Below are 57,671 nucleotides of genomic sequence, written 5' to 3'. Positions count from 1 at the left end.
TCAGCTCCCCTTGATCCGTATTAAATTTTTTCCAGTGCGTCAGCGGATTCACCAACCGCGCAGCAATTTGCGGGTTAATCGCATTCAAGGCAATAATCTTGTCTGCAAGCCATTGATAGCCTGAACCGTCTTTTGCATGAAAACGTCGATAATTCATATTACTAAAGCCACTAATAAGTGATCGGGCGCGATTTGGGTTATGGAGCGTAAATACGTCTGTCGCCTCCACCTCTGCTAAATTCGTTTGGCACGCGTCGTTGTCCCACCCCCCTTGAAGAGCCAACCATTTGTCCATTACCAAGCCGTCGTCTTTCCATTTGTTGAAAAAAGACGTCATCAATTCTGAACGGCAGTGAAGTGAATTGGTATTGGCGACCTTCAATGCAGCCAATGTATCTGTCATATTGTTCGCGTTTTCGAACTCTGTTGTCACCAATGATTCTGCGATCGATGGGCTATGGTTGGCGATCCAATCTAATGCTACGCTTTTGAGCATTCTCAAACCCATAGCTTTTGAAGTAAGTTCAAAATTAGGCTGAGCCGATGAATTAAACAATTGTTGAACGCTTTCGAACAGTGACTCTGCGAGCTGTTTTCGAACAACATCAAGTGCGTCCAGTAATGAATGAATGTTCACATCTTTCATTTGGTTCACAAGGCCGCTGACCGCAGGCATAGATAACAATTTAGACTTCAGTGCGGCATCAATCGCTGAATCGTTTGCAACAGATACAAAGCCTTGCAGTACATCAGCGGGAAGCAGTACCGCTGAGTTCTTCATGGCACTGAAAACATAACGCGTAAGCAATTGCTGGCCAGCATCCCAGCGTGTAAACCCGTCATCGCACGACTTAAATAACGTCAGCAATTGCGTATCTGAATAATCAAACTCAAGTTTAACCGGCGCAGAAAAATCAAGTAACAGCGCAGGCGTCGGCGCAGCGTCTACGTCAGTAAAAATAAGCTCTGCGGTGGGTTCCACTAGGCTATACACATTGCCATCGGTTAATGGCGCTTCGGTGTTCAAGTCAATGACTTCACCATTGGCTCCGTACAAGCCTATCCGCAGTGGAATATGAGTATGTTGTTTCGACTCTTCATCCGCAGTAGGCGGCACTGATTGCGCTAACTCCAAGCGATAGCTTCGATTAGCTGCATCATACTCGCCGGTTGCAGTTACGGTTGGCGTACCCGCTTGTTCATACCATTGTCTAAAACGACCGAGATCAAAACTGTTGGCATCCTCCATTGCCTCAACAAAATCATCACACGTGACGGCTTTACCATCATGACGCGCAAAGTACAGATCCATTCCTTTTCTGAAACCTTCTTTACCCAACAAAGTATGCATCATACGAATCACTTCAGCGCCCTTGTTGTATACCGTGACGGTATAAAAGTTATTCATCTCAACAACCGACTTAGGGCGAATCGGGTGGGCCATAGGGCCAGAATCCTCAGCAAATTGGTGACTTCTCATAATCGCAACATCATCAATTCGGTTCACTGACGATTGAGTCATATCTTGGCTGAAGCTTTGATCTCTAAATACCGTCAACCCTTCTTTGAGCGATAACTGGAACCAATCTCGGCATGTGACACGATTGCCCGTCCAGTTGTGAAAGTATTCATGACCGATAACGGCTTCAATGCCATTAAAATCGTGGTCAGTTGCCGTTTCCACATTGGCCAGCACATACTTGCTGTTGAACACATTAAGGCCTTTATTTTCCATTGCTCCCATATTGAAGAAGTCGACGGCCACAATCATGTAAATGTCTAAATCGTACTCTAAGCCATACACATCTTCGTCCCACTTCATCGAATGCTTTAATGAAGCCATAGCATAATCTGCACGGTTCAAATTGCCTTTATCAACGAATAGACGGAGCGCGACTTCGCGCCCGCTCATTGTGGTAAAAGAGTCGTCCAACACGTCAAAGTCTCCTGCCACTAAAGCGAACAGATAGCATGGTTTTGGATGGGGATCTTGCCAAGTGACAGATAATTTCTGGCCGTCCTTTGAGCGAGACACCTCATTGCCATTACTCAACAAATACGGATATTTGGTCTCATCACCAATGACAGTCGTCTGGAATGTTGCCAGCACGTCAGGGCGGTCGAGGTAGAATGTGATTTTTCGGAAACCCTCGGCTTCGCATTGCGTACAGAAAGCGCCATCAGACATGTACAAGCCTTCTAACGAGGTATTTTCTGTGGGATTTATTCGAGTCACAATGGTGATCATTGCCTCGGATTGGTCGAGCGGTAATGTCAGCGACACATCATCCACCGAATACTCATCGTCCGCTACAACAACACCGTCAATATCAACGTGTTCAAGACGCAATGCTTCGCCATCTAACACTAATGCTTGGGCGGCTTGATTCAAACGCTGTACCTTCATGACTGAAGTAATACGGGTGTCTGTTGGGTCTAGTTCTACTGTTAATTCGACTGATCTGATCGTGAAATCAGGGCTACGATAATCACTTAAGAGTTTGGCGTTTGTGGTCATAACAGATACTCGAGAAATTGGAATAATGATGTAATGCGAAGAGATATTAAAATAAACGGGAACATGATGTTCCCGTTATAACTTGAATTAATTTAGTTTTGAACGATTGCCGGCCCATCCACTAAGTCGAATGTAATCGCAATCGCTTCGTCCAGATAAAGGTCTTCAGGCTTAGCACTGTCGTCGTCTTCTAGCTCGTCGATGTCTGTCACCGCTTCTAACCCTTTTCTCTCACGGCGCTCATTTTCACGAGCCAGCGCGCGAGCTTTGCGCTCTTCTCGCTTCTTAATACGTTGTGCTTCGTTGAGTGAAACCGACTTATCTTCTTTTTCAGCTTTATAGCGCTTAATGTCCTCGAACACATAGACAAACTCCGGATCAGATTTGATTCGTTGCTTATGTGACGCGTCTAATGCAGGTACTTTACCGCGAATATCTTTGCGCTTTACGTAATTCGCTGTGCGGATTTGGTCCCACGGCAATGCGTTATCTTCTTGACTCTCTCCGTACTCACTTGGGTCAGTCTCTTGGGGGAACAAAATATCCGGAATTACGCCTTTATTTTGTGTGCTGCCACCGTTGATTCGGTAAAATTTAGCCGTGGTAAATTGAATATCACCCAGCGGATTCTTAAACAAATCGAATCGGCGATTTAAGCTGCGATGATTTTGTACCGTACCTTTACCAAAGGTTTGTTCACCAATCACTAGCGCCCGCCCGTAATCCTGCAAGGCCGCAGCGAAAATTTCTGAAGCCGAAGCACTATAGCGGTCAACCATAATCACAACGGGGCCGGTATATTGGGTGCGCGGATCTCGATCTGAATCCACAGTCACTTCGCCAATCATGTTACGACGTTGCACCACTGGGCCACGGTCAATAAACAAGCCTGTTAATGAAATCGCTTCTGGCAATGAGCCGCCGCCGTTACCGCGAAGATCAACAATGACGGCTTCAACTTTGTCTAAAACGACTTCTTCCAATTGTTTACGCACGTCTTCTGTCAAACCGTTATAGAAACTCGGAATATCTAACACTGCAACTTCACGTCCAGCATATAGACCTTCTTCGGCTTTCTTAACTTCGGTTTTTGCCGCTTGATCTTCTAGACGGATTTTGTCTCGGACGATGGTCACGATTTTTGCCTCACCATCAACACCGCCTTTGACCGGCACAATTTCCAAGAAAACTTTGGTGCCTTTCGGGCCTTTGATGAGCTCAACAACTTCATCTAAGCGCCAGCCAACAATGTTAACGATATCGTCTTTGTCCTGACCAACACCGGTGATCTTATCGTCGGGCTTTAATTGGTTTGAAGAGGCTGCGGGGCCACCGGCAACGAGCCGACGGATCACGGTGTAGTCGTAATCAGACTGCAACACCGCTCCAATGCCTTCTAAGCTAAGGTTAATATCTTGCTTGAAACGTTCAGCGTTACGTGGCGACAGGTAACTTGTGTGCGGCTCTATCGAACGAGCAAAAGAATTCATCACTAACTGAAACACATCTTCGCTATTGCTTTGCGTTAATCGCTTAATCGCATAGGTGTAGCGCTTGGTGAGCATTTCTTGTGCTTCTTCAACATCTTTACCTGAGAGCACCAAATTCAATGCATCGGCTTTGACTTGTTTACGCCAAATTTCATCAAGTTCTGCTGGCGTTTTTGGCCAAGGCAATTCATGGCGATCATACTCAATCGACTCATCAGCTGTAAAGTCAAAGCCCTTTTCAACCTGAACAAGCGCTTTTTGAAAACGTTCAAAGCGACGTTTTAAACTCAGCTGATAAATTTCATAAGGAACAGAAAGACGACCGCTCTTTAGATAGTCATCGAAGTTTTTTTCGTACTTGCGAAAACCATCAATATCACTCTGAATAAAAATTTGGCGATTGTAATCGAGAGAATCTAAGTAACGTTCAAAAATTTTAACCGAAAAATCATCGTTCAATTGAATCGGGTGATAATGAGACTGAGTGAAAACATCAGTAACTCGGATTGCAGCGTTCCGATGTTGGGGCTCTTGAGCCAATTTCGGAATGTCTGCTTCTGTATAAACCACAGGAGCAGCTTGCTCTGACGCTAACAGTAGTAATGGTGTTAACGAAATTCCTGCAATTAGCTTTACCAGTGTTCTCATTCAATATCCTCTCGTGAGTTTAAGCCTGGACGACTTTATTGGTAGCCACTTCGATGTTCATACCGGACTGCAAAGTCACGCGCACGCTACCTTTCAATACTTCAGTAATGGTTGCCGCAACGGGGCTGCTGCCAACCACAATTCGGACAGCCAAGCCTTCTTTTAGTTCAGACTCGCTCACCGGTGTCGCCGGTTTTGCGGGTTGCGCTGGCTTTTTCGGCTTGCTGTCAACTTTCTTCTCAGAAGAACGTGCAGGAACACGAGCTTTCTTCGGTGCAGGCTTACGTTTTGCTTTGGCTTGTTCTGCCCGTTGCTTTTTGCGCTCAGCAACCTTGGCTTGAATTTCAGCTAAACGTTCCGCCGCATGTTGTTCATGTTCAGCTGAGACCTTGTCGCCAGTTTCACCTTCAAGGTCAACACGCAGCGAGTCTTCTTTCACAGAACTCAAGTAGCGAATACTCGACGTATAGTGACGAATAGCCTGACGCAAGCGTGTGTTACTAATACGCTCATCCGACTCCAAACGACCAATCAAGTCTTGGAAAATACCAATTTTGAGCGGCTTTGCATCGCCAGTGATAGAAAAGCAAGCAGGAAACTGCTCCGCAAGAAAAGCAATAATCTCACGATTTTCTGTGAGTTTGTTCTGTTGTTCCATTGATCCGTTAAACCTTAAGCGTTGCGCTTGTTGCGCGTTTAAACAGTGGCTCGATGACGCTTTTTACAAGTTCACTAAGCCCTTGTTCATCTTCATCACTAAAACGACTAAGTTGCGGGCTATCAATATCAAGCACCGCAACCACTACCCCATTCATTGAAATGGGTAAAACTATTTCTGATTCGCTGGCCGCGTCGCAGGCGATATGGCCGTCAAACGCGTGTACATCAGCAATACGTTGTATCTCGTTTGTGGCCGCAGCCGTTCCGCATACGCCTCTGCTGAGCGGTATACGAATACAAGCATGCTTGCCTTGAAAAGGCCCCAAAACAAGTTCGCCGTTGTCCATCATATAGAAACCGCACCAATTAAGGTTTGAGATCTGATCAAACAACAACGCTGAAATATTTGCTAGGTTTGCGACTAAATTAGATTCACCGCTGGTTAAAGATTCAGCTTGTTGATTCAGAATTTTATAATCTGTCACAGTATGTTGTGTCATTATTACCTCTAAAAAACACACACAGTTCCTACCGACGCCGCATCATACATGATGCAGCTTAAGCATTGCACCCCTCTGGCGCAGTTAAAACTTTACACAGCTGAGCCGTTGTTTCAACAACATAGCGAGGTTTTAACCGGTTTAAAGCCTCTAAAGTCAACACTCCGCAACCCACGCCCACGGCATCTACGCCCGCATTTATTGCCATTTCAAGGTCAAGATGAGAGTCACCCACCATCAAAGTGCGCTCAGAACAAACATCAGTAATGGCCATCAAGTGTTGAATCATAGCGCAATTTGGTTTGGATGGGTGTTCATCACCTGCTGCGCTGGCACAAAAGAAATGACCTAAACCAGTCTGTTTAAGCACCCGGTCAAGCCCTTGCCTGCCTTTGCCGGTTGCAACAGCTAACTTAATATTTTGCTGTTGCAGTAATTTGAGCAACTCTTCAATGCCCTGAAATATAGGCGCGTCGACCACTTCATCACTTAAGTATGCACGACGATACCCGTCACATAAGTCTCCGTAGCTCGCTTTATCATCGCTAGAAAACAATGTAGCGACAGCGGTGTCAAGTGACATACCAATGACTGACTTACAGTCATCCGCGTTTGGCACTTGAACACCGTTCCATTTGGCAGAAAGTTGCAACGATTGAACAATGCGATCAACTGAATCCATTAGTGTGCCGTCCCAATCAAAAATGACCAGTTCGTATGATTGATTCATCATTCTTTCGGCATCCGACTTAGACATACCTTTAGAGAGTCGCCAAGTGGTGCTTCTAAATTCAGTTGCTGGTCTTTTAATGGGTGCTTCAACTTTAGCCTGATTGCATGCAGAAAAAGCCGCTTGAGACCGAATGACTCTGTTGTTGCGGTAAATTCAGCATCGCCATATTTGGAATCACATGCAATGGGGTGACCTGCGGCTAAACAATGCACACGAATCTGATGGGTTCGCCCTGTCACCGGGAATGCTTCCATTAAGGTACAACCAGAGTAACGTTGAACAATCTTGAATCGAGTCAGCGAGGCTTTGCCGTCGTCGTGAACTCTCACCACTCGCTCGCCAGATTTCAAGGTGTTTTTCAATAACGGGGCATCGACCTTGTTTCGACGCTGCGTCCAATGTCCTTTGACGAGGCACCAATAGTTCTTTTGAATTTCTTTATCGCGTAACATCCGGTGCAGCTCACGCAGCGCACTTCGTTTTTTAGCCACCATCACTAAACCGCTGGTATCGCGGTCGAGTCGATGCACCAGTTCTAAGAAACGCGCATCGGGGCGTAATGCTCTGAGCGCTTCAATCATGCCAAACGATAAACCGCTGCCGCCATGTACGGCGAGACCAGAGGGTTTGTTAATCACAATCATCGCTTCGTCTTCAAACACGATCTGATGTTCCAAATCTTGAACGGTTTGAAGTTTTGCTGAAGGTAAATCGTTATTTCTCTCTGAAACACGTACCGGAGGGATACGAATTATGTCGTCAGCCTGCAATTTATAGTCGGGCTTGCATCGTTTTTTATTTACTCTCACCTCGCCCTTCCTAATAATTCGATAAATCAAACTCTTAGGAGCACCCTTAAGTTGGGTGATCAGAAAATTATCAATCCGTTGGCCGGCTTGATCTTCTGAGATAGTGGAGAATTTTACTTTGGTCGGAGTGTTTTCTGTCATAGCCACAGCATTTTATCATCATTTTGTGGCGCACACCCAATGATTTCAGGTTGCGCTTGCTTGGTTTATACACCAAAATAAGCCCGTGATTTGATGGGCAAAGCCCGATCACTCGAGATATGACACAGGATAGAACATAGGAGACCGGGCCAATATGCGCCCTTTGAATGCGTCTCTCCCCTGTAGAAACGTCAATCTGCCTTAAAATATATAGAAATAAATGCCCGAAGAATGTGGTGTTTAGAATTTGTTCTGAGACATTTTTTAGTGTGTTGCAATGCAACACCTGTGAATTGGCTAGCTAATTTTGCAGCCGACAAAGACATAAAATTTGGATGCCTCTTGTACGCCCCCAAGCATCGTTCCAACCGTGAGGTTGTCGAGATTGGACACGGGGCTAGGCCCTGAACACGTTTTAAGCGTGCACGTTCTGTCGTGGCTAAACAAAAGAGTTAGTCATTTATGAAACGTATGCTAATAAACGCAACCCAACAAGAAGAAATTCGGGTTGCTTTGGTCGATGGTCAACGCTTGTATGATCTCGACATTGAAGGCTCCGGTCAGGAGCAAAAGAAAGCCAATATTTACACGGGACGTATCACCCGCATCGAACCCAGCTTAGAAGCTGCGTTTGTAGATTACGGCGCTGAACGTCACGGTTTCCTCCCGTTAAAAGAAATCGCTCGCGAATATTTCCCTTCAGGTTATACATTCCAAGGTCGTCCGAATATCAAAGAAGTGGTCAAAGAAGGCCAAGAACTGATCATTCAAGTCGACAAAGAAGAACGCGGTAATAAAGGCGCAGCACTGACAACATTCATCAGCCTCGCTGGTAGTTATTTAGTATTGATGCCAAATAACCCACGTGCAGGGGGCATTAGTCGCCGCATTGAAGGCGATGAGCGTACCGAGTTAAAAGCAGCACTTAGCCAGCTCGAAGTTCCAAAAGGCATGGGTTTGATTGTCCGCACAGCCGGTGTTGGTAAGTCATCTGAAGAACTCGCTTATGACCTTCAAATGCTCATTACGCATTGGAGTGACATTAAAGCAGTGGCCGCAGATCGCGAAACACCTGTATTAATTCATCAAGAAAGTGATGTTATTGTTCGTGCAATTCGCGACTATTTACGCCGCGATATTGGTGAGATATTGATCGACAACCAAGAGCTTTTCACGAAGGCACTGGGACATGTTGAAAAAGTTCGCCCCGACTTCGTCAATCGCGTCAAGCAATACTCTGGCGAGATCCCATTGTTCTCTCACTATCAAATTGAGAGTCAAATCGAATCTGCGTTCCGCCGAGAAGTAAGCCTGCCGTCAGGCGGTTCGGTCGTGATTGACCCGACTGAAGCCCTCACTTCAATTGATATTAACTCTGCCCGTGCCACAAAAGGTACTGACATTGAAGAAACAGCGTTCCAAACTAACCTTGAAGCTGCCGACGAAATTGCTCGCCAATTACGCCTCCGCGACGTAGGTGGTTTGATTGTCATCGATTTTATCGACATGACACCTGCGCGCCATCAACGAGAAGTTGAAAATCGCCTGCGCGAAGCAGTTCGAGCTGACCGCGCTCGTGTCCAAATTGGCCGTATTAGCCGCTTTGGTTTGATGGAAATGTCACGTCAGCGTTTGCGTGCATCGTTAGGCGAATCAACGCACAACGTTTGCCCACGCTGTAGCGGTAGCGGACACATCCGTGGCGAAGAATCTCTAGCGCTTTCAGTGATGCGTTTAATTGAAGAAGAAGCGTTGAAAGACAATTCGTCTCAAATTCAAGCGTTGGTTCCGGTCAGTGTGGGTACATTCTTATTGAATGAAAAACGCCCTGCAATTCGCGGAATCGAAAAGCGTAACAATGTCTCTGTGGTGATTATTCCAAATCCAAACATGGACACGCCACACTACGAAGTTCAGCGCCTGCGTCCAAATGAAGAACTCACTGAAGTGAGCTACTCATTAGCAGAGCCTGATCCTTCTGCGTTGACAGCGAACCTTCGCGGTGAAGCAGTACCGCCACGCAAAGAACAACCTGCGCTGTCTGGCATGCAGTCATCCGCATCACCAACTCCTCCAAGCGTCGCTGCAAAGCCAACACAAACGGCTAAGAAGAAAAGCTCAGAGGTGAGTCTTTTTGCTAAAATCGTAGCCTTTTTTACCAGTATTTTCGGTACTGATGAGCAGCCTAAGAAAGATACGGACAACAAGCAGAAAAACCGTCGTCGCCCGAACAATCGTGGCGAACGAGGCCGCCGCGACAATCGCCGCACTAACAATCGTAATAATCGCAATAATCGAAATAGAAACGATGAAGCGAATAAAGACGAAAAAGTTAGCAAGGCTAAGAATGAAAACAATGCAGCGGAAAATGAGTCTGAGAAGCCTAACAATCGCCGCAACCGTAATCGTAACCGCAATCGTCGAAACGATCGAAATGATAAGGATACGAAAGCAGTTGAAACGGTAGAAACTTCAGAAACAGCGGTAACTGAAGAAGCACCAAAAGCACAAAACTCGGCTGAAGAAGCGAAACAACGTAAAGTGAAAGAGCGTCGTCAACGTCGTAACCTTCACAAAAAAGTTCGCGTGAAAGACCAACAAGCGACCGAAGAAGCACCTGTTTCTGAAGTCATGCCAGAAGCAGTATCGACTGACGAAGCTAAACCCGCGAAGCCACGCCGACAACGTCGTCGTAAGCCTCAAACTGAGCAGCAAGATACGGTTGAAGCTCGCTATCCTAGCGCCGAAGAAGCAGCTAGCAAATCTGCACCAGTTGCCGATAAGCCTGTTGAGAACACAGCTGAACAAGCTGCTGCAATCACCGCTGCGGAAATTGCTGACGCTGAAGCCAAGCAGGCAACTCGTGCTGCCATTGAGGCTGCGCTAGCGCGCACTGATGAAGTTGTGGAGACTTCCCCAGAAGCGGCTGAGCCAAAGGCAGACGTTACAGCTGTTACAGAAACAACGACTGCTCCGGCGCCTGAAGCGGTAAAAGCTGAAGCACCAAAAGCAGACCCAGCGCCGGTGGAAACTAAGGTCGAAACACCTGAGCCTACTGAGCCTACTCCCGTTGTTGAGCAAGCTGTGGCTGAAGCTGCTACACCAGCTCCAGTAGATACAGCACCGGCGGCCACTGCCACTACTGAGCAGGAAGTGGAAACACAACCTGAAGTCAAGCCAGAGCCAGTCGTTGAAGCGCCAGTTGCCAAAGCGCCAGAAGCGAACGAGCAACCTGCCCCAGCAGTGAAGGCCAAGGCATGGTATGAGAAAGTAACAGTTGCGCCAACAACGAAGCCTAACTTCGCTGAAGCTCCAGCGGTAGATGCCAGCGTAATGCCACGTCGTAACGGCCTATCTGTAGATGAATCGAGCCTTGTTCGCCGAGGTTCACAAAACGCCACAAGCCAGTCGTCATCTCCAATGACTAAGGCTAGCGCAGAGTAAGATACGCGCACTGCCATCTGACAAGCCGGCTTAACCGCCGGCTTTTTTATGTCTGTATGTTTGAATGGAACGGCGAAATAAAGGTCAACTTTGCAATCTAAATATCAGCCACAAAAAAGCCGAACTATCGTTCGGCTTTTGGTCATAAAGTGCTATGTAAATACAGCCTTAATAGTTTTGCAGTGTGACAGTTAATCCCACCTCTCGACCCGCTGTGTTGTAACCAATAGCTCCAGAGTAATCTTTATCTAGCATATTTCGGCCGTAGGCTCGAACCGTGAAATTGTTATCAAACTCATAACCCGCAAAGACATTCAACAAGCTGTAGGAATGCAGTTTCGCACCATACGAATCTTCAGCGTCGCTGTTGTACGACAAGTCTCCGGACACATTCCATTGGTTATATGCGTAACTTGCAGCATACGTGAACTTTTGTGAAGGACGGCGAATTAAATCTTCCTTCGTCGTTTTGTTTTCAGCATCCAACAGGGTTGCAGTAAGCTGATGCTCAATATCAAACAAAGATGTGCTGAGGGTTAAATCAATACCTTTGATTTCAGCGCTAGAAAGGTTCGTCGGTGTCCAGTTTGGGTTACCTGGCGCAATAGGAGCCCATTCGATCAAGTCATCAATATTGGTGTTGTATGCCGCAAATTCAATCGAGACCAAATCCAAGTTGCCTTTGAGCAACAACTCAACAGTATCCGATGTTTCAGGCACCAAGTCTTGATTACCGCCCCAGGGCGAATACAGGTCATTGAACGACGGCGCCTTAAAACCAGTCCCGTAATTCAAGCTTACTAGCCAGTTGGGTGAAAATTTGTAACCCGCACTTAGGTTATAGGTCGTTTCGCTGTCCACATGCTCAATGTCGTCGTATCGAACTGCAGCTTCAGCTAGGAATTGCCCTACTTCGCCAGTCAAACCTGCGTAGTAGCCTTCAACCGTGCGCTCATCAACGGCAATGGGATCACTACTATCTACTTCTTGATCTTGTAGGTCAGCCCCCAGAATCACCGTAAAATCATCATTAATGCTGTGGGTAACATTGGCAGACAACTGATTAATGGTGGTTTGATACAAAGAACCATCGCCCTTTCCTATACCATTGCCATAACCGTTTTGTTCATCTTCACTTTGGCCAATTTCCAAACGCAAAATCGTTTGGCCAAGGTCGGCTGTTGTGCCTATTTGCACGAGGTGATTTCGGTAGTCTTTTTGGTTTTCAAATCCACCATCGAAATCATAATCACCCTTTTCAATCAGGCCCATCCAATCAAAAGATAGTACTTTTCCCACTTGGTAATCGCCTTTTAGGCTTACCGCACCGCGTTCGTAGCCATCATCATCAGGCTCGGCATCGGTCACGCTAAAACCATCACTTTTTTGGCCCGTGATGCTCATAGTGTTGCGGCTACCAAACAGCTCAAAGCCACCGGCTGCGTCGAACTGTGCAGTGTTATTAGAGCCATAACCACCGCCAAGGTTAAATTGATTCGGCGCCAAATCGCGAGTGAAGATTTGAATCACACCACCAATTGCATCTGAGCCATACAATGCAGCACGGGGTCCTTTCACCACTTCAATACGGTCGATTTGAGTAGGCGATAGATCTTGAATCGACTTTTGACCCAATGTGGCAGAGCCCACTCGTGCGCCATCGATCAAAATAAGCACTTGATTGGAATTTGTTCCGCGCATAAAAATCGACGTAGTGTTCGCTGCGCCGCCTTGTTGAACGAAGGTCACGCCCGACGTTCGGTTCAACAGATCAACCACAGAGACAGGCTGAATCAATTGAATATCTTCGCGCGTGATCACATCAACTGATGCCATCACGTCGAATTTATTTTGTTCAACACGGTTTGCAGTGATCACCATGGTTTCTGTTTCTTCTGCGCAGACTGGTGCACTCAGCAATGCAGTTGCAATGGCGACGTAAAGTGTATTTTTTTTCATTTTTTATGTCAGATACCCGCCGTACCTGATTCCATTAAGTATAAATTTAGGCCGGTCTCCGGACTCCTGAAACAACATCTCACACCTTCCCGCCGAAGCAGTGGTTGCGACTAAACGCTTGTGATCCTTATCAGTTACCGTTGCGGGGGCAGTATCGGAGTTACACCGATTTCCCGTTTCACCCTTTCGGACACCTAAATAAATTTTATGCTTGCCATCATGGCAAGACTTCACAGGAGCATCGCTCCCAATTAAAACATGCAAGACCTATCAGCGGAGCTGATCAAGAGCCTCGCACAACAAAGATGCTTCATCCAACATACGCGTTGTCATGCGGTGCAATCGATCCGCATTGGGGTGCAATATGTTGTTTTTTTTAACCGCAGGTATCACAGGCCATTTCGACCAGTCCGTGGCCGGTATATTCCTTGCGCTATCATGCGGTTGAATAATCACTGATGGCGACAAGGCGACCACCGTTTCCAAACTCACGTTTGGGTATTCTCCTTTGGTATCAATCAACACATTGTCGACATGACACAAATCCAAAATTTGCTGAGGCCAACTTCCGCGACTCACCGTTGTAAGAGGTTGAGGCCACAACTCATAAAACACTCGCAATTTGGTCGTCGATTGATACCGTTCACGTATCGATTGCAATTTATGCTCAAACGCTAATGCTTGCTGCTCGGCTCGCGCTTGGTGTCCTAGCAACTGCCCAAACTTTCTCAATTCACTGGCGACATCACTCAATTGTATAGGATGCGAATCGACGATATTTAACCCAAGACGCTCCAAACGCGCGAGATCATCGGGTGGGTTTCCATTGCGCCAAACAATCACATAATCGGGCTGTAGCTCCAAAATAGTTTCTATTTGTAGTCGAACGTAGTTGCCTACTCTTGGAATGGCCAACGCTTCTTCAGGAAAGTCTGAATGTTCTGTTGTTGCTAAAATTTGATCACCTGCACCAATGGTATAGAGCATTTCCACCACATGAGGCGCTAATACTACAACCTTTGGCTGCTGTTCATTTGCAAAAGTGAACACAACAGAACAACACAAGACAATACCAAGCACCAGAGCACGCATTACCAGTCGATTCCTTTTTGAGCTTTAATGCCACTATCAAAAGCATGCTTGGTAGATTGCACTTCACTCACAGTATCGGCCATTTCGATTAACTGACGATGACAGCCTCTTCCGGTCACAACTACATGTTGTCCATCAGGACGATTTGCAATTGCATTCACCACATCATCCAATTCAAGGTATTTATAGCTCACAAGGTAAGTCAACTCGTCGAGTAGAACCACATCAATTGACGGGTCGGCCAACATGCGTTTCGCCTCTTTCCATATCAACTCAGATTGTTCGATGTCAGATTCTCTATTTTGCGTTTCCCACGTGAAACCTGTCCCCATCACGTGAAATTCGACCCCATTGTTTTGCAACAGATTGCGTTCACCGCATTCCCACTGACCTTTGATAAATTGTGCAACGCCTGCTTTATAACCATGTCCAACTGCGCGTGTCACCACACCAAAGCCAGCGGTAGACTTGCCTTTGCCATTGCCTGTAATCACCAGAAACAAGCCTTTGTCTTCACTTGCTGCAGCAATGCGCTCGTCTACTTTTTGTTTTAACTTTTGCTGACGTTCTTGATGCTTTTGCTGTTTGGTTGATGTTGCGTCTTCCGTTTGAGTCTCTTTGTCACTCATGGTGCTTATCCTCGTTCAAAATCTTAAACAACTTTGGTATGTCTAAGTGGTGTTCTAGTGTGTTCGCCAAAGTTTCGATGGCGTTCTCCTGAATCGACTCAATCGAGTCTTGTTGTTCGGTATCATGGCCTAACCAACTTAAAAGCAAAGTCACAGCAGGAGCTTCGTCAAACAGGCCATGTAGGTAGCACCCTGCAATTTGCTGATCTTCGGTTTGAGCGCCACATTGCCATTGTTGATGGCCACTCGTTAGATTTAATACTGACGCTTGCGAAGCGCTGTTTAATTGCGTCTGGCCACAATGAATTTCATAACCTGTCACTGCACAACTATGTTGGCCCAGCGTCATTTCACCGCTCACTCGGCGGAGCGTCTTTTTGGTATTCATTTGCGTGTATATGTTGAGATATTGAAGCCCTTCTACGCGCTCAACCTGACTTTCAATAAGGCACGGATCGGTAATGCTTTGCCCTAGCATTTGGTAGCCACCGCAAATGCCAAAGACCTTGCCACCGTATCTAAGGTGACGCTGTATGTGCACATCCCAGCCTTGCTTTCGCAAAAACTCGAGGTCATGCGCAACCGATTTGGAACCCGGAATAATAACTAAGTCGCACGCTGGAATGTTCTGTTGCGGCATGACAAATTCCAAATCAATATCGGTATGGAGCCTGAGCGGATCGAAGTCTGTATGGTTACTAATGCGTGGCAATCCAAGTACACAGATTTTGACACGGCTAGCCTCATTTCGACGTTGCTCACTTTCGATCGCGTCTTCAGCAGCAAGGTGCAGTTCATGACAATATGGTAGAACCCCTAAAACCGGTTTTCCGGTGCGATTCTCTAGCCAATCGAGCCCCGACTCTAGCAAGCCTATATCGCCCCGAAACTTGTTAATAACAAACCCTACAACTCGGTTTTGTTCAGACTTAGAAAGGAGCTCTAAGGTCCCAACAAGCTGGGCAAACACCCCTCCTTTGTCAATATCGGCCACGAGGATCACCGGACAATCTACCGCCTCAGCAAACCCCATATTGGCAATATCACCTTCGCGTAGGTTAATTTCTGCGGGGCTACCCGCTCCTTCAACAACAATATGATCAAACGCCAAGGCCAAGCGTTTGTGGGACTCCAGCACTGCCGCCATAGCATGCGGTTTATGCGCGTGATATTGCTGAGCTTGCATGGTCGTTAAAGCTTTGCCGTGGATGATAACTTGTGCGCCCGTGTCTGACTCTGGCTTCAGTAAAATCGGATTGAAATCAACGTGCGGTTTTTGCCGAGCAGCCATGGCTTGTACCCATTGCGCTCGGCCAATCTCCAAGCCTTCGTCAGTCACAGCACTGTTCAGAGCCATGTTCTGGGGCTTCATAGGCGCGACATTGAACGAACGGTTCGCAAGAACTCGACAAATTCCAGCAACGATGACAGATTTTCCAACATCTGATGCGGTGCCTTGAATCATCAACGTTGTCATACCAGCGGCGCTCCAATAAACTCAATTCGGGCCTGCTTCGGATCATCGTAAAAACAAACACGAGTCATCGACGCATAGCCAACGTGCAAACGTTTATAAGCATCAGCCAATGGAATATTCATTAACAACGCGACTAATACGACAATCACCCCACCGTGCGTAACAACAAGAGTGCTTTGTGGGTTGGATGTAGCAAGGTGCTGCCATGCTGACCAAATGCGATTTGAAAATGCCTCATAGCATTCCGCTCCAGGCAACTCGAAGTTAGTGCTATGCGCCCAAAACAATCCCATTATTGACCGCTGTTGCTCGTTCATTTGCTCGAACGGCACACCATCCAAATCACCAAAATCAAACTCTTGCCATTGTGGTTCAATATGAAGCGACACATCACGCTGCGTACTGTAGCGTTCAGCGAATGTGCGGCATCGCCGCTTAGGTGAACTGATCACAGCTTGATACTCGATAGCAAAGCGCTTTGCCTGCCGTTGCATGTTGTCCAACGCGCCTTCTGCGAGCGCTACATCGGTGACACCATTGAGTGCAGGTAAGCCCGCGACTGGCCCATGACGGAGAAAATCGATATAAACTGGAGTCATGTGCCCCCCCCTTTGAGGTAAAGAGGTAAACCCGCCGTCACCAACACAACCGTGCCAACCGCTTGCGCTAACTTCTGATTCATACGTCCTGATAGATCAACAAATCGTCGCGCTAAAGCATTATCGGAAACAATACCTTGCCCGACTTCATTAGACACCAAGACAATGGTGGCAGAAGAACTTTTAATAACATCGCACAATGCATCGACTTGCCGTTCGATTTGCTCATCCGATAGTTCGTTAAACAGTAAATTATTGAGCCACAACGTAAGGCAATCCACCAAGATAAGATGCTCGGAGCTCGATTTATTGGCAAGTACCTTTGTTATGCTTACAGGCTCTTCTACCAAAGCCCAACCGCTGGGTCGGCTTTGTTGATGATGGGCAATTCGATGCTCCATTTCATCATCAATGACAGTTGCCGTTGCAACATAAGTAACTTGGTGTGGCGCCGCGTTTGTGCTGATGATTATGTTTTCAGCAAACTGGCTTTTACCTGATCGGGCACCACCCAATACCAGCATGTGACAAGGTAATTGTGTGAGATTAAGCATGTATTATAAAAACCATGGTAAGGCGAAGCATAAGTAACACGCTAGCTCAGCCACTTGCTGACAAGCACCTAATGTATCGCCCGTGTAGCCGCCTATTTGGCGCGAGAGATAGATTTTTGCCATCTGCCGTACACACATACACATCGCCACTAGCGCAAGCGCGTGTACAATCGGTAACCAAAGTAAAATAGCGGCACATGTAACGACCAAAAACCACACATCGGTTTGGCTTTGAGTATTGGCCAACGGTTTAGATTTACTACCATCTGACTCAGAAACATAGGGCATTGCGCCAATGAGAGAGGCTGCCACAGCGCGCGAAAGTGTATGCCCAACAATGAGCGCCACCACAACTTGTGGAATCGATGAAAGTACAGCGAATTTCATCAGCAGGGCCATCATTAATGCCGCTGAACCATAACTACCAATCCGGCTGTCTTTCATAATCGCAAGTTTGCGTTCAATGGTTAGGCCACCGCCTAAACCATCGGCACTATCCGCTAAACCGTCCTCATGAAACACGCCCGTGGTCATGAGGCTGGCGATCATTGCCATTACCACTGCAACCTCAATGCTAAACAAGGTATGGCTGATTAAAAAAATGCTCGCGGAGATGGCGCCAATCAAGGTGCCAACCAACGCAAAATAGCGATTCGCTTGATTAAGCCGAGGCTCACTAAACGGCACGCTCGCTGGAATCGGAATACGCGTGAGAAATGCCAACGCTAACAAAAACAAGTGCCATTGATAGCGCATACCGGAGGCCCTCATTTCTGACTTATGTGTAGCGGCGCTCATGCTATGCGAGCCCCACTTGTTCGAGCGTGCCCATATGGGCCAAACATGCAGCTGCAGACCGAATCAATGGAACAGCCAAAGCCGCTCCTGTGCCTTCCCCCAGTTTCATGCCCAACTTCAACAGTGGTTTGGCATGCAATTCACTGAGCATTTTTTCATGACCGCGCTCATCCGATAGATGGGCAAATATGAGGTACCCCCGTACATTGGGTTCTATAGTGACAGCCAGCAACGCTGCCGCGCTGCAAATAAACCCATCGATCACTACAGGAGTCTTGAGTGATGCGCTAGCCAACATAGCGCCAACCATCTGAGCAATTTCAAGCCCACCGACTTCTTGCAATACCTGCAAAGGATCGGATATATCGTCGATTCGCAACAAGGCTTTGGAAATCAGTTCAACTTTAAGCTCAACCACTTCGTCTGACACACCTGTGCCATGCCCCACACACTCGCTGGTATAAAATGATGTCAGTGCGGCCATAATTGCAGCAGCACTGGTGGTGTTACCAATTCCCATTTCGCCAAGCAATACACAATCGCACCCCTTGGATATATGGTGTTCGATGAGTTTAAAGCCGGCCAAAATAGAACTTAACGCCACAGCCTCTGACATCGCGGGTTCATGTTGAAAGTTCTGAGTTCCACGTGCCACGGCAGTATCAATAACAGACACGTGATTCACTGTGTTCAGTAGGCCAGCATCAATGATGTTCAATGGCGTATTGGTTGTGGTACAAACACTATTAATAGCCGCAGTGCCGCGCGTGAACTGCTCTACCATCATTGCCGTCACCGCTTGCGGGGCAATGCTGACACCTGTTTGAGCCACGCCATGATCGGCTGCAAATAAAAACAGCTCAGCGTGATTAATGACACCAGTTCGACCGCTCATGAGTGCCAAATCAATAGCGAGCGATTCCAGTTGTCCAAGTGAACCGAGAGGTTTTACCTTGCGGTTCATTTCAGCCTCAAATTCACCACGGCGCGAACCGTCTACGGGCTGAACATTGCACATCAATGTGTGTAAAATTAATTGTGAACCCGCCATATCATGCGCTCCTACGACTCATTAGAACAATGAAAAACACGCTTCCAATTGCTGCTGTAATAATACCAATGGGGATCTCTTGATTGGGCAAGATAGACCGCGCGACCACGTCAACCCAAACGAGGAATGTACCGCCAGCAAACACGCAAGCGACGTTTGACACAGAATTGCGATAACCAAACAGCTGACGCACAATATGGGGCACCATTAAGCCAACAAAGCCAATACCACCGCAAAATGCTACGATGACTGCGCTCATAGACGCGACCAGTAACATTAACATCATCCTTAGTTTACTAATGGATATACCGAGCGCATGAATAGCGTCGTCTGACAGCTGCAAAGCATCCAGTTGTCGGGTTAACCCTTGCACGACAAACGCCCCGGCTAATACCACTGGCACAATAAGACTCACGGCTTGCCAGTCTGCATTCGCAAGGCTTCCCATCAACCAAAAAATCACACGGTTTGCGGCATGGGGACTATCAAGATATAGCAACAAACTAGTCACTGCAGTGCATAAGAAAGACACTGCGACACCAGCCAATAGCACTTGATCGATACGCTGCCAATGATGCTTCGCACTCACGGTCACCACAATAAACACCGCGCCCAACGCGCCTACGAATGCCAGCACGGTCAAAGGCACTTGAATACCTGTGGCGCTTGCCACAATCCCGCCTAATACGGCTCCTAAACCGGCACCTGAAACAATGCCAAACAGATATGGATCAGCTAATGGATTTCGGGTGACACCTTGAAGAATATTTCCGGCTAACGTCAACCCAGCTCCTACCGCAAAGCCCGTAATAACTCGCGGTAAACGAATATCGAACACAATCGTGTTTGCAAATGCGCTGGGCGCACAGTCATTTGATTGCAAATGACACATGGTTGTTTGCCATACATCGATATTCGCAGCACCAAAATTTAAACTCAGCACAATACTTACAACGCTCACTAGCACTAATATTGTGATTGAAATACCCTTCATCACTGTGCTCCCTGAGCGATAAAGTTCATCCAAAGTTGCCGGTGATAAGGGTGTTCGTCAACACGACAAGGCCGGTCAAACAATTCACTCAAATTTGCTGCATTGAAGACCTCCGAAGTGGGGCCAAAATGGATGCAGGTGCCTGCCTTGACAAACACTAAATAGTCGCAATATTGGGCCGCTAAATTAACATCGTGGATGCTTGCAAGAACCGTCATATCAAGTTGGCGTACAAGCGCCATCACATCGTGTGCATAACACATGTCGAGATGATTGGTTGGTTCATCCAGCAGCATCAGTTCAGGGGATTGCACCAGCGCCTTAGCAATAAGCACACGCTGTAATTCACCACCAGATAATGTGTTAATTTGCTGCGAGGACTTATCCAGCACCCCCATCTTGTCTAGACAACCAGAAATACATTCTAGATCGGCACTCGTATCGCTCTCAAAAGCCGTTTTATAAGGGGTCAGCCCCATACGCACTAATTCAAAGACCGAAAGGTTCATGGCGGCATTTGTGTGTTGTGCCACCAGAGCAACTCGTTGAGCCAACTGCGTTCGAGTCCAATACTGCAACGGTTTTGCATCCAGTTCAATGCAGCCTTGGCCGGGTTGATAGAAGCGAGTTAAGCAGCGCAGCAATGAGGTTTTTCCAGCACCGTTTGGGCCAATCAATCCAATAAATCGACCTTTAGGAAGCGCGAACGTTACATCATCAAGAATGGCTCGCTGCCCTGCTTTCCATTGCAGCTGTTGCACATTAATGAATGGGGGCGATGTATGGTGTGTCACTACGAATCCTTAGTCGGTATTTCATAGCACACACATTGGATTTGCAGGCGGGAAACTGCCGCAATGAATCCGAATGATGCATGCCAAGTATTCCCGCTTGGGTACATTAAAATCAGTTATAAAAACGGCAGGTCTCCTGACTCATCGAGATCACCCAATACCTGCCTTCCCAGAAAACCCAGTGGCGTTAGATATTAGCTCGATTTACAGTTGCGGGAACAGTTACGGACTTACACCGTATTCCCCTTTAAGCTCTTGCGAGCACCGATTTTGACGCTGTTATACAGGAGTTAACAAATTGCTTCAAGAATTAGCCAAGTGCAACACAACTTTTGCGTTATCCTTGGCTGGGATAAGATTCAGTAATATGGGTCACAAGCCCTTGGCTTGCATCTTCAATTAAATCCAACACCAAATCAAAGCCACGGGCACCGCCATAGTATGGGTCTGGCACTTCCGAATGTTCCGACTGCGACGAAAATTCGAGCATTAGGCGTACTTTATGGGCGAGTTGTTTTTCCGGGCATGTGTCAATTAAGTCATCGAAGTTGGCTTGGTCCATGGCCAAAATAAGATCAAACTTGTAAAAGTCATCTGGCACAACTTTACGCGAACAGATATGGCCAAAATCATAGCCACGGCCTTGCCCCACTTTCACTGAACGCGGATCAGGTTTAGCGCCAGAGTGATGGCCAATGGTACCAGCACTATCGATATGCACAGATAGACCATGAGCTTGAGCCATTTGTCGAAACACAGCTTCAGCGGTAGGCGAACGACAAATATTGCCCATACACACCATGAGAACGGACCTGATCTGAGAAGTAGGTTGAGCTTGCATGAGTTATAAATCCACCCGTTAGGAAGTAAAGCAACGTTAACGGCTAACAAATTATGTGATGCGAGCAAGAACTGCAAGTGATTCAACGGCATTAAAAAAGCCTCCCCATAGGAGGCTTTCTCAAAACACCAATTTGATTGGGGATTAACGCTGGGCCTCAAGTGCTGCGATGCGCTTTTCAATAGGCGGATGGCTCATGAACAATTCTGCCATTGCTGATTTACCATTAATGCCAAAAGCTGCGAGTTGCCCTTCCATTTGTGGTTCATGGCTTTGGCTCAAACGACGCAATGCATTGGCCATACTTTGTGGGCTAGTGAGATAGGCTCCCCCGGCATCAGCAATATATTCACGCTTACGCGAGAACCACATTACGATCACGCTTGCGAGCAAACCGAATACAATTTCCAACACCACTACCGTACCGGTATAGGCCAACCATCCAAGGCCTTGGCCATCGTCACTATTACGCGATACTGCGCTACTAATTGCTTGAGCGATTAAACGAGCAAGGAAGATCACGAAGGTGTTCACAATCCCTTGAATCAACGTCATGGTCACCATATCGCCGTTGGCCACGTGACTCACTTCATGGCCTAAAACCGCTTCAACTTCATCTTTACTCATAGAAGTGAGAAGCCCGGTAGACACAGCAACCAGCGAATTGTTTTTACTTGGGCCTGTGGCAAAAGCATTCATGTCAGGCGAGTCGTAAATTGCGACTTCTGGCATGGCTATGCCGGCCGTACGTGCCTGACGCTCTACCGTCTCGACTAGCCAACGTTCAGCCTCGTTTTGAGGCGTTTCAATCACATGTGCGCCAGTTGAACGTTTAGCCATCCACTTCGACATGTATAGGCTCACAAATGCCCCACCGAAGCCAAAGACCCCAGCAATCATAGCCATACCGGCAATTCCGCGAGTATCTTGAATCCCAAACACAGCAAATAATATGTTCAAAACAATACTGAACACCACCATCACGGCAATGTTAGTGAGCAAAAATAATGCGATACGCTTCATGACTTCCTCTTGAATGCTTAAAAATGGCAACACCGATACCTAATATCAGGGCGAGTTGATCGAAATCAAGTATTGTCAGCTGCAACTTATGATTTTTGTCTATCGAGCTCGTTCACTCACTCTGGTAGTATTCCACTTTGCCATCCGTTTCTGAACTTAAGATGAACACACAACGCACACTTCTTCTAAGCGCCTCTCGCACAGGCAACTCGGCCTATTTAGCCCACGCACTGCCAATGATAGAACAGCTGATCGACGCTGACTGCCGTAAAATTCTATTTGTTCCCTATGCGGGTGTCACCATCAACAATCGCGAATACTCGCACATGGTGCAACGCGCCCTCTCACCGCTTGGTATCGAAGTTCAAGGAATTCATGAATTCGACAAACCCGATCAAGCCGTATTTGACGCCGACGCTATCTTTGTTGGCGGCGGCAACACCTTTAGACTACTCGAACGTCTTTACGCACTTCAATTGTTAGAGCCCATTCGCATTCGAGTTGCCGAAGGTATGCCATACGTAGGTTGGAGCGCTGGGTCGAATGTTGCCGGCCCGACCATTTGTACAACGAATGATATGCCGATTATCCAACCCCCTTCACTGACCTCGTTAGGGTTAGTGCCGTTTCAACTCAACCCGCATTACACTGAATGGACACAAAGTGACCATAACGGTGAAACACGCCTTCAACGTTTAACTGAATATCTTGCATTAACACCGTCACAAAAAGTGTTAGCAATGCCAGAAGGCAATGCATTGCGTATTGATGGCGATAAAGCTCAGGTGATAGGAGATCCCAAAAGCTTTTGGATTACAGCTGGTGGAATAAAAACTGAAATTGAAAGTTATCGCCCATTCGATCTTTAATATATTAAAGGACAAGGACGTCCTCCATACTCCTCCTCTCTTTATCAAAAAAGTCTGTTATACATTTAAAATGTTGAAAAAATAGAATTAGAACTCTAAACAAACTAATTTGGAGTAACAACTACTAATGAATTAAGAATGTACATTATTGTAAAAATGACTTTAACATCCGCGATCACCAACCACCTTTTATATCAATAAATTACAATACAAAAGCACATTTTCATTTTTTTTCACAAACTATTTCATTATTTCTCCACGGATCACAATTCAGAACTATTGTTAACAATTAATGTTATATCGAGATCAATCTAACTATTTTAATTCCTGCCACAATTTATATTTTCGTGGCTGTAACACCTCTCAATAAAAATAAATATGAAGAGTGATGAACTGAGTATTTACACAATATTTTGTTCTCGGGGGCTAACTCGCAACGAGGGTTACATTGCAACTCAATGATTAATTGTCAACATACACGGAGTTAAAATGAATCACAGATTTATACTAAGCAAACCTGCTCAAATAGTGCTGTCGTCGCTATTCTGGATGAGTATCAGTTCTGCGGCACACTCAGAATCACTTCGCATTGAAGCAGAAAATTTTGTCGTTCAAGGCGGTTCTTATGCAGATGGCCAACCGAATCGCGTGAGTGTCTACAACACAAGCGGTGTCACCGCGATTAATTACGTTAACCGAGGTGACTATGTCGAATACGATTTAAATGTATCGGATACAGGAACTTATTCTCTAGAGTATCTAATAGGTACAGCAGTTCCCAATGGCGCTGAAGTTGAATTTCTTGTGATGTCTGGAAATTCATGGTTATCTCAGGGAAAGATTCAAGTGCCCACTGGCGGCTGGGACAATTTTGAAACCCTAGACTCGAACCACACAGTCCAGCTTTCGGCCGGTACTAACCGCGTTCGTATATATGCATCCGGAGCTAATGACTGGCAATGGAATATGGATGCTTTTAATCTGAACTTAGTCGACTCATCAACCCCAGTTGATCCACCCTCCTCGATTACAGTGGAAGCTGAAAGCTATATTTCAATTTCCGGCTCATACGCCGATGGGCAAAGCAATGTTATTAGCACTTATAACGTCAATGGCGAATCCGCTATTAATTATGTTAACCGCGGTGACTCAGCGGATTACCAGGTGTCCATCCCACAAGATGGTACCTATCAGGTCATTTACAATATTGGTACGTCTGTCACGTCGGGTTCCGAAATAGAACTTTTAGTTGACGTCAATGGTATTTGGCAAAGCCAAGGCAAAACCAATGTACCTGCGACAGGCTGGGATAACTTTTCATCATTAGTGGCTTCTTCAAGCTTGGAACTATCAGCAGGCACACACATCATTAGAGTGCTCGGTGCAGGTTCGAACGACTGGCAATGGAATTTGGAATCGTTTGAATTAACGTACACGGGTGATATCCCTGGCGGTGATACCGGTGGTGACACAGGTGGTGACACAGGTGGTGACACGGGCGGTGACACGGGCGGTGATACCGGTGGTGACACGGGCGGTGATACCGGTGGTGACACGGGCGGTGATACCGGTGGTGACACGGGCGGTGACACGGGTGGTGATACGGGCGGTGATACCGGTGGAGACACGGGCGGTGACACGGGTGGTGATACTGGCGGTGATACTGGCGGTGGTTCGCCGGTGGAAGGGAGCTTTGTACTCGAAGCGGAAGCCTATCAAGCAAATGGCGGAGAAGTCGAAGTCTATTCCATTGATAACGGTACAGCTGTGAATTACTTCAACAGTGGTGACTACTTAGAATTCTACGTAGATCTGCCCCAAGATGGCTTGTATTCAGTAGCTTACCGTGTAGCAACAGGCGTCACTGAAAATGTTGCTGCGGGGCTCATGATCACCGATCATACTGGAACTTTGGCGCTCAAGAACATTACCCCAATCACAAGCCAAGGTGGTGACTGGGATAGTTTCTACACGCAACAAGGCAGTGGCCAATTCAATATATTCTCCGGCAACAACACCATTCGTATCTACGGTGCAGGCTCGGCGGACTTCCAATTCAATATCGACAACATTAGTTTTACGCGTTTGGGTAATGCGGACCTTAACATTGACGGAGATTCAGACGGAGTTTCCGACATCAACGACCAATGTCCAAGCTCTCCGAGCGACGAAAATGTTAACTCGGTTGGCTGTGCACCATCGCAACTCGATACCGATGAAGACGGTATCAACGACAAAATAGACCAATGTGCCAATACACCTGTAGGTTCATTTGTAGACACCCTAGGCTGTAAAAGCAGTGGGGGTGATGATGATGACTTTGACGGTGTTATCAACGATCTCGATCAGTGCGACACCCCCTACGGCGAAAATGTGTCGTCCAATGGGTGTACTGTCACTGCCGATTCAGATAATGACGGGGTACAAAACAGCGCAGATATCTGTGGCTCAACACCCTTGGGTGCATTTGCAAACGCCAAAGGGTGCTCTGCGGCTCAAGCAAACAATATTCACTCCGTGGATGTGGTTGTGAATGCCAACATGAAACACAGCGTTAACGGCGTGTCGGATTTTGGTCGTAGCCGACACATTACAATGCATAGCGCAATTCATGAACGTGACTGGATAGGTCACACTGACCGTTTGAACTACGTGCTTAATACCCTTGATGTTCACTTAGGACGTGACAACGGGTCTGCGACTTGGAAATTTGCAGAAACAGCAGAAGACCCCAACAAACCAAACTGGCCAGATCTAAATTGGATGGAAGATCGCGGTAAAGTGTTGCGCGAGGCTTATGCGAATACTGAGCTATATACTCGTTTTGATGAGTCTTCAACAGAACTCATTGCCGGTACCAACCCACACCCCACTTACCCAACACTCAACTGGAACGCCAATGGCATGACGTCAACTGGCTGGCAACCCAAAAACATTGAGACATCCGCAGCTTGGATGGGCCAATACTTAGAGCATTACTATGCCAATTCAAATAATGGCCATGTCGGCGAACCCATGCCGAAATATTGGGAAGTGATCAATGAACCCGACATGAAAATGAAAACTGGGCAATTCATGGTCACCAACCAAGAAGCAATTTGGGAATACCACAACTTAGTCGCGCAATCGATTCGAGACCATCTCGGCTCTGAAGCGCCACTGATTGGTGGCATGACATGGGGACAACACGACTTTCATTCTCCCGATGGCTTATCTCGCTTGAGCGATTCAGCTTACGATCAATGGATCATCAACCCTGATGCCGTATTACAGGCCGAAGCCCGTGAGTTCTACCGCAATGCAATGGCAACAACGGTCGATGATACGCGTGCAGATGAATGGTACCAGTGGGATGTTATGTGGCGCGGATTCATGGCGGCAGCTGGCGACAACATGGACTTCTATGCCGTGCACATATACGACTGGCCGGGTGCCGAACAAGGCCAACCAACGCGCGTGCGTCGTGGTAGCCATGTTCAAGGCATGCTCGACATGATGGAATGGGATGACGTCAATAGAGGCGGCTTACAAAACCGTAAACCGATTGTGCTATCAGAGTACGGGGCAGTTCAAGGTGCTTGGGATACTCGCGCTCACGAAGAACGCTATGATATTGCAAACCTCAAGGCTTTCAACTCTATGTTAATGCAATTCCTAGAACGCCCTGACTATGTTGTCAAATCAATGCCGTTCACGCCAGCCAAACCAATCTGGGGATACTTGCCTGGCGGCTGTGCTTATGACGCAACCGTTAATTGTACAACGCCTTATCATTACTCAATGATGTTCGAATCAAGCTTAAATAACGATGACTGGCAATGGTCGTCTTACATTAAGTTCTTTGAACTTTGGGCCGGCGTAGATGGGACGCGTGTTGATTCAATTTCAACCGATGCAGACGTTCAAGTAGACTCATATGTTGACGGTGATGAAGTATTCGTTATTCTCAATAACCTCGAGAACTACGACACAACGATTAACCTCGACGTATTCGGGTTAAGCGGCGCTAACATTACCAACGTTGAAATGCGTCAAATGCGGTTCGAAGGTGTTGAGGAAACACTCCTAGAGCGCCACCATATGAAACAAGCGCCAAGCTCGCTCACACTTGCCGCTGATGCAACCGTCGTATTGCGATATAGCCTCAGTTCAAATGTTGCGATTAATGAGACTTCGACTGAAGTTAAATACTTTGGTGAAAGCGTCAGCGGAGGTACTGTGCCTCATCGTATTTCAGTGACCGGCGGAGCCCAAACGCTTGAAGTCAATAATGTGAACGTACCTTCAGGTGCGGCTGAAGCCATGCTGCGTTTGACTGTGTCGTTATTTTCTGACGCAGATGACAAGCCCGGCGGTTTCTTGACTCTCAAGTCATTAACCATCAATGGAATCCAAGTTGAAGCACCTATCGACTGGCGAGGGCCTGCGATCTCAAATGCAAACCGCTTCTTCGGTACATTGGAAATTCCTGTCCCCACAAGCGTGCTCAGCACGAACAATACGATCGAAGTGGATTTCCAACACAATGGAGATCTTACCGTCGCAAACTTAGTGGTATGGGACTACAGCACCGCACCCAACCGATAATTTCAATCACAGATGAATTATCACATCCAAAATGCTGCCTCCGGGCAGCATTTTTTTATGTTTCCGGCAAATTGACGTCGAAATAGACACTTGGCCTAGTTCTGCCGCCTCAAGCCTATAAAGATCGGGTACACTGAGCTTTGAAAGCAGAGGTATCGATGAACGCACATTTTACAGAAACGGTTTCAGCAAAGGGGCAAGACGTCGCTTTGTATGATTATTTACGTCAACTTTTTCCGTTTTTACAGCCCTCCATATGGCGTGCATTTATCGCGCAAGATTCAGTACTTGTGAACGGGATCCCTGCTCATGACAACCCAACTTTAAATCAATTTGATGTCTTGTCTTTTTGTATTTCAAACTATGAGGAAGACACCGTAGACACCCACTGGTGTGTACTTGAACAACACAACGACATACTCGTTGTGCACAAACCTGCAACACTTGCGGTCAGTAGAACCACTCGCAATATCTACAACAATTTGATCCAGCTTGTAACCCGCGATGGCGGATATCCAGACGCACATCTGCTACACCGGTTAGACCGTGAGACAAGTGGCATTATTTTGTTAGCAACGACCGCAAATGCCGCAGCCCACTGGCAACCAAAACTCAAGCAACTCATGCAAGCAAAGGTCTATCAAGCTGTTGTTCATGGTGAACCTGAGTGGCAACAACGCGAATTAGAATGCGACCTAGCGGTTCGAAAAGATACGCCCATTCGTTGCCAAATGCACGTTTGTGATGCCGGTGAGCGGGGGAAGTATAGTCACTCTCGCTTTCGTGTGATTCACCGCGTTCAAGGCTATTCGCTGATAGAGTGCGAGTTACTCACGGGACGAAAACACCAACTCAGAGCCCACCTAGCACATTTAGGCCACCCAATCGTGGGGGACAAAATTTATGCGCATAACGGACAATTCTTTCTAAAGCGCTTATCAGATGAGATAACCGATGATGACAGAGCAATGCTCAAAACATCGCATCATCTATTGTTCGCACACCAAGTGACACTTGATATCAACGGCACCACACACGGTATTACCAATCATCATTTTCCGGATGAATGGCGACGATTCTGTCGCACCGCTGGGTTGGAACTCTCTCACGCGCAGGACCATACGGTATAATTAAACGGGTGAAAAATGTGGATATAAATACGTCAAACGGGCAAGGCATAGAGCCTTACCCAATCGCATTATCAAACCCGTATTAACGTACTGAAAAGCGGTATTCGATCACATTCTTATACGTTTCACCTGGCTCTAATATCGTCGATGGATACGTGGGCTGATTAGGTGAATCTGGAAAGTGTTGTGGCTCCAATACAATCGCCGTTCGGTGTTGATATTTACGCCCATCTTTGCCTTCTGTTGAGCCATCTAAGAAGTTACCTGAATAAAATTGCAGGCCGGGTTGGTCTGAGTAAATTTCCATCACCCGACCACTGCTTTTAGATTCAACCCGCACCGCCAATCCCATTTTTCCATATGGCTTGTCTAGCACCCAGTTATGATCGTAGCCTTTGCCATATCCCAACTGTTGATTCTTTTGATTAATATCTTGACCAATTTTCTTCGCTTTAGTGAAATCAAACGGCGTGTTTTTAACCTTTTGATGCGCACCTAAAGGAATCGATGTGCTGTCTACCGCGGTAAATTGAGATGCAGGAATGGTCAACTCATGATCAAGAATCGATCCCGTTGAATTCAAATTGTAATACGCATGCTGCGTTAAATTTACAGGCGTGCTGGCATCTGTCGTTGCAGAGAACGTGAGTGTCAGACGATTGTCATTATATAACTCATACACCGCTGATACATTCAAATTTCCAGGATAACCTTCCTCACCATCGTGCGATAAGCGAGATAGTGCAACACCTACAGATTCTGGCGTTGAAAATGGTTTGGCATGCCATACTTGTTTACCAAAACCTTTTACCCCGCCGTGTAAATGGTTGGTTTTATTATTCGTGGCAACTTGGTATTGCTTACCATTCAGTTCAAACCTTCCTTTCGCAATACGGTTTCCAAAACGGCCGATCAGCGGTGCTTGAAAGCTTGTATCATTCACAAACCCTTCTAAATCATCATATCCGAGTACAATATCACCTAACTTATCATCTTTGTCTGGCGTCATTAGGTTCACTAAAATACCGCCATAATTAGTGATATTAGCTTGAATTCCATTTTTATTTTGCAGTTTATACAAACTAATTGGCGTGCCGTTTTCGAGCGTACCAAACGACTCTTGAGTCACTGTTAACGACTGGGCATTGGCACTACCCGCCGCGAAAAGCATCGCTACACTGCTGATAATGACTTTTAGTTTTTTCATTTTGCTTTCGCTTATATAGATTTGATGGACAATCGTGTCGATGTCTTGAAGCAAGTTCCGTTTGTCAACCGCACAACAAACCATGTGGCTGACTGTTTTTACTTAGGTCGGTTACATGCGGTGCAACTATGAGCGAGGTGTTGGGCAAAGCCCGCAGTCACATCGCATGAACCGGTGAAGTGTTTGATTCCTATCGTTGCTTACGGTCTAAAATTTTCTGCAACTGAGCCGCCATTTTCTCGGTACGCTGAGGATATTGTGAAGCTAGGTTATTTGTTTCTTTAATGTCGGTGGATAAGTTGTAAAGTTGTGGTTCTGCCATCAGCCCCGCACGCACATCTTTATTCGCCAACCAACCTGGCGTGGAGCCTTCAAATGGCGCAATGTATTTCCAGCTATTTTCACGCAACGCTAACGTAAAGGCTTCTTCGACCATAACATCGCGCGCATCGGCATCGGCATCCAGCAACGCGGGTAACACATTTGCACTGTCAATCGCTTCGGTAGTGTTCAATTCATACCCAACCAAATCTGCAAGTGACGCATATAGATCGATGTGAGAGATTAACGCATTGCTGATCCCTGTTTGCTGCTTGCCTTTGTAATACGTGATCATAGGCACACGTGTACCCCCTTCATGAGCACTGTATTTACCATCAGCGAATGGGCCAGCTGGTTTATGATTGCCAATAAGCTCAACCGCTTGATCTGCATAACCGTCATCTAACACGGGCCCGTTGTCACTTGAGAAAATAATCAGCGTATTTTCAAGCAACCCCTTCTCTTCTAGCGCATCAACAATACGCCCTGTCATCCAATCCACTTGTAAAATTGCATCTCCGCGGGGCCCCATTCCAGTTTTGCCTTCAAACATGGCGTTTGGCGAACGTGGCACATGAATGTCATGGAATGGGAAAAACAACATAAACGGCTTGTTTTTGTTGTCGTCGATGAAGTCGATGGCTTTGTCGGTGAATACCGTGTGGAAATCTTCATCAACCCACTCTGCTGATTTTCCACCTTTCATCCAACCAATTCGGCTGATGCCATTTACGATCGTGGCACTGTGCTGCAAGTCGGCCTTTTGTTTCAACAAATCTGGACGTTCGGTTCCTAAAGGGCGATCTCCAATACGCTCTACATAGCTCACAGAAAGCGGGTCACTGGGGTCAAGGTTTACAACGTGATGATTCTCAAGATAAACCGTAGGAACTCGATCGCCTGTGGCTGGCAATAAGAAACTGTAGTCGAAACCTATTTCCAAAGGTCCAGGCTTCACAGCTTCGTTCCAATTTACGTCACCTCGGCCCAAGCCCAAATGCCACTTTCCGACCACTCCAGTCGTGTAACCTTGTGATGCCAACATACGCGGTAATGTTGGCTTGCTTGGGTTGATAATTAAAGGGGCATCGCCGGGCAAAATAGCGGCATTATTACGAATAGCAAGTTCACCAGTCAGCAACGAATACCGAGAAGGCGTGCAAGTGGCTGCCGGACTGTGAGCGTCAGTATAACGAATTCCATCATTTGCCAATTGGTCGATGTTTGGGGTTGTTACCTGAGTAGCACCGTAGCTACTTAAATCGCCATATCCCATATCGTCAACGTAAAAAATCACGATATTAGGTTTTGCTGGCTTCGAACTTTGATTAACAGACGGTTCACTTGAATACTCACTCGCTCCAGAGCAGCCCACCAGTAACGATAAAATACATACTGACAAGGCTGGCCGCTTAAAATTTTTCATCGCTGACTCTTTTCTCTCAAAATATTAGATGCCCCCACCACTGACTCAATAGAGGTGACAAGTAGTGCTACAAATCTTTTATTAATATAAAACATTTCCAATGAAGGGCAACCGTTTTCATTTTAATTTCATACACCTGTCATTATTGGAAAACTAGGACCAAAAAAGTCATACAAATAAGCGGTTTTATACATTGTCGACTAGGTTTGTCTGACTGTTTAATCCTTACATTCGGCAGCTTCAAAAGAACCCTAAAACAAAGTTTTATTAGCCATACCCCATATTATGCCTGGTCACCAAAAGTTGTTAATGATTGAAAGTGACTCAGACAAAAGCTAAGGTTCGCTATTGATGCAATTAGATGTGAGAACAATGCTGTACTGTTTACAAAAATACGAGTTGGTTTAGAGAGACGCTGGCATGTTCTATTCACCGGGAAGCGTTATTAAGTACGCGTACGCTAGCTCACAAGTGCATAGCTTAAAATTCGATATGATTAGCGCTTTTCTCTTCAAGCACTTAACATTATTCATGTTGCCGCCGATAGAAATCTACATCACCGCTGACCAGACTCCGTTGCAACGACTCTAATTCAAGAATGGCAACAACACGGTAACACAATGAAAACCATAAAAGATGTCGCTAAATTAGCAGGAGTATCCCCTGCCACCGTCAGCCGAGTATTGAACAATTCAGCTTCCGTTCGTTCCTCCACTCGACACAAAATCGAACAAGCAATTAAAGCCTTGGATTTTAGGCCGAACGAAAGTGCACGAGCTTTGGTTCGACAAAACGTGAAAACCATTGGTGTTGTTATATCGGAGTTGTCGGAACCATTTTTTGCACAAATGGCAGCGAGTATTGAAGCCACAGCCAAGAAGCATAATTATCGAGTATTGATCAGTACCGGATCGTTAGATGCAAACAAAGAAAAAAGCGCCATTGAAAGTTTAATCGCGCAGCAATGCACCGCCTTAGTGGTCAACAGCAAAGTGTTACCCGACCACGACTTAATCCAGTTTGCTAACAACAATCCTGGCTTTGTACTCATCAATAAGTATGTAGAACAGATTAAGCACCGATGTGTTTGGTTTGATAACGAGCTTGGTGGCGAACTACTTGCAAAACAAGCTCTCACCAAAGGTCACAAAAGCATCGCTGTGGTCATGGCGCGTCAGAAAGCCCACGACTCCTCGAGGCGACTGAAAGGTGTGCGACGTGCATTTGACAGTTTTGGGCAACGTTTGTCGTTAAAAGACATTTACCATGCCAGCCCTGATTTTAAAGGTGGGCAACACGCGCTCACCCGTATTTTAAAAAGCGATAAACAATACACGGCAGTACTGTGTTACAACGACATGGTCGCGTCAGGCGTGTTAGCGCAATTATCGTCACTTAAATACTCTGTACCGAATGACATGTCAGTGATCGGCTTTGATGACGTATTAATTGCGAACTATTGCTCACCAAAATTAACGACGATTAAGTATCCGATTGATGTGATGGCCCAAAAAGCAACCGACCTTTCGTTGTCTTTAATTTCAGCCAACGAATCACAACTGAATGCCAATGGTTATTGCTACAAGCCCTATGCTGTGCAGCGGCAATCGGTTGCCAGAGTATGACTCACAGTGAATATATCACTGGCAAAACGTCGATTGGGCTAGGCTACATCGCACTTTTTTTTGTCAATCAGGCACTGTTTGCATTAGCCATTCCTTTTTTTCAAATGACTTTGGCATACGACCCCGTCCATTTAAGTATTTCGCTGGCAGCGCCCATTGGTATCGTCGCCCTGCTCCATCAACGTTGCGAACATTGGTTGAACTTTTTACCAAGCAACCCAACCACAGAACATTGGGTGTTAAGCAGTATTGCCGTCGTATGTGGAGTCAGTTTTAGTTTGATTTGGTGGTTACCCACATTCATCAGCGAACACATGCTTTGGCTATTGTTTGCACTCAGCCTTGTATTTCATTTTTCTGGGGCATTGTTAAGCATTTATATCAAAGGAAAAACCTACCTATTTGCTCAAAGCGTGCCGCAAAAAGTCTCTTTTTTCTCGTGGCTGGGCTTTTGCGAACGAAGTGGCGCTCTCGTCTACTACTGGCTTTTTCCATTAGCTCAATTAAGCCTTTGGGGATCACTAGTATTGGGCATGAAAGTGATTGGTAGCATTTTGGGGCTCATCGTTATTTTAGGTTTTTTAGTGGTTGCAATTCACTTTCTTTCTCACCATGTTCCGGTACCGCAACGTCTAGCTCATCAACACCAGCACCACGTAACTTTTAACTCAGTTGAAAAACTAGCACTGTGTATTTTATTGTTGCTGGTAATCGCAAAGATTGGTCTTGTTAGCGCGTTTTCGGGCTTAGATTATTATGTATTGGTTTACTATGTCAGTCAGGATCTTGAACAAGGCTCTTTCTGGAAAGGTGTATTATCGAGCTCATTTGCATTGGTAAGTATCGCAATGGTTCCGGTGGTAAAAGTCTTCTTACACCACTTTAAACCTATCGATATTTTGAAAACGATTTACGCCATTAGTTTCATAGGTTCAATTGGAAAATGGTACATATTCATGCCTAACCAACAACTGTGGCTTGTATTTGATGCCTTATTGGGCGCAGCATCGTTTGTATCACTGGTCGTTATTGTTCCCATGCTTTTGTCAGATGTTGCAGGCGTTAGCTCCGCTCGACTAGCACGTTCGGCAGAGCGTAAAGTGGCGGCTTTGCAAAATCAAACAACCTTATTGAGCATTTTGGCATCACTAATTATCAGCGGAATCTTGCTCAAATTATGTGGCTTCGATGCAAGTTTGGCACACGCGCAATCAGATGACACCATCACACTTTTACGCTTGGCATTGTCTGGCGGCACAGCACTGTTCAATTTAGTATCTTTGGCACTTCTTTTCGCATATCCGCTGATCAGCAAAGAAGAGCAGCTAAACACAAACTATGAGAGTAATTAATGGCAACAATTAGGGATATTGCAAAGGCCGCTGGCGTATCAGCTTCAAGCGTGTCACGCGTGATCAATAACGGTCCAAAAGTTGGAGAAGAAACCCGAAAGAAGATTCTCGCAATCATCAAAGAAGTCGGTTACACCCCCAACGCCAACGCACAAGCCATTAACGACAACCAGAAATTGGCCGTTGGTATCGTAATGCCCAATATTCAGCAGCCATTCTTTTCCGCGATGGCCCACGGCATTGAACAAGTAGCAGGCCAGTTGAACGCTCAAATTATGCTTCATTCATCTGAAGCGCACGAACAAGGAGAGCAAGAAGCCATTGAAACACTGATGGAGCATCGATATCAGTCGATGGTGGTTCACAGTTCAGTGCTAGATGACGAAAAGCTTATTCGCTACGCACAAACGATTCCTGGCTTCGTATTGATGAATCGGCACATTGAAGCAATCAGTGGTCAATGTGTTTGGTTAGAAGATGCCGAAGGTGGGCGGCTCAGAGCCAAATTCGCATTCGACTACGGGCATCGTAAATATGCAATTTTTTGCTCCAACAGAGCCGATATCGGTGCTCAATGCCGATTTGTTATGAGTAAGCAATGGCTAATCGCCAAAGGTATTGAGGAACATGATATCTGCACCATCATTGACTCGCCAACGTACCAAGGAGGTCGGCGTGCGGTTCAAGATTTAGTGGCATCAGGTCACTCATTTACGGCTATTCTGGCACACAATGATGAAATGGCGATTGGCGCCATGTCGATGTTAGAAGCACAAGGGCTGAGCACTCCCGATGACGTGTCGGTGATCGGCTACGATGATTTAAACATCGCAGAATTTACCCAGCCCCAACTCACCACGGTCAAATACCCAATAGAGGCCATGGCCATTGTAGCCACACAAATGGCGTTATCGCTCAATAAAAATCAGGTGCAAGAATCACAGAGAAAATTTCATCCAAGCATGGTACTTCGCAGTTCATTCTGTCGCTTGTAACTTTATAAACAAACCGAAATTACAGCTCTGCGGTGATTGGACCGGCAATCACCTGAACAAAATCTGGAAACAGTTCCAAATTATCTTGCATGCGTATTTGAAATAACATATTCAACCTCATTGAAACGGGCTTACAACCACCATCAACATTCACTTCTGTAGCTCAGTAAAGCACGCTCCTAACTCGCATTATCTCGCTATGTCCGAGCAGCAAACGCCAAACCAAGCCCCCTCTACTCGCAAGCACTGCTTTAAAACGCAAAAAAAACTATGTCTAGTGCACTCACCCAGCTATCACCCACTGATATTAACAAGCCAACTACACGCTTCAAACCAACATGCAACCTGATGTATTAATTATATTTATGGAAAATACAGCTGTGATACCTAGCGTCACACATAACGCATTGAAGAATGGAAAGCCAGCCACCATCATTAGCACTGACTGGGCTAATCGGTTCATTATGTAGTGCTAACCTAACGAACTTTCGGTGCCGGTATTTTAATCAGTAAATTTGAATTGAGTTCAAAGCAAGACTCTGTCAGGTAACAAAAACGAAAGCACTTAGCGCCATAAATAACGTAGCATTCGATGGTGAATCATCGCGTATTGATTGGCAATACACACTAAAAATTGAGCCACACCAAGAAACAAACACCACACAAATGAAAACGGTTGCCCTTTATTTGTCATTTGTGCAATATGCAGTTAACAAAAGAGGCACATGCAAGCAGGCTTGGCTCTTTTGACGCAATAAAAACTCACTTTACACATATGCAAACCCCACCCAATGGGTGCCTAAAACGGCAGGAGTTCGTGATGGAATTTAAACTTGCAACAATCGACCTAACTATTGTTGCTATATATACCCTAGCGTTAATCGCTATTGCTTGGTGGGTTTCCCGAGACTCGGGAGATCATACAAAAGATACAAAAGACTACTTTCTTGCCGGTAAGTCACTCCCTTGGTGGGCCATTGGTGCATCATTAATCGCTTCAAACATCTCTGCCGAACAAATCATTGGCATGTCAGGTTCAGGTTACGCCATTGGTTTGGCCATTGCCTCTTACGAGTGGATGTCGGCTATCACATTGGTGATCGTGGGTAAGTACATGTTGCCTATCTTCCTCAAGAACGGCATTTATACAATGCCTCAATATCTTGAACAGCGATTTGACAGCCGCGTAAAAACCACGCTGGCCGTGTTTTGGTTGGCCGTATACGTGTTTGTAAATCTCACAGCTGTGTTATGGCTGGGGGGGCTGGCTATTGAAACCGTTGCAGGCGTCGATTGGCTATACGGCATGATGTTCTTGGCCGTGTTTTCAGTAGCGTACTCACTCTATGGCGGTTTGAAGGCCGTTGCTTACACCGACATACTTCAAGTCACGTTATTGGTGTTTGGAGGCCTATTCTTGAGTTACCTCGCGCTCGATGCTGTCTCAGACGGTCAAGGTATTCTCGCCGGCTTTGGCGTGCTGACCGATCATGCTCCCGACCACTTCGATATGATCTTGTCACCTGACAACGCACACTACATGAGCTTGCCCGGTATTTCGGTATTGATTGGAGGCATGTGGGTCATGAACTTCAGTTACTGGGGCTTCAATCAATACATCATTCAACGCGCACTTGCCGCGAAGAACATACAAGAAGCGCAAAAAGGTATCGCCTTCGCCGCATATCTCAAACTTCTAATGCCGTTGATTGTTGTGCTACCCGGTATTGCCGCTGTTATTTTGTATCCGCAGTTGTCATCGCCAGATCAAGCTTACCCGTCAATGATGTCTCTCATGCCAGTAGGTATTAAAGGTCTTGTTTTTGCAGCCTTGATTGCAGCCATCGTTTCGTCACTGGCGTCGATGACGAATAGTATTTCAACCATTTTCACAATGGATATCTACTCAAAGATCAAGCCCAAAAAATCTCAAAATCACTATGTTTTGATTGGCCGTATTGCCTCGTTAGTATCCCTGGTGATTGCATTGATCGTCGCTAAACCGTTACTCGGTGAGTTCGACCAAGCATTCCAGTATATCCAAGAGTTCACCGGCTTCTTTACTCCGGGTATCGTGGTTATTTTTGTCATGGGCATGTTTTGGTCTAAAGCAACTTCAATGGGTGCATTGGCCGCAGCAGTGGGGTCAGCGGCATTCTCGCTACTCCTTAAGTTTATGTGGCCAGAACTACCGTTCATGGATCGAGTGGGTGTGGTATTCCTACTTTGCTTGGCACTTTGCGTGGTGGTTTCACTCATGCAAAAAGGTGCGACCACAAATCAAAGCGTTGATTTAGCGGAAGTGAGCTTCGGCACCACGAAAGGATTTAATATTGCAGCAGTTGGCGTGACGGTGATCTTAATCGCTTTATATGCAACTTGGTGGTAAACCAAACTGCACACAAGATTTTATACCTTGTTATATGAAGGGCCTAAATGGCCCTTTTTTGTGTCGAACGTGAGCAACGTCCACACGCATCATAAGCGTTTTGCGTGTTGGATTGCCAAGTGCAGTTCAGATCAAGGCGCGTTGCTGACAGCTGTTTATTGAAAGACTCGATGGACTCTATTTGCTTTGGTCGCCCTTCACTTTTGGCGCATACTCAACACTTTGCTTGTTTAAAGCCTTTGATAGTCGAGCCTAAATCACCTCCCATACCACGTAAACGCATAGTCCCAAACAATAAAGCAACAATAACTGCGATGATGAGCAACTGTCATACACTAATTCCCGCCATGTTTATTTCCCCATGATCAATATAAAAAACAGGCTCATAAAGAGCCTGTTCGTCGATAAGCGAATGTGTTACACGCCTAGTTCGCCGCCGTCAGCTTTGCGAATCGCAACGATAGCAGCACGCGGGCGAAGATCCATCCCTGCTGGAGTTTCTTCAGCTGCATTAGCGCTGTAAGGCCAGTTTCCAGGGTGTTGGATTGCCAAAAAATATTGGACTCAACACGGCTTAAATGACCATATTCCTCTCCCAATGGCGTTGCTGTATAAGCAAGTATTCAACATTTTCTCGAATCATATCCGCTGTTCAAATAAAACATAAACACCCAACTCAATAACAAATACCGGAGGTAGATTGCACCACCTTGTTAAATGCGTTGTATTCCTAACGAATCACTATACTCTAGATAACTCTTCGTTTTGTCATTTATCCTCGATACCTGGCCGAGCACTCAATCTTTGAGGCAGTCAAATGACAAATTTGCGTTTATGCTACCAAACCATCGAGTTTGGTAAAACGGACATACACCTCTGCACCTTACGTAATCATCAAGAATTCTATGATCCCCAAGGGGTAGCTGAAAAGCTAGGCATCTCCTCTGCTGCATGGCCCATCTTCGGCATATTATGGCCATCAAGTCTGGTTCTCGCCCACCACATCCTTGATTACGACACGAACACCAAGCGCATTTTGGAGGTTGGGTGTGGTACAGCTCTAAGCAGCCTGCTACTGAATAGAAAACAAGCTGATATAACAGCCACTGATCATCACCCTGAAACACAACATTTTTTAGATAGGAATACGACGCTCAACGGTGACTGCCCTATCCCTTTTGAAAGAACCGGGTGGGCAGATGATAATGATAGCTTAGGCCGCTTCGATTTAATCATTGGCAGCGATCTACTGTATGAAGATGAACACATAGAATTACTCGCTGAATTTATTGGTTCACATTCAAAACCTCAGTGCGAAGTGATCATTGTTGATCCGGGCCGAGGCCGAAAGAATAAGCTGGCAAAGCGGCTTATTGAATTTGGCTATGTTCTTTCAACGTCTAAGCCTACCAATACCGACTATTTAAACAGCGAATTTAAAGGCCATATTTTAGAGTTCACACGAACGCTATAGTGCTGTCAGCGCCAATGTAAAACTGACCCACTTGAGGCAAACTATCCGTTCGTTACATGGTCAAAGCGGCGGATTATGATCAATCAGGAGCAACTAGTGGACATACGCGCTTTACATCAACAAGGACTTAGCATCCCGCCGGATTGCGAAGCAGTTGGGGATCACAAGGAATACCCAATACCGGCACACAGCCTAACAAACAGCACATCCAGTAATGGGTAGGTCACTTTAGCGGATTGGCGGTGCTCTTGAATTGAGTTGAAATGTTCATGAAAGGCTTCTATGTACACTGTATGGCGCTCCCCAAAGGGAGTATCAGATCACAGCGCGGAGGTCAGGTCAAAGCGTGTTGCTTTGCTCAAAAATACATTCATGCGCTTGTCCTGGTGCTGAATCACTCTTAAATTGTTGGTTACATGCCTTTTATGTGCCTATAATTAATGCGCACAATGAATACGCACAGGTGATTATCATGAGAAACTCATATAATACGCAAGCACCCAAAAAGGCGGCAAATTTAAGCTTAAATAGCGAATTACTCGCTGAAGCTAAGCGCCTAAACATAAACCTCTCTGCAACAATGGAAAAAGCTCTTGAAAAAGAAGTGAGTCAGCGTCGTAAGAGTGAGTGGTTAGAGCAAAATGCCGATGCGATCAGCGCTTGTAATGAACTAACCGAAAGTCACGGTCTGTTTTCTGATTCTTACCGAGTATTCTAATGTCACAGTTTTCACTATACCAAAATAACGATAAAAGCACTGGTACCGCTTATCCATACTTTGTCGATGTTCAAAGTAACATGCTTGATACGTTAAATACCCGACTAGTGATTCCATTAACACCAGTGGAAATGTTAGAAAATAAAGCCCCTATCCACCTATGCCCAGTAATTCATATTGATGAAGGTGACTTTGTGATCCTAACTCACCAAATGGCGAGTGTACCAACTAAGATCTTACGTGATCCAGTGAATGAATTGAGCGCTTTTAGAAATGAGATTATCGCTGCTATCGACTTTCTGATTGCTGGCATATAACGCCTCGCCCTAAGCCCCCCTCATAATACTGATTTCTTTCAATAGGATAAGCACGAACGAGGCGATTTAATCGAATTACTTTCGCCAAAAAACAACAAGAACTACGCCCCATGCGTGACACTCTTACCTTACATAACTTACTTAAAAATCAATGCCCCTCAGCCCACAACAAGCGACTTAAATCACTGATGACGGCCGTTCAATCTCTGCTTGATGGACAACAGCTATCGCTCACTGAACTTGGGCGCAATATCTCTGGCTCCGTCGCCGCCAAACACAACATCAAGCGGATTGACCGATTGCTTGGTAATGGCTCGCTTCATCAAGAGCGTTTCGCCATTTATCGCTGGCATGCAAGGCTGCTGTGTGGTGCCAACCCGATGCCGATTATCTTGGTCGATTGGTCCGATGTTCGCGAGCAAATTCGCCATCAAACGCTTTGAACTTCGGTCAGTTTTGAAGGCCGCTCGGTGACGATTTATGAACGAGTATTTGCGTTTTCAGAATACAACTCGCCGGTTAGTCACAATCCATTTATCGATGAGCTAGCGAGTATTCTTCCTGCCAATTGTGACCCATTGATTGTCACCGACGCGAGCTACCGCAACCCTTGGTTTCGGGCGATTGAAGCCAAAGGTTGGTTTTGGCTTGGCCGTGTTCGAGGTGACGTGGGATTCCGCCCCAAAGGGGATAAACACGGGCATAGCAGCAAATGCAAATTGAAGAAACCTTCAGGGATATCAAAGGTCCTCAGTATGGATTAGGGCTGCGCCACAGCAACAGCCGTTGCCCCAAACGATTCGACATTTTATTACTTATTGCCATGATCGCTGAATGAGCGTTGCGATTGTTAGAAATGGCAGCGATTGAACACAATTGGACGCCACAATTTCAGGCCAACACGATACGACATTGACGGGTTTTATCTTTGATTCGACTAGGAAGAGAGGTTCTAAAACGATGGCGCGATTACCCCATCAGTAGCGCCGATATACGGTGAGCTATCGGCCACTACATCAAGCAAATTCACCAAACGGGAATGCCAGCGCCGCTATTACCAGCGTGAATGGAGTTGTTTTGTTTGTGGTAGCGCAGCGTTAAACCACCAATAAAACAACGCAATGGTAGTCCGATAGATTGCTTTGTTAGGGCTTAAGAATCATAATAGTACGGAAATACCGTACATGAGCATATAATTATGGATACTATAAGCGTAAATCAGTTTAGAGATAAGCTAAAAACCTTTGTAGAAAAAGTAGTTACGAACCACACTCCTATAAAAGTAACCCGCAGAGCCGGTGAAGATTTTGTGGTAATAAGCGCAGACGACTGGGAGAGAGAACAAGAAACCCTATACGTATTACAAAACAGCAGCTTAATGAAGCAGATTTCCGAATCAGTTGTTACGCATAGCAAAGGAACTGGATATACCCCAACTAGTGAGGAGTTAAATGAGATCACTGGTATTTGAAGGAAGAACTTGGGAGATGTATGAAGCGCTGCGAGACAAAGATAAAAAATTACATAAAGCACTTTGTAAATTATTAAAGGAAATGCTGCGAGAAGACCCGAGTAAAGGGATGGGAAAGCCCGAGCAGTTAAGACACAATCTCACAGGCTTTTGGTCTAAGCGCATATCGCAAAAAGACCGACTAATTTATAAATTTGACGACGAATCAATTTATATTTATGCGATTGGTGGGCATTACGAAGACCACTGATATTGGTAAACCTAACGCTAAGCTAACGTGCAAATAATAATGGCGCCGCTTTTTGCGTCTTTTGCTAAAACTGTGACAGTGTTATTTGTCATGTTGAGCGCCTTGTTATCCGTGTTTTACATGATGACTTTGTAAATTTTCTAAGCGCTCGGCAAGCCAAACTTTAATTATTGATTGCCTAGTTACACCAACACGACTTGCTTCACGATCAAGTGAGTCAATCATCCAAGAAGGAAAATCAACATTTACACGCTTGGTTTCTTGTGTTGAGCGTTTAGCTTTTGAAAGGTCAAGATTCTTTAGAATATCTTCACCATCATCAAACTTTTTATCAAATTCAGAAGCTTTCATAAAATTCTACCTCGTTTTTTCTAGAACGTCTGACTGAAATTATACGAACGTTAGGTGTTCGATGGATTATTACAGCAGACCAATACTTTCCTCTGTGAACTGCAATAATTACAGAGCGAGGCTCATCGCTTGTATTTGCAGGGATCTCTACTAAGTCAGGATCATTCCAGAGTTCTTGAGCCTCTTCAAAATCGATACCATGTTTATCGAGGTTGCTTTGGCTTTTCAACGGATCATATTCAAAAGCATACATAGAGTAAAAAATATACCCTTTTTAAACTTAATGCAAGGGTTGGATAGAGATACGGCTAACGCCTCAAACACCGGCGCAGCTTTGCTGCGTCCGAATGTGCTTTGGCTTGTTAGGCGCTGACAGCGAGAGCCTCGCACATGAATACTAATGAGTATGCTCACGCTCTAACCCACCGTATCCGACAAATCTAACAGGACTTGAGAGTTTTTTGTTTCTCCATTCTTCAACAGACAGAGGTTTGAAACGAGCTTCTTCTTCGACTGGAAAACGAATAGGCTGACCTGGAAAGACGTTTTTCAATACAACCGAGTTTCGAACTACGGTCTTGCCGTTAACCACTACATAGGGAATTCCTGTGGTCGGCATTGTACCCTTTGCGTAAGTTGCATTATCTTTCACTGTTTTCGGGTTGAAAATTGTAATGTCTGCGATCATACCTTCTTGAATCCGACCCCGTTCGCGCATGCTCAATAACCCTGTATCCCCAAGGTACTTTGCTGCGTTATAGCTTGATGCAGCGATAATTTGCATTAAGGGGATCTCATGCTCTCTAGAGAGTCGGAAACAAGTACCGTGGGTTCCAGCCAAGCGTGGGTGACTATTTGGGACGTCTTCGTAGGCGGTATCCCAGGGCAATGAATCATCCCAGCCGCCCGGCATCATCATTGCGTCGCTTGCATAGGTAACGCCCGGCAGCCGGCACCAATCGGGAATGGCGCTCGGGTCCATCTTGTAGAGCACTATCTGTGTCGCTGGTGCTTCAGCAAGCACTTGTTCATATTTCTCTCGCGTATAGAATTCGCCGGTCAGAGGGTTCTGCATCGTTTCCTCGTAACGATTGCCGAGTGTGTCGACCCAGTTCTCCGGCCGGACGAATGCCGCATTGATGGTCGTCTGTCCCGCCGCGTAAGGATAAATCTCACCCCAAACATTGTGGCCCTGTCCCCGCAAGCGCACCAGTAGTTCCTGCACCAACTCCCAGCCCGGATTGTTAAAGTGATTAATAATAGCTGGGGCGTCAAGTGATATGGCGTTTGTGAGAATTTCCTGGGCGCCATTGGCCTCCGTCGTAGCCGTTCCCGGAGTGTATCGAAGATGGACTGCGGTTGGTCGCCCGTAACGCGCACCCACTCGCTGCACCTCAAACATTTCCCTTGCAGTTGCGCCGGGGAAGTAGCCAACCGTCGATGCGATACCAATAGCCCCCTGTCGCAAACCTTCGTCAATAATCGAAAGCATGCGATTGCCCTTTTCGATATCTAAAACCTCATCTGCCCAGGCTATACCAGCACCACGGCCTTTCACTACGGAATACGGTGCATCCAAGAGATCTTCATCAGGCAGTTCCTGAGTCACCTTAGTTCGCGCAAATTCATGGCCAGAAGACGTGCCGTAGTTCACTTGGCTTCGGCCCGAATGCATGGCGTACCATTCGTCGACTCTTAAACCGTAAGCTCCGGCCTCAAGATCCATTGCAGTAGTAACACCATCTCGCAGAGCAAACTTGTAACCTATTGGTCTTGTCCAGTGAAAATGAGTATCGATAAAGCCAGGAGAAACCACCAAACCTTTAGCATTTATCGTTTCCTTGCCATCGATATGGTCGTTGGTGATCGTCGCTATTCGTCCATCGGTAATGCCGACATTACGGATGGCATCAAAGCCAGTCTCAGGGTCCATCACACGACCACCATTAATGGCGATGTCGTATATTTGATCGCTTGCAGAGACATGTGGCGAAGCAAGCACCATTAAAGCAACAATAATCCTAATAAATGTATGCACTTTGACTTCCTTCGTTATCAGCCTCAGGCACTAACGCCGAGCTAATAGCGCGTTTTAGTTTGGCTAAAATTGACAATAATCAGAAACCCACTCTAGCGCTTCAAAAATACGACAGAACTAAAGAATAGATTAGATATTAGAAAAATTGTTGTTTTCATGTTTGTGCCCAGCGCCACATTAAGGGGCTGATAATGCTTGGCTAAACTGTGTAGCGGAGCGAAAACGGCAAGCGTTGCGAATCACTCTTAAATGCTTGTTATGTTGTTACTGTGGAATAGGTAAATCATGTGCTTTTAAAAAGCTTAATTTATCCCAATAACCACGTTGAAATACAATTAGGCCATTTTCTATTTGAAAAAAGCCACAACCTCTTAGGCCTATTGGATCTTTCCATTCAAGTATTGCCCAGTCACCATCTTGAAATATATTCTCAGTAATACAAACCATTTCTGCGTTTGCAAACTCCTCTGAGAACATTGCATGTATGGCAGCTTTACCTTCAACAGGCTCATTTGCAACTTGGTGGTTGATTGCATTATCCGCATAGAAACTAGAGATTTTGTTCGCATCACCTTCGTTAAATGCTTTTACCCATGATTCAACTAACTCTTTCGGTTGCATAAATACTCCAATATGTGAGAACAACATAACGCCTTAAGAAGGGACTGCCTGTAAGGCAGTCCCGCTTGCTTAAATTGTTATAGGGTAACACGCGGAGACATGGAGGTTGTCGGCATGCGCTAATAGCGGACATAAAAAAAACCGGTGCAAATCGTGGCCTAGAGTGTTACAGAAATTTTTAGGCGTCGACTGTAATGACCTCACCGGTAATAAAGCCATCAACTGAGCGAGCAAAGGCCTTACCTACCAAGCTACCCGGCACAGGTTGAAAGCCCGACATCATCTCACCATATACACCCCAAGCTTCCTCAATAACCGTTGGGTTAATTGAATTCACGCGAATCCGTCGCGGTAATTCATACGCAACGCATTTCACAAAGGTATCAATAGCGCCACTGGTAGTCGCATCTGCAATTGCCATCGGAATTGGCTTGGAGCTGAGAATACCCGTGATCAGTGAGAATGAACCGCCATCATTGATGTATTCTTGCCCTATACGGACTAAATTGATCTGCCCCATCATCTTGCTCAATACCGTCGTCATCCACTGCTGCTCCGTCATGTCGCTAAAATCGGCATACTCGCAAATACCCACAGTATTCACTACCGCGTCAAAGGACCCTACCTGCTTGAACAGTTCTCTGATCGACTCTTCGCTGCCTATATCGACCTGATAATCAGCGCCTTTTCCAGAGCCGCTAGCGGTAACAATGTCATGATGCCCCAGCCCACTTAATGCCGCCTGACCGATTTTTCCTGATGCGCCAATAATAATAACTTTCTTCATTTCAAATACCCTGCCTTTCACCAATGATTGTGTCTCTCAACGTTACAGTGGCCATAGTAGTGACAGGGAGATACAATTAGAAACAGATAACAGTTGTTAGAGATACAAGTGTGAGCAAGATTGATAGATTGGAAATCCGCCAGTTAAGGCTACTTCAGGCGCTGTTACGCGAACAAAATGTCTCCCGCGTCGCACATCAGGTAGGCCTAACCCAGCAAGCGGTTAGCGACCAGCTGAGAAAGCTCCGGGATATCTTTGATGACCGCTTATTTTTACGCAAGAGCAATGGGCTGACTCCGACGCCACTGGCCCTGCAGCTAGGCGACAAGATTGATGGGTTATTGACAGGTTTTGAGCAGTTATTGGAACCAGAGTTATTCGAACCCAGCCTGATTGACAGCACCTATGTGATTGCAGCTACAGACTATGCTCAACAGGTTGTTCTACCTGACCTGCTATCTAAAATGAGACAGCAAGCCCCGAAGTTGAGGGTCATCATTCAAGACTTAGATATTGATAATCTAGCTGACGCTATGGTAGCCGGGAAAATCAACCTGGTAGTGGCATTCCCAGACTTTGTACCTAACAACTACCCTTGCCTTACCTTATTTACCGAACACCACGTCTGTGTTGCCCCTAAAAACTCACACCTGGCAGGAAAAAAGCTAGGCCTTGAAGCGATTGCGCATCATCCACAGATTATTGCCTCACCGTCTAGACCAAATTTTCGGGGTTCAATTGATTCATGGTTTGAGGAATTTGGCTTAAAGCGTAATGTAGTAATATCAGCCCCCTGTTTTTCTATCGTGCCACTGTACTTAGATGCCACCGATGCGATTGCTTTTTTACCATCAAGAGCATTGATCGGTAGTAATTTATCCATCATTGATTTGAAGGAAAGTCCAGTGAGTTTTGATGTGATAACGGCTTGGCACCCTCGCTCAAACAACGACCCACTGCATAATTGGGTTGTTGACTTTTTGCGCAGTGGATCGGATTAATACTGCAGGCGTAATAGTAGAACTTGCCTTACCCTATAACGCCCCAAATAAGAGGCTTGGTGAAGTTGGCGGCTTTTTTGGTACAAAAAAGGTGACAGCTTTATAAAGTCCGAGTGCTTTGACTTGTTAAGTGCTATTCCACTAAAAAAACCGTAATACAATTTGACATACAAGATCGCCCGTATTACATTTTGACATACAAACCCTCTGTAATACAAAATGACATACAGGAGATACTGCAAATGTCACTCTCAACACACATTAAGAATCTCATTAACACCCCGTCGGACTCTCAGCTACTTTCTGTGCGCCTTCCTAGCATTACCGTCAATCTTATTGATGAGTTAGCCTCTGCACTAGATAAAACACGTTCGGATCTAATTACAACCTTCATTCATGGAGGAATTGAAGAGCTTGAAAAACAACTTTCTGAGGCTAGAGCCCGCGAAGAGTCACAGGAATTTGATAGCTCCGAACGGACTGATAGTAACGTACGCTATTTCATGCTCAATACAAACTATAACAACTCTGAAGCAGACCATTACACCATGCTAGAGAACGAAGAGGCATCCGCCTTCTACGCCCACTGGAAAGAAAACATAGCTTACTTAAATGAAAACGATGTTATTTTTCTTTATCAAAGTGGCAACGGTATTTGCGGCTACGGTTTAGCAGACAGAGAGCTAATTAAGCGAGACCATGAAGGCAGCAAAAGTGAATGCTACTCTAGGAAACTTAATCAGTTTGTACGTGCTACAAAGCCAATTTCGGCAAAAGCGTGTAAAGATGCGACAAAATCTAATTTAAACTTCCGAAAAACCATGGTTTCGCTTACTAAAGATCAAGCTGAAGCCCTAATTACCAAGATAAACACTTAATCTGTTCTGCTAGAGTGTGGATACAAAGAGCGATTCACACTTAACGCCTCATTCAGAGGCAATAACATAGCTGGTTAAAATTAGCGACGCAGGAGCAAAACCAACTATTTTTTGTCCTGCTGAATTGGCTTGTTATGTTCCGTTTATATCTCTAATGGAAGCTCATTTACACTATCTTGCTTAGACTTTAATTCTTTTTGCTGTGCTAGAATACTTTGCGACTCTCGATAATCTCGAGCTTCTGCTGTTTCGATAAACTCTGCATCAGGTGAAATATTTAAAACTTCTTCTTCTATCTCGGTTAAGTTAACACGGAAAAATTCTTTTCTACTATTAACAAGATTTAACCTTTTCAGATCAAACTTTTTGTGAAGCGCATTCTCCAATGCTGGTGCATCATCAGAATGTATCATTGCGTGGACATCAAAAATAAATGGGACACTGGCATCACCTAGCTCTTTAACCCTGTCTAAAGGTTCTAGCCTTCTAGTCATACCAATTTTATAAACATTTTCTCCGAATGAACCAATATTCGAAATAACATACACATGCCCAATCTTTGTTTGTTGCGCCATTGATTTTGCTCTTTCACTCTTTTCGTGAGCTTCCTCTAATTCTTGGCTAAGTGAGGCAATTTTTTCATTTAATTCATCTAATTTAGAACCTGCTGATTTTTCGGCTTCTCGCTGAGCTTTTTCTAGCATCTTTTTAAATTTCTCTTCATCTTTTTCTGCTTTATCTAACTCTTGCTGAAGTTTAGCTTCTTCTCGCATTTGCCTTTTTATCTCTTGTTGTTCTTCTTTTTCTTGCTGCTTTTTATCCGCATATTCATATGCAAGTCTAAGCTCTTTGAGTTTTAGATTGAAGTAAACGTTAGAAATAACTATTGCGTTAGATTGATTCATTTTGTTAATAGCATCGAATGCTTTCTCTAGACGCTGCACCAAACGATCAACATTATTCCAGCGAGCATTAGAAATAGCAGCATCACATTCATTATTAAATGCCCTTGCTGTTAACTTTATACCTCGATTGGTCATAGTTCTGCCTTTGGCTTTACTGCCTTCAACTGTCCACTCAGTATTACAATAAATAGCTTCCTTGGAAGCAACCATCTCCTTTTGTGCAGCTTTAACTTTGGCAATTTCTTCCTTATATTTTTCAGAAGTATCAAAATCAAAGTGAGGCTTATAGAAACCTAATTCAGCAAGTTGAATTTCTTCATCATATATTGCAGCCTCTTGTACTAATTTATCAAATAAGGCTCTTTTTTCTTTGTAGCTATCACGAAGAGCTTTAACATCTAGATGAATGGTTTCCTTTTCCTTTTTGGAATTTTCTACTTCGGTTTCAATATCAATAATTGCAGAATATTTATCTTGTATTTTTTTTAGAGCCTTATCAGTTTCGTCTAATTCAACTTGTTTTTTTTCTAACAGCTCTTGAGTTTTCTTTAAATGAGACCGCGATCTAATTAAATAAACCGAAAGAATAAAAAATACAACAATTGATAACGTAAGCAGGGTTTCTAAGGAAAATTCCATTTAATTGACTCCAAAGGCTCGAAAGGAACATAACGCCCCAAACTAAGGAATCCCCTCATAATATTGATTCCTTTCAATAAGATAGACACGCATGAGTTGATTTGATCTAATTACTTTCGCCAAAAAACAAACAGATCAACACCTCATGCGTGACGTACGTATCTTACATGATTTGCTTAAAAATCAATGCCCTTTAGTCCACAACAAACGACTTAAATCGCTGATGACAGCCGTTCAATCTCTGCTTGATGGTCAACAGCTATCGCTCACTGAGCTTGGGCGCAATATCTCTGGCTCCGTCGCCGCTAAACACAACATCAAGCGCATCGACCGATTGCTTGGTAATGGCTCGCTTCATCAAGAGCGACTCGCCATTTATCGTTGGCACGCAAAGCTGCTGTGTGGGGCCAATCCAATGCCCATTATCTTGGTCGATTGGTCGGATGTTCGCGAGCAAATGCGCCATCAAACCCTACGTGCCTCGGTGAGTTTTGAAGGCCGCTCGGTGACGATTTATGAACGAGTATTTGCCTTTGCTGAATACAACTCTCCGGTTAGTCACAATCCGTTTATCGATGAGTTAGCGAGTATTATTCCTTCCAACTGCTGTCCCTTGGTTGTCACCGACGCAGGCTACCGCAACCCTTGGTTTCGGGCGATTGAAGCCAAAGGTTGGTTTTGGCTTGGCCGTGTTCGAGGTGACGTGGGATTCCGCCCCAAAGGCGACAAACACGGGCATAGCAACAAATCTTACTACCCAACAGCGAATGCCAAAGCACGGCTTCTTGGGGAGGGCGAATTGGGCCGTAAAAGCTCGATTCGAGCCGCATTGCACCTCTACAAAGCGAACGGCAAAGGCCGCAAAGATGCACGTTCGTCCAAGGCTGGACGTCACCATACCGCGCAACAAAGTTACCGGCGCCATGCCAAAGAGCCATGGCTATTAGCCATCAACTTACCGCCGCAAACCATGCCCCCAAAACAGCTCGTAAACCTGTACGCCAAGCGAATGTAAATTGAACAAAGCTTCAGGGATATCACAAGCCCACAGTATGGATTAGGACTGCGCCACAGCAACAGCCGTTGCCCTAAGCGCTTTGATATTTTACTGCTCATTGCCATGCTCGCTGAATGGGCCTTGCGATTGCTAGGAATGGTGGCGATTAAACGCAATTGGACGCCACAATTTCAGGCGAACACCATCAAACACAGGCGGGTTTTATCTTTGATTCGGCTAGGAAGAGAGGTTAGAAAACGATGGTGGGATTACCCCATCAGCAGCGCCGATATACGGTGGGCTATCGGCCATTACATCAGGCTGGTTCACCAAACGGGAATGCCAGAATTATGAGGGGATCCCCCAGCGCCTAGGTAACGGGCAAAGTGCACAGCACTTTGTCCAGCCGAAGGCGTTCGTTGACCGCCTTGTTAACTCATTTGTAACGTATTGCTAAAGCTTTAATTCGACGCTCAGTACCACTTCCCTCAGCGCTAACACTTGAAATAACTTGATCAGAAGATTTTATGATAAGTGCATTTGCGCCAATACTAGCCGCTTCATTCTTTAGAGCTTTCATTGAAAGTTCAAAATCCTCACTTTCTGTAAATATTCCTTGGCCAGCAGATTCAACCATACCTATGACGATATACTCTTTCTCTGGTGGTTCTAGGTAAATTTCTATGTCACTAATAAGTGTTGCCGGATAAGCCTTGCCATTGAGTATATGTGTGGCTTCAGATTTCACTATTAGCGAACACCCTGTTAACAATATTATTAGAAATATGGATACTGGTAGTTTCATTGTGCTTCCTTAGAGTTAACGCCGCATTAAGCGGAAAATTATAGTTGGCTAAAATGTTTGAGGAACGAAAAACAGCCAACTGTAAATTTTCCGTTTAAATGCCTTGTTAGGCTTCTTTGCGAACAAACAAACTATCAAATGCTGAATTCATTCTTTCGATATTACTATTCAGCGCATCGATAAATACTTGTGAATCTTGAACATTACCAAGTTCACCTCTGAGAGCAACTGTCATAGGTGGCAGCAATGATAAAAGACGACCATGCTCACTCATACATTTTTTGGCAAACTCAAGATATAAAGGCTCTAAAATTTCTTCTTGCTCTTCTAAACTTGCAGTGCTCCGCTGCACTATCCCCTCTTGGGTTTCATAGCTTTTGTTTAAATAATCAAAAGTTGCCGGATCATTGCGGCCCTGAAGGTTTAACTCTTTCATTATTGAAATTAATCGGTCTTTCTCGTTGTTTGCTTTATCTATGGTCGATCCGTATATCTCAATAGCTTTTTTGTGGTCTAAGGCTATTGCTCTATCTTTCATCAGATCTATAAAGACCTCAGCTGTCTCTGCGGAATAATTTAATATTTCGGCTACTGATTCTTCTTTTGCAGCGAGATAGGATTTGGCTACAATCCCACTATGATCTTTCATTTGAACTTCAATATCTTTTTGCGTAAATTCTAAGTTAATTAGTTTTGGCACGATCCCTAGAACATCAGCGAAAGAGCCTGCCACATTCAAAAACACTTCTTTTTTAAGAGCTAATTTTTGCTCTGATTGGTATTTTTGTTTTTCATGTTCAAGTAATGCGACTTGTCGTTTCTCATTTCCCTTATTCGTCCAAAACACTCCAAGAAACGTCAAAAAGGAGGCTATAACTGCACTCCAAATAACATTGGGAATTTTAGAAATTAACACTATAAGAGTTTCCATACACAAATTCCTTGAGAAGCCTAACGCCCCAAATAAGAGGCTAAAAATTGTTTGCTACCTTGTGTAGCGAAGCGAAACCGAGCAAACAGTTTTTTGTCCTGCTTGATTGGTTTGTTAGTTTGACCACAAAAACTCAAACAGCTTTAGGCTGCGTGACTGGGTACCAAACGACGACGAAAAAGTGGGAAAGACGGATTTTTAGGAAGGATTCAAAACAACAAATGAACGTTCCATGTTACCAACCTATTCAGCTTTCCCTGCCAAATGACCCATGCTCAAAACAACCACCAGAAACGTGTTTACCGCAGACATGATGGTAATGAACCGAAGTCGATACCGATACTGTAAACAACCACCGCTGCAACAAGCAATGCTCTAGCTCATAAAACCTTAAACTGCTGAATGCGAAAGTGATGACACTCAAAGCTCAACAACAAAGCCAAACCCGGTTGAACTAACGCCCCAAATAAGAGGCTAAAAATTGTTTGCTACCTTGTGTAGCGAAGCGAAACCGAGCAAACAGTTTTTTGTCCTGCTTGATTGGTTTGTTAGTTTGACCACAAAAACTCAAACAGCTTTAGGCTGCGTGACTGGGCACCAAACGACGACGAAAAAGTGGGAAAGACGGATTTTTAGGAAGGATTCAAAACAACAAATGAACGCTCCATGTTGCCAACCTATTCAGCTTTCCCTGCCAAATGACCCATGCTCAAAACAACCACCAGAAACGTGTTTACCGCAGACATGATGGTAATGAACCGAAGTCGATACCGATACTGTAAACAACCACCGCTGCAACAAGCAATGCTCTAGCTCATAAAACCTTAAACTGCTGAATGCGAAAGTGATGACACTCAAAGCTCAACAGCAAAGCCAAAACCGGTTGAACTAACGCCCTGTTAACAGGCAAAAAATTGTTGGCTAAAATAGCGACGAAGGAGCAAAAGCCAACTGTTTTTTGTCCTTGTTTAACAGCTTGTTATGGTTCGTATTGCTCAAGCTGATTTGCAATACTTAAAGAGATATCTATATAAGCTTCAATAGGCATACCGTGTAAATTAAAATCTTCCATATGTGCAGCTTTATTTCTTAACATACGTAACTCTCGTGTACGATGATATAGCTCAGGAGGCAACACTTTACCTTTTAATAGTTTTTGAATTTCCATGGGATTTCTAAAGTTTTTAGTATCAAGCTCAGGGTATGCTTTAACAACTGCTTTTTCAGAAGCTGACTCTAATGCCCGAAATGATTCCATAACAGCAGATCTAGGCGATATTTCGGCAAGCTTCATAAGAAAATCAAACTGTTCTTCAGCTTCTCTTGTTTTAGCAACTAATGAAGGTTGCTCATCTTCTTTACGCTCACTAACTAATTCAGTGATTTTTTCAGCGAATTCAAATTCCGTTTCTTTGTGCTTAAGCTTTTTTAACCTAGGCAGCAGTTCACCCAGCTTGTCTTTTAGCAACCAAACAATAATTATGACGACTATTGGCCAAGCGATTGACCCAATTATTTGAGCTATAAACGTTTTCCAATCCATGCACAGACTTCCTTAAGAACCATAACGCCCCAAATAAGAGGCTAAAAATTGTTTGCTACCTTGTGTAGCGAAGCGAAACCGAGCAAACAGTTTTTTGTCCTGCTTGATTGGCTTGTTAGTTTGACCACAAAAACTCAAACAGCTTTAGGCTGCGTGACTGGGTACCAAACGACGACGAAAAAGTGAGAAAGACGGATTTTTAGGAAGGATTCAAAACAACAAATGAACGTTCCATGTTGCCAACCTATTCAGCTTTCCCTGCCAAATGACCCATGCTCAAAACAACCACCAGAAACGTGTTTACCGCAGACATGATGGTAATGAACCGAAGTCGATACCGATACTGTAAACAACCACCGCTGCAACAAGCAATGATTGACCTCATAAAACCTTAAATTGCTGAGTGCGAAAGTGATGACACTCAAAGCTCCACAACAAAGCCAAAACCGGTTGAACTAACGCCCAAATTTGTGGGCGGCTGAAGCGAAGCGTAAGACGCTCCACAAGATTTGCTTGTTAAGTGGTATTAGCACCGACCAGCACATCTAGCAGAAACAGGGCATAGGCTGCCAACGATGCCACAAAGTGACGCTTATATTGACTCCCTAACTTTACATATAGTACAGATGTAGTAAGGAGAATTACTGCAATTATAACCTGAATAAAACCAGACCAATATGAACCGGAATTATCTACGTACCCGTCTTGATAAAATGTAACCGCTAAAAACCCAACGCCAGATATTATACTGAGAAAAGAGAAAACAATTGCGATCTTTGCCGTAACTTGCATACATCCCCATACCATTTAACGCCTCATTAAGAGGCTAAAAATAGTTGGTTAAAATAAGCGACGAAGGAGCAAAAACCAACTGTTTTTTGTCCTTTTGAATGACTTGTTATAAGTCTTGACGATATAGAATTGTAATTTCGCCATCACTACTTTTATATACAAAGACTTTATCGTTTAACTCAATGATTTCATCACACCAATGCTCGCCAACAGGCATTAGCTCAGGATGCGATGTTTTGCTAATTGTTAAACAACTGCTAGTTTTGAATTTATGTTTTACTTCGTATGTGCCTTCAACTTTAAATTGAATTGGTGTTTGAGGGATTCTTCCCCAAGATTTAAGGCTACCATTTGGGAAATATTGATCATATGCCCAAATTGTTTTCCCACCATCTTCTGAATTCCCCCAAATCCCAATGATATCTTTGGGATCTATTTCGTTCGCAATGGATGAGAAACTGCTAGTTATTAAAACAAACAAGATAATAGATATTTTCACCGAACCTTCCTTGACTTATAACGCCCGCATAAGGGGCGACGAAACGTAGCGGCGATTGGGTTAAAATTGCGAAGCACAAAACTAAATCGCCGCGTAGTTTTGACGTCCCAGCGAGCTCGCGAGCGCCTTGATGTGCTTGTTAGGTGTACTCTTTACCAATACAGTACAAACATTAAAAAAGCCACCACACAAAACAACACTAGGAATGAATTCGCCGTACCTGAGTTCATTTGAACCATTTCATTTTTGTATCGTTTTTTTAAGTAAATTGCTTCGACATCTGATAGGTGTGCGCAATGAGGGCAAATTTCTTCTCGATAGTTGTATTGAAGCCTACAGCGCTTGCACATTCTCGAGTTGATAGGTTGTAGTAGCATATGTTTTCCCTTTCTCCTATCAAAAAACCACATCTAGAAAACAGCCTTCTAGAGTTCCACCTAACGCCTCACTAAGAGGCAAATAATAGTTGGTTAAAATAAGCGACGAAGGAGCAAAAACCAACTGTTATTTGTCCTGCTTGAGTGACTTGTTATGTGGCACAACGCTCATACTTTATTATTAAATTAAAATAGTTTTTAAAAACATATTTGGTACTAATATCTCTTAAATCAACGTCATAATAGTAACCATTGTACAAATCGTCCAAGAAATCTTGATTATTGCAAATGCGATTTAGAATTAAACTCTTATAACCCGGAATTATAGTTTTAAGATCATCGGGTGATAGCGCTGTCGCATCGAAATCAAGAATAATTCGAAGATTATTGCCTATAGAGCTGTGCCTTACAAAGCTTATCCGAGCATCAATAGTTGAAAAGAAAGTATCATAACTTTCTTTTTCTTCTTCATATTCCCATTGAGGGTAATTCCCCCAAATCATGACAAAAATAAAACTAAATACAGCAGTAATTACGTACATCTTGTTGGCATTTGCTATAAACCACCACTGAATTTTTTCAGAACGCATAGGTTTCCCTTGCCACATAACGCCGTTTTAAGCGGCAAATTGCAGTTGGCTAAAATAAGTGAGGCACGAACAAAAAGCCAACTGTAATTTGTCCGACTTGAAAACCCTTGTTAGGTTTTTACCGCCAAAGCAGTCTAGTACTTTTGTAACCAATACTTTAGGTCATTGAAGTCTCTCAGATCTAAATGGTTCTCAGCCATTTTTGCTTCTTTAACAGCATCTTTTGAGAAGAAACCTGTTGTAATTATGATGCTTTTTGTCGCTTGCCTCAATTGATGGACTCCCATAACCTCACGAATAATTCCTACGCCAACTTTATTTTCCGGAGCATACCTTTTACATTCAATGTGAGTCAGGTAACTACATACAGAATTTTTAATGTATGCAATGATATCTCGCCCTCCATCCCTAGTTGCTTTTGTTAATTCAACATCGAATCCCATATCCTTTAAAATAGCAGCAACCAATTCTTCAAATTTTCTTGGGGATAGATCATACATTTTTTCAGGGTGCTTCTTAAGGTAGGTCTTTATTTGATTATCAATTGTGGTTATAACAACCTTTTCTTCTTTATCTGGAGCCTCTGTTAACTCAGAATATAGTTCTTCTTTAAAGGTACCTTGTTCGTTTAACCCCATCATAGTTGAAACAATCTTGCTTTCTGCTTCATCTTGAGAAGTAAGACTTACTTCTCCTTTGATATATCGATAAATATCATCTTCATCTTTTGCAAGAACAACATAAGACCAGTCTTTATCTATAGGATCTTTAATTACAGTCCCAGCAATATCCATATCTGTTGATTCAAACCAAGCTCGTTCTGGAAAGAAGCCCATTTTTTCAATATTTAGAGAATCGAATTTATCTCTTGAAATTTGTTGAATACTCATAGCTTCCTTTAAAACCTAACGCCCCAAATAAGAGGCTAAAAATTGTTTGCTACCTTGTGTAGCGAAGCGAAACCGAGCAAACAGTTTTTTGTCCTGCTTGATTGGTTTGTTAGTTTGACCACAAAAACTCAAACAGCTTTAG

48 protein-coding genes, 4 pseudogenes and 2 riboswitches (1 of these 54 running past the window's edge) are annotated in these 57,671 nt (G+C 44.9%); of the genes and pseudogenes, 17 read left to right on the top strand and 35 right to left on the bottom strand.

Features of this window, described 5'->3' with window-relative positions; genetic code table 11:
• The 6 genes from pepN to rluC form a co-directional block, all read right to left on the bottom strand.
• Positions 1 to 2,518 carry the 5' portion of an aminopeptidase N gene (gene pepN / locus NAF29_RS16010; protein WP_251262639.1) on the bottom strand. The gene continues 86 nt to the left of window position 1, outside the view, so the window shows 2,518 of its 2,604 coding nt (coding positions 1-2,518); the start codon lies at positions 2,516 to 2,518; its stop codon lies beyond the left edge, outside the window.
• A gap of 92 nt (positions 2,519 to 2,610) precedes the next feature.
• Positions 2,611 to 4,656 (bottom strand): carboxy terminal-processing peptidase, encoded by a 2,046-nt coding sequence (prc, locus tag NAF29_RS16005; RefSeq protein ID WP_251262638.1) that lies wholly within the window; start codon positions 4,654 to 4,656, stop codon positions 2,611 to 2,613.
• A 19-nt stretch (positions 4,657 to 4,675) separates the two neighbouring features.
• Entirely contained in the window at positions 4,676 to 5,314 is a 639-nt protein-coding gene (gene proQ, locus NAF29_RS16000) for an RNA chaperone ProQ (RefSeq protein WP_251262637.1), read from the bottom strand.
• A 7-nt stretch (positions 5,315 to 5,321) separates the two neighbouring features.
• Positions 5,322 to 5,816, bottom strand: a complete 495-nt coding sequence (locus NAF29_RS15995; protein ID WP_251262636.1) for a GAF domain-containing protein — start codon at positions 5,814 to 5,816, stop codon at positions 5,322 to 5,324.
• Between the two features lie 58 nt (positions 5,817 to 5,874).
• A complete protein-coding gene (locus tag NAF29_RS15990; protein WP_251262635.1) occupies positions 5,875 to 6,549 on the bottom strand; it encodes an HAD family hydrolase in 675 nt (224 codons plus the stop codon).
• A complete protein-coding gene (rluC, locus tag NAF29_RS15985; RefSeq protein ID WP_251262634.1) occupies positions 6,546 to 7,499 on the bottom strand; it encodes a 23S rRNA pseudouridine(955/2504/2580) synthase RluC in 954 nt (317 codons plus the stop codon). Before rluC ends, NAF29_RS15990 begins: the two co-directional genes overlap by 4 nt.
• 462 nt (positions 7,500 to 7,961) lie before the next feature.
• Between rluC and rne the strand changes: the two genes are divergently transcribed.
• Positions 7,962 to 10,943 (top strand): ribonuclease E, encoded by a 2,982-nt coding sequence (rne, locus tag NAF29_RS15980; protein ID WP_251262633.1) that lies wholly within the window; start codon positions 7,962 to 7,964, stop codon positions 10,941 to 10,943.
• 168 nt (positions 10,944 to 11,111) lie between these two features.
• Here rne and NAF29_RS15975 read toward each other — a convergent pair whose 3' ends face one another.
• From NAF29_RS15975 to htpX, 12 genes are all read right to left on the bottom strand, one after another.
• Positions 11,112 to 12,902 carry a TonB-dependent receptor domain-containing protein gene (locus NAF29_RS15975; protein WP_251262632.1) on the bottom strand — a complete coding sequence of 597 codons (1,791 nt, stop codon included), beginning with the start codon at positions 12,900 to 12,902 and terminating at the stop codon, positions 11,112 to 11,114.
• Positions 12,903 to 12,934: 32 nt separating this feature from the next.
• A riboswitch (cobalamin riboswitch) is annotated at positions 12,935 to 13,115 on the bottom strand.
• Positions 13,116 to 13,172: 57 nt separating this feature from the next.
• Complete coding sequence (locus NAF29_RS15970; RefSeq protein ID WP_251262631.1) at positions 13,173 to 13,994, bottom strand: cobalamin-binding protein; 822 nt, start codon at positions 13,992 to 13,994, stop codon at positions 13,173 to 13,175.
• Positions 13,994 to 14,623: a cob(I)yrinic acid a,c-diamide adenosyltransferase gene (gene cobO / locus NAF29_RS15965; protein ID WP_251262630.1), complete on the bottom strand. Its 630-nt coding sequence runs from the start codon at positions 14,621 to 14,623 to the stop codon at positions 13,994 to 13,996. Before cobO ends, NAF29_RS15970 begins: the two co-directional genes overlap by 1 nt.
• A complete protein-coding gene (locus NAF29_RS15960; RefSeq protein ID WP_251262629.1) occupies positions 14,616 to 16,100 on the bottom strand; it encodes a cobyric acid synthase in 1,485 nt (494 codons plus the stop codon). The genes cobO and NAF29_RS15960 overlap by 8 nt, the downstream gene beginning before the upstream one ends.
• The gene (locus tag NAF29_RS15955; protein WP_251262628.1) at positions 16,097 to 16,699 is read right to left on the bottom strand and encodes a histidine phosphatase family protein; all 603 of its coding nucleotides are present in this window, start codon (positions 16,697 to 16,699) and stop codon (positions 16,097 to 16,099) included. The genes NAF29_RS15960 and NAF29_RS15955 overlap by 4 nt, the downstream gene beginning before the upstream one ends.
• Positions 16,696 to 17,253: a bifunctional adenosylcobinamide kinase/adenosylcobinamide-phosphate guanylyltransferase gene (gene cobU / locus NAF29_RS15950; RefSeq protein ID WP_251262627.1), complete on the bottom strand. Its 558-nt coding sequence runs from the start codon at positions 17,251 to 17,253 to the stop codon at positions 16,696 to 16,698. The genes NAF29_RS15955 and cobU overlap by 4 nt, the downstream gene beginning before the upstream one ends.
• A gap of 3 nt (positions 17,254 to 17,256) precedes the next feature.
• Positions 17,257 to 18,009 (bottom strand): adenosylcobinamide-GDP ribazoletransferase, encoded by a 753-nt coding sequence (locus NAF29_RS15945; RefSeq protein WP_251262626.1) that lies wholly within the window; start codon positions 18,007 to 18,009, stop codon positions 17,257 to 17,259.
• 43 nt (positions 18,010 to 18,052) lie between these two features.
• A complete protein-coding gene (cobT, locus tag NAF29_RS15940; protein WP_251262625.1) occupies positions 18,053 to 19,102 on the bottom strand; it encodes a nicotinate-nucleotide--dimethylbenzimidazole phosphoribosyltransferase in 1,050 nt (349 codons plus the stop codon).
• Between the two features lies 1 nt (position 19,103).
• Positions 19,104 to 20,096, bottom strand: coding sequence for a FecCD family ABC transporter permease (locus NAF29_RS15935; RefSeq protein WP_251262624.1), 993 nt, complete (start codon positions 20,094 to 20,096; stop codon positions 19,104 to 19,106).
• Positions 20,096 to 20,890, bottom strand: coding sequence for an ABC transporter ATP-binding protein (locus tag NAF29_RS15930; protein ID WP_251262623.1), 795 nt, complete (start codon positions 20,888 to 20,890; stop codon positions 20,096 to 20,098). Before NAF29_RS15930 ends, NAF29_RS15935 begins: the two co-directional genes overlap by 1 nt.
• A 109-nt stretch (positions 20,891 to 20,999) precedes the next feature.
• Positions 21,000 to 21,174: riboswitch (cobalamin riboswitch) on the bottom strand.
• Between the two features lie 53 nt (positions 21,175 to 21,227).
• Positions 21,228 to 21,731: a low molecular weight protein-tyrosine-phosphatase gene (locus NAF29_RS15925; RefSeq protein WP_251262622.1), complete on the bottom strand. Its 504-nt coding sequence runs from the start codon at positions 21,729 to 21,731 to the stop codon at positions 21,228 to 21,230.
• 144 nt (positions 21,732 to 21,875) lie between these two features.
• Positions 21,876 to 22,754, bottom strand: coding sequence for a protease HtpX (gene htpX / locus NAF29_RS15920; RefSeq protein WP_251262621.1), 879 nt, complete (start codon positions 22,752 to 22,754; stop codon positions 21,876 to 21,878).
• Between the two features lie 161 nt (positions 22,755 to 22,915).
• Here htpX and pepE point away from each other — a divergent pair, with 161 nt between their 5' ends.
• From pepE to NAF29_RS15905, 3 genes are all read left to right on the top strand, one after another.
• Positions 22,916 to 23,623 (top strand): dipeptidase PepE, encoded by a 708-nt coding sequence (gene pepE, locus NAF29_RS15915; protein WP_251262620.1) that lies wholly within the window; start codon positions 22,916 to 22,918, stop codon positions 23,621 to 23,623.
• A gap of 489 nt (positions 23,624 to 24,112) precedes the next feature.
• Positions 24,113 to 28,210, top strand: coding sequence for a carbohydrate-binding protein (locus tag NAF29_RS15910; protein WP_251262619.1), 4,098 nt, complete (start codon positions 24,113 to 24,115; stop codon positions 28,208 to 28,210).
• A gap of 158 nt (positions 28,211 to 28,368) precedes the next feature.
• Positions 28,369 to 29,340, top strand: coding sequence for an RluA family pseudouridine synthase (locus NAF29_RS15905; protein WP_251262618.1), 972 nt, complete (start codon positions 28,369 to 28,371; stop codon positions 29,338 to 29,340).
• An 82-nt stretch (positions 29,341 to 29,422) separates the two neighbouring features.
• On the opposite strand, the gene NAF29_RS15900 is transcribed toward NAF29_RS15905, so the two are convergent.
• Positions 29,423 to 30,547, bottom strand: a complete 1,125-nt coding sequence (locus NAF29_RS15900; protein WP_251262617.1) for an aldose epimerase family protein — start codon at positions 30,545 to 30,547, stop codon at positions 29,423 to 29,425.
• 190 nt (positions 30,548 to 30,737) lie between these two features.
• Entirely contained in the window at positions 30,738 to 32,294 is a 1,557-nt protein-coding gene (locus NAF29_RS15895; protein WP_251262616.1) for a sulfatase family protein, read from the bottom strand.
• Positions 32,295 to 32,914: 620 nt separating this feature from the next.
• On the opposite strand from NAF29_RS15895, the gene NAF29_RS15890 reads away from it, so the two are divergent.
• The 4 genes from NAF29_RS15890 (at position 32,915) to NAF29_RS15875 (ending at position 38,655) form a co-directional block, all read left to right on the top strand.
• On the top strand, positions 32,915 to 33,919 hold the full coding sequence (locus NAF29_RS15890; RefSeq protein ID WP_251262615.1) for a LacI family DNA-binding transcriptional regulator: 1,005 nt from the start codon (positions 32,915 to 32,917) through the stop codon (positions 33,917 to 33,919).
• Positions 33,916 to 35,271, top strand: coding sequence for an MFS transporter (locus NAF29_RS15885; protein ID WP_251262614.1), 1,356 nt, complete (start codon positions 33,916 to 33,918; stop codon positions 35,269 to 35,271). The genes NAF29_RS15890 and NAF29_RS15885 overlap by 4 nt, the downstream gene beginning before the upstream one ends.
• Positions 35,271 to 36,266, top strand: coding sequence for a LacI family DNA-binding transcriptional regulator (locus NAF29_RS15880; RefSeq protein WP_251262613.1), 996 nt, complete (start codon positions 35,271 to 35,273; stop codon positions 36,264 to 36,266). The genes NAF29_RS15885 and NAF29_RS15880 overlap by 1 nt, the downstream gene beginning before the upstream one ends.
• An 820-nt stretch (positions 36,267 to 37,086) precedes the next feature.
• Complete coding sequence (locus tag NAF29_RS15875; RefSeq protein WP_251262612.1) at positions 37,087 to 38,655, top strand: sodium/sugar symporter; 1,569 nt, start codon at positions 37,087 to 37,089, stop codon at positions 38,653 to 38,655.
• Positions 38,656 to 38,878: 223 nt separating this feature from the next.
• On the opposite strand, the pseudogene NAF29_RS15870 reads toward NAF29_RS15875, so the two are convergent.
• Together NAF29_RS15870 and NAF29_RS18350 are read right to left on the bottom strand one after the other, a co-directional pair.
• Positions 38,879 to 38,980: pseudogene (locus tag NAF29_RS15870) on the bottom strand (twin-arginine translocase TatA/TatE family subunit); the annotation flags it as partial.
• A 92-nt stretch (positions 38,981 to 39,072) separates the two neighbouring features.
• On the bottom strand, positions 39,073 to 39,207 hold the full coding sequence (locus tag NAF29_RS18350; protein ID WP_285817833.1) for a hypothetical protein: 135 nt from the start codon (positions 39,205 to 39,207) through the stop codon (positions 39,073 to 39,075).
• Positions 39,208 to 39,472: 265 nt separating this feature from the next.
• Between NAF29_RS18350 and NAF29_RS15865 the strand changes: the two genes are divergently transcribed.
• A complete protein-coding gene (locus tag NAF29_RS15865; protein ID WP_251262611.1) occupies positions 39,473 to 40,129 on the top strand; it encodes a class I SAM-dependent methyltransferase in 657 nt (218 codons plus the stop codon).
• Between the two features lie 176 nt (positions 40,130 to 40,305).
• Here NAF29_RS15865 and NAF29_RS15860 read toward each other — a convergent pair.
• Positions 40,306 to 40,419, bottom strand: a pseudogene (locus tag NAF29_RS15860) (ISAs1 family transposase); the annotation flags it as partial.
• 182 nt (positions 40,420 to 40,601) lie between these two features.
• On the opposite strand from NAF29_RS15860, the gene NAF29_RS15855 reads away from it, so the two are divergent.
• The 5 genes and pseudogenes from NAF29_RS15855 (at position 40,602) to NAF29_RS15835 (ending at position 42,885) form a co-directional block, all read left to right on the top strand.
• Positions 40,602 to 40,847 carry a type II toxin-antitoxin system CcdA family antitoxin gene (locus NAF29_RS15855; protein ID WP_251262610.1) on the top strand — a complete coding sequence of 82 codons (246 nt, stop codon included), beginning with the start codon at positions 40,602 to 40,604 and terminating at the stop codon, positions 40,845 to 40,847.
• Positions 40,847 to 41,164, top strand: coding sequence for a CcdB family protein (locus tag NAF29_RS15850; RefSeq protein ID WP_251262609.1), 318 nt, complete (start codon positions 40,847 to 40,849; stop codon positions 41,162 to 41,164). The genes NAF29_RS15855 and NAF29_RS15850 overlap by 1 nt, the downstream gene beginning before the upstream one ends.
• Before the next feature lie 110 nt (positions 41,165 to 41,274).
• A pseudogene (locus NAF29_RS15845) lies at positions 41,275 to 42,164 on the top strand (IS4 family transposase).
• Between the two features lie 198 nt (positions 42,165 to 42,362).
• Positions 42,363 to 42,635 (top strand): type II toxin-antitoxin system Phd/YefM family antitoxin, encoded by a 273-nt coding sequence (locus NAF29_RS15840; protein WP_251262608.1) that lies wholly within the window; start codon positions 42,363 to 42,365, stop codon positions 42,633 to 42,635.
• Positions 42,616 to 42,885 (top strand): Txe/YoeB family addiction module toxin, encoded by a 270-nt coding sequence (locus NAF29_RS15835; protein ID WP_251262607.1) that lies wholly within the window; start codon positions 42,616 to 42,618, stop codon positions 42,883 to 42,885. Before NAF29_RS15840 ends, NAF29_RS15835 begins: the two co-directional genes overlap by 20 nt.
• A gap of 105 nt (positions 42,886 to 42,990) precedes the next feature.
• Here NAF29_RS15835 and brnA read toward each other — a convergent pair whose 3' ends face one another.
• The 5 genes from brnA to NAF29_RS15810 all read right to left on the bottom strand — a co-directional run bounded on the left by brnA (position 42,991) and on the right by NAF29_RS15810 (position 46,682).
• Positions 42,991 to 43,236 carry a type II toxin-antitoxin system BrnA family antitoxin gene (gene brnA / locus NAF29_RS15830; RefSeq protein WP_251262606.1) on the bottom strand — a complete coding sequence of 82 codons (246 nt, stop codon included), beginning with the start codon at positions 43,234 to 43,236 and terminating at the stop codon, positions 42,991 to 42,993.
• Positions 43,223 to 43,489: a BrnT family toxin gene (locus NAF29_RS15825; RefSeq protein ID WP_251262605.1), complete on the bottom strand. Its 267-nt coding sequence runs from the start codon at positions 43,487 to 43,489 to the stop codon at positions 43,223 to 43,225. Before NAF29_RS15825 ends, brnA begins: the two co-directional genes overlap by 14 nt.
• 144 nt (positions 43,490 to 43,633) lie before the next feature.
• Positions 43,634 to 45,274 carry an amidohydrolase family protein gene (locus NAF29_RS15820; RefSeq protein WP_251262604.1) on the bottom strand — a complete coding sequence of 547 codons (1,641 nt, stop codon included), beginning with the start codon at positions 45,272 to 45,274 and terminating at the stop codon, positions 43,634 to 43,636.
• A gap of 264 nt (positions 45,275 to 45,538) precedes the next feature.
• Positions 45,539 to 45,895, bottom strand: coding sequence for a nuclear transport factor 2 family protein (locus tag NAF29_RS15815; RefSeq protein WP_251262603.1), 357 nt, complete (start codon positions 45,893 to 45,895; stop codon positions 45,539 to 45,541).
• Positions 45,896 to 46,073: 178 nt separating this feature from the next.
• A complete protein-coding gene (locus tag NAF29_RS15810; protein ID WP_251262602.1) occupies positions 46,074 to 46,682 on the bottom strand; it encodes a short chain dehydrogenase in 609 nt (202 codons plus the stop codon).
• A gap of 110 nt (positions 46,683 to 46,792) precedes the next feature.
• Here NAF29_RS15810 and NAF29_RS15805 point away from each other — a divergent pair, with 110 nt between their 5' ends.
• Together NAF29_RS15805 and NAF29_RS15800 are read left to right on the top strand one after the other, a co-directional pair.
• Positions 46,793 to 47,683, top strand: coding sequence for a LysR family transcriptional regulator (locus NAF29_RS15805; protein WP_251262601.1), 891 nt, complete (start codon positions 46,793 to 46,795; stop codon positions 47,681 to 47,683).
• Positions 47,684 to 47,925: 242 nt separating this feature from the next.
• On the top strand, positions 47,926 to 48,561 hold the full coding sequence (locus NAF29_RS15800) for a hypothetical protein (RefSeq protein ID WP_251262600.1): 636 nt from the start codon (positions 47,926 to 47,928) through the stop codon (positions 48,559 to 48,561).
• Positions 48,562 to 48,704: 143 nt separating this feature from the next.
• Here NAF29_RS15800 and NAF29_RS15795 read toward each other — a convergent pair whose 3' ends face one another.
• Positions 48,705 to 50,105 (bottom strand): SNIPE associated domain-containing protein, encoded by a 1,401-nt coding sequence (locus tag NAF29_RS15795; protein WP_251262599.1) that lies wholly within the window; start codon positions 50,103 to 50,105, stop codon positions 48,705 to 48,707.
• Positions 50,106 to 50,250: 145 nt separating this feature from the next.
• Here NAF29_RS15795 and NAF29_RS15790 point away from each other — a divergent pair.
• Positions 50,251 to 51,456 (top strand): annotated as a pseudogene (locus NAF29_RS15790) (IS4 family transposase).
• An 82-nt stretch (positions 51,457 to 51,538) separates the two neighbouring features.
• Here the strand turns inward: NAF29_RS15790 and NAF29_RS15785 are convergent.
• The 6 genes from NAF29_RS15785 to NAF29_RS15760 all read right to left on the bottom strand — a co-directional run bounded on the left by NAF29_RS15785 (position 51,539) and on the right by NAF29_RS15760 (position 57,529).
• Entirely contained in the window at positions 51,539 to 51,907 is a 369-nt protein-coding gene (locus tag NAF29_RS15785) for a hypothetical protein (protein ID WP_251262598.1), read from the bottom strand.
• A gap of 106 nt (positions 51,908 to 52,013) precedes the next feature.
• Entirely contained in the window at positions 52,014 to 52,838 is an 825-nt protein-coding gene (locus NAF29_RS15780) for a hypothetical protein (RefSeq protein ID WP_251262597.1), read from the bottom strand.
• Positions 52,839 to 53,817: 979 nt separating this feature from the next.
• Entirely contained in the window at positions 53,818 to 54,381 is a 564-nt protein-coding gene (locus NAF29_RS15775) for a hypothetical protein (protein ID WP_251262596.1), read from the bottom strand.
• An 898-nt stretch (positions 54,382 to 55,279) separates the two neighbouring features.
• A complete protein-coding gene (locus NAF29_RS15770; protein ID WP_251262595.1) occupies positions 55,280 to 55,672 on the bottom strand; it encodes a hypothetical protein in 393 nt (130 codons plus the stop codon).
• Between the two features lie 529 nt (positions 55,673 to 56,201).
• Positions 56,202 to 56,639, bottom strand: coding sequence for a hypothetical protein (locus tag NAF29_RS15765; protein ID WP_251262594.1), 438 nt, complete (start codon positions 56,637 to 56,639; stop codon positions 56,202 to 56,204).
• 134 nt (positions 56,640 to 56,773) lie between these two features.
• Positions 56,774 to 57,529, bottom strand: coding sequence for a restriction endonuclease (locus NAF29_RS15760; protein ID WP_251262593.1), 756 nt, complete (start codon positions 57,527 to 57,529; stop codon positions 56,774 to 56,776).
• Positions 57,530 to 57,671: the final 142 nt, after the last annotated feature.

Origin of the sequence: Echinimonas agarilytica, from assembly GCF_023703465.1 — a bacterium.
Lineage (GTDB): Bacteria > Pseudomonadota > Gammaproteobacteria > Enterobacterales > Neiellaceae > Echinimonas > Echinimonas agarilytica.
Note: the sequence above shows the minus strand (reverse complement) of the source record. Positions and strands in the feature narration are given on the sequence as shown.

What these genes read in the sequence shown, in the direction of transcription:
- htpX (WP_251262621.1), bottom strand. Translation starts at nt 22,754, where the DNA reads ATGAAGCGTATCGCATTATTTTTGCTCACTAACATTGCCGTGATGGTG.
- NAF29_RS15865 (WP_251262611.1), top strand. Translation starts at nt 39,473, where the DNA reads ATGACAAATTTGCGTTTATGCTACCAAACCATCGAGTTTGGTAAAACG.
- cobT (WP_251262625.1), bottom strand. Translation starts at nt 19,102, where the DNA reads ATGGCGGGTTCACAATTAATTTTACACACATTGATGTGCAATGTTCAG.
- NAF29_RS15800 (WP_251262600.1), top strand. Translation starts at nt 47,926, where the DNA reads ATGTCACTCTCAACACACATTAAGAATCTCATTAACACCCCGTCGGAC.
- prc (WP_251262638.1), bottom strand. Translation starts at nt 4,656, where the DNA reads ATGAGAACACTGGTAAAGCTAATTGCAGGAATTTCGTTAACACCATTA.
- NAF29_RS15875 (WP_251262612.1), top strand. Translation starts at nt 37,087, where the DNA reads ATGGAATTTAAACTTGCAACAATCGACCTAACTATTGTTGCTATATAT.
- NAF29_RS15780 (WP_251262597.1), bottom strand. Translation starts at nt 52,838, where the DNA reads ATGGAAACTCTTATAGTGTTAATTTCTAAAATTCCCAATGTTATTTGG.
- cobO (WP_251262630.1), bottom strand. Translation starts at nt 14,623, where the DNA reads ATGAGTGACAAAGAGACTCAAACGGAAGACGCAACATCAACCAAACAG.
- NAF29_RS15990 (WP_251262635.1), bottom strand. Translation starts at nt 6,549, where the DNA reads ATGATGAATCAATCATACGAACTGGTCATTTTTGATTGGGACGGCACA.
- NAF29_RS15900 (WP_251262617.1), bottom strand. Translation starts at nt 30,547, where the DNA reads ATGAAAAAACTAAAAGTCATTATCAGCAGTGTAGCGATGCTTTTCGCG.
- NAF29_RS15815 (WP_251262603.1), bottom strand. Translation starts at nt 45,895, where the DNA reads ATGCAACCGAAAGAGTTAGTTGAATCATGGGTAAAAGCATTTAACGAA.
- NAF29_RS15825 (WP_251262605.1), bottom strand. Translation starts at nt 43,489, where the DNA reads ATGTATGCTTTTGAATATGATCCGTTGAAAAGCCAAAGCAACCTCGAT.
- NAF29_RS15810 (WP_251262602.1), bottom strand. Translation starts at nt 46,682, where the DNA reads ATGAAGAAAGTTATTATTATTGGCGCATCAGGAAAAATCGGTCAGGCG.
- NAF29_RS15840 (WP_251262608.1), top strand. Translation starts at nt 42,363, where the DNA reads ATGGATACTATAAGCGTAAATCAGTTTAGAGATAAGCTAAAAACCTTT.
- NAF29_RS15935 (WP_251262624.1), bottom strand. Translation starts at nt 20,096, where the DNA reads ATGAAGGGTATTTCAATCACAATATTAGTGCTAGTGAGCGTTGTAAGT.
- proQ (WP_251262637.1), bottom strand. Translation starts at nt 5,314, where the DNA reads ATGGAACAACAGAACAAACTCACAGAAAATCGTGAGATTATTGCTTTT.
- NAF29_RS15995 (WP_251262636.1), bottom strand. Translation starts at nt 5,816, where the DNA reads ATGACACAACATACTGTGACAGATTATAAAATTCTGAATCAACAAGCT.
- NAF29_RS15785 (WP_251262598.1), bottom strand. Translation starts at nt 51,907, where the DNA reads ATGAAACTACCAGTATCCATATTTCTAATAATATTGTTAACAGGGTGT.
- NAF29_RS15945 (WP_251262626.1), bottom strand. Translation starts at nt 18,009, where the DNA reads ATGCGCTATCAATGGCACTTGTTTTTGTTAGCGTTGGCATTTCTCACG.
- NAF29_RS15890 (WP_251262615.1), top strand. Translation starts at nt 32,915, where the DNA reads ATGAAAACCATAAAAGATGTCGCTAAATTAGCAGGAGTATCCCCTGCC.
- NAF29_RS15855 (WP_251262610.1), top strand. Translation starts at nt 40,602, where the DNA reads ATGAGAAACTCATATAATACGCAAGCACCCAAAAAGGCGGCAAATTTA.
- pepE (WP_251262620.1), top strand. Translation starts at nt 22,916, where the DNA reads ATGAACACACAACGCACACTTCTTCTAAGCGCCTCTCGCACAGGCAAC.
- NAF29_RS15880 (WP_251262613.1), top strand. Translation starts at nt 35,271, where the DNA reads ATGGCAACAATTAGGGATATTGCAAAGGCCGCTGGCGTATCAGCTTCA.
- rluC (WP_251262634.1), bottom strand. Translation starts at nt 7,499, where the DNA reads ATGACAGAAAACACTCCGACCAAAGTAAAATTCTCCACTATCTCAGAA.
- NAF29_RS15895 (WP_251262616.1), bottom strand. Translation starts at nt 32,294, where the DNA reads ATGAAAAATTTTAAGCGGCCAGCCTTGTCAGTATGTATTTTATCGTTA.
- rne (WP_251262633.1), top strand. Translation starts at nt 7,962, where the DNA reads ATGAAACGTATGCTAATAAACGCAACCCAACAAGAAGAAATTCGGGTT.
- NAF29_RS15760 (WP_251262593.1), bottom strand. Translation starts at nt 57,529, where the DNA reads ATGAGTATTCAACAAATTTCAAGAGATAAATTCGATTCTCTAAATATT.
- NAF29_RS15775 (WP_251262596.1), bottom strand. Translation starts at nt 54,381, where the DNA reads ATGGATTGGAAAACGTTTATAGCTCAAATAATTGGGTCAATCGCTTGG.
- NAF29_RS15765 (WP_251262594.1), bottom strand. Translation starts at nt 56,639, where the DNA reads ATGCGTTCTGAAAAAATTCAGTGGTGGTTTATAGCAAATGCCAACAAG.
- NAF29_RS15955 (WP_251262628.1), bottom strand. Translation starts at nt 16,699, where the DNA reads ATGACTCCAGTTTATATCGATTTTCTCCGTCATGGGCCAGTCGCGGGC.
- NAF29_RS15850 (WP_251262609.1), top strand. Translation starts at nt 40,847, where the DNA reads ATGTCACAGTTTTCACTATACCAAAATAACGATAAAAGCACTGGTACC.
- NAF29_RS15960 (WP_251262629.1), bottom strand. Translation starts at nt 16,100, where the DNA reads ATGACAACGTTGATGATTCAAGGCACCGCATCAGATGTTGGAAAATCT.
- brnA (WP_251262606.1), bottom strand. Translation starts at nt 43,236, where the DNA reads ATGAAAGCTTCTGAATTTGATAAAAAGTTTGATGATGGTGAAGATATT.
- NAF29_RS15975 (WP_251262632.1), bottom strand. Translation starts at nt 12,902, where the DNA reads ATGAAAAAAAATACACTTTACGTCGCCATTGCAACTGCATTGCTGAGT.
- NAF29_RS15905 (WP_251262618.1), top strand. Translation starts at nt 28,369, where the DNA reads ATGAACGCACATTTTACAGAAACGGTTTCAGCAAAGGGGCAAGACGTC.
- NAF29_RS15795 (WP_251262599.1), bottom strand. Translation starts at nt 50,105, where the DNA reads ATGGAATTTTCCTTAGAAACCCTGCTTACGTTATCAATTGTTGTATTT.
- cobU (WP_251262627.1), bottom strand. Translation starts at nt 17,253, where the DNA reads ATGCTTAATCTCACACAATTACCTTGTCACATGCTGGTATTGGGTGGT.
- NAF29_RS15970 (WP_251262631.1), bottom strand. Translation starts at nt 13,994, where the DNA reads ATGCGTGCTCTGGTGCTTGGTATTGTCTTGTGTTGTTCTGTTGTGTTC.
- NAF29_RS15885 (WP_251262614.1), top strand. Translation starts at nt 33,916, where the DNA reads ATGACTCACAGTGAATATATCACTGGCAAAACGTCGATTGGGCTAGGC.
- NAF29_RS15910 (WP_251262619.1), top strand. Translation starts at nt 24,113, where the DNA reads ATGAATCACAGATTTATACTAAGCAAACCTGCTCAAATAGTGCTGTCG.
- NAF29_RS15925 (WP_251262622.1), bottom strand. Translation starts at nt 21,731, where the DNA reads ATGCAAGCTCAACCTACTTCTCAGATCAGGTCCGTTCTCATGGTGTGT.
- NAF29_RS15835 (WP_251262607.1), top strand. Translation starts at nt 42,616, where the DNA reads ATGAGATCACTGGTATTTGAAGGAAGAACTTGGGAGATGTATGAAGCG.